The organism is Klebsiella sp. C360, assembly GCF_048822415.1.
GTDB lineage: Bacteria > Pseudomonadota > Gammaproteobacteria > Enterobacterales > Enterobacteriaceae > Klebsiella > Klebsiella quasipneumoniae.
In genome coordinates this window covers 1-57,671 of the sequence record NZ_JBMEZZ010000003.1, presented here as the reverse complement: position 1 = coordinate 57,671, position 57,671 = coordinate 1, and the positions used below count along the sequence as shown (strand labels likewise).

Below are 57,671 nucleotides of genomic sequence, written 5' to 3'. Positions count from 1 at the left end.
CTGCTGCCGCTGGCCAGCCTCGTCCTGACCGCTTGTTCTGTTCATACCCCCGAGGGGCCTGGCAAAAGCCCGGATTCGCCGCAGTGGCGCCAGCACCAGCAGGCTGTTCGCAGCCTCAACCAGTTCCAGACCCGCGGGGCGTTTGCCTATCTCTCCGATGAGCAAAAAGTCTATGCCCGCTTCTTCTGGCAGCAGACCGGCCAGGACCGCTATCGCCTGCTGTTGACCAACCCGCTGGGCAGCACCGAGCTGTCGCTGACCGCGCAGCCTGGCAGCGTGCAGTTGATCGACAACAAAGGCCAGACCTACACCGCCACCGATGCCGAAGAGATGATTGGCCGCCTGACCGGGATGCCGATCCCGCTGAACAGCCTGCGCCAGTGGATCATCGGCCTGCCGGGCGACGCCACCGACTATTCGCTGGACGATCGGTACCGTCTGCGTGAACTGAACTACACGCAAAACGGCAAAACCTGGCACGTCACCTACGGCGGCTACACCAGCGATACCCAGCCCGCCCTGCCGTCTAATGTCGAGCTGAACAATGGCGCCCAGCGCATCAAGCTGAAGATGGATAACTGGATCGTGAAATGATGAGCCGCTGGCCCTCACCTGCAAAACTGAATCTGTTTTTATATATCACCGGCCAGCGGGCCGATGGTTACCACACCCTGCAGACGCTGTTTCAGTTCCTCGACTACGGCGATACGCTGACCATCGAACCGCGCGCTGACGGCGAACTGCGCCTGCTGACGCCGGTGGCCGGGGTGCCGGACGAAGAGAATCTGATCGTTCGCGCCGCGCGTCTGCTGATGCGCGCCGCCGGCGAAAGCGGCCGCCTGCCGGCGGGCAGCGGCGCCGATATCAGTATCGATAAGCGCCTGCCGATGGGCGGCGGTCTGGGGGGCGGCTCGTCCAATGCCGCCACCGTGCTGGTGGCGCTCAACCATCTCTGGGGCTGCGGACTCTCGGAAGATGAGCTGGCGACCCTTGGCCTGCAGCTGGGGGCCGATGTGCCGGTCTTCGTGCGCGGCCATGCCGCCTTTGCCGAGGGGGTAGGTGAAATTCTGACGCCGGTGGAGCCTGAGGAAAAATGGTACCTGGTGGCCCATCCGGGCGTCAGTATTCCGACGCCGATCATTTTTCGCGACCCGGAGCTACCACGAAATACCCCGCGCCGGTCAATTAATACGTTATTAAATTGTGAATTCAGCAACGATTGCGAGCTTATCGCAAGAAAACGTTTTCGCGAGGTTGATGCCGCGCTTTCCTGGCTGTTAGAATATGCGCCGTCACGCCTGACCGGCACAGGGGCCTGTGTGTTTGCTGAATTTAACACCGAATCCGCTGCCCGTCAGGTGCTGGACACTGCCCCGGCATGGCTAAATGGCTTTGTGGCGCGCGGAGTAAATCTCTCGCCGCTCAAGCAGGCCCTGCTCTGAATCCTGCGCCGTGAGGGCGCATCGTTCATGAGTCAGCCGGGGAAATTGAGTTACGGTGACAACGTCACCCTGTTCCAGACGTTGCATCGTGCTCTTTAAATACACCGACTGGATCGAATGGCGCCAGCCCGCACATTATTGGCCCATTCATCCACCACTGGACGCATGCCTGAGGTTCTTCTCGTGCCTGATATGAAGCTTTTTGCTGGTAACGCCACCCCGGAACTAGCACAACGTATTGCCAACCGCCTGTACACTTCTCTTGGCGACGCCGCTGTAGGTCGTTTTAGCGACGGCGAAGTCAGCGTACAAATCAATGAAAACGTACGCGGTGGTGATATTTTCATCATCCAGTCCACTTGTGCTCCCACCAATGACAACCTGATGGAACTGGTTGTTATGGTTGATGCTCTGCGTCGTGCTTCGGCAGGTCGTATCACCGCCGTTATCCCTTACTTCGGTTATGCTCGTCAGGACCGTCGTGTTCGTTCTGCTCGTGTGCCAATCACCGCGAAAGTGGTGGCAGATTTCCTGTCCAGCGTCGGCGTTGACCGCGTACTGACCGTTGACCTGCATGCAGAACAGATCCAGGGCTTCTTCGATGTGCCAGTTGATAACGTGTTCGGCAGCCCAATCCTGCTGGAAGATATGCTGCAGCTGAACCTGGACAACCCGATCGTGGTTTCTCCGGACATCGGCGGCGTGGTTCGTGCTCGCGCTATCGCTAAACTGCTGAACGATACCGATATGGCTATCATCGACAAGCGCCGTCCGCGCGCCAACGTCTCCCAGGTGATGCATATCATCGGCGACGTCGCGGGTCGTGACTGCGTGATGGTCGACGATATGATCGACACCGGCGGCACCCTGTGTAAAGCGGCAGAAGCGCTGAAAGAGCGCGGCGCGAAACGCGTATTCGCTTACGCGACGCACCCGATCTTCTCCGGCAACGCCATCCAGAACATTAAAAACTCTGTGATCGATGAATTTGTCGTCTGCGATACCATTCCGCTGGCACCAGAAATTAAAGCGCTGGATAAAGTGCGTACTCTGACGCTCTCCGGTATGCTGGCTGAAGCTATTCGCCGTATCAGCAATGAAGAATCAATCTCTGCTATGTTCGAACATTAATCGAGCCGAGCACAAAAACCCGCTGCGGCGGGTTTTTTTGTCTCTGAATTTTTAATTCTTCCACAAAATCATTCGGCATGCGTCAAGGCGGCAAGTGAATGAATCCCCGGGAGCGTACAGGCAGTACGTGACCGGGGTAAATGAACGCAGCCAACACAGAGGCATCCCGAAGGATGATGTGGCAATGACCGATGCCTCCTTCACCTGCCATTCAGTTGACAGATGATGCGCTCATGGATGAAACATTATCGTGAACAGATTATTTTCCTCACATGTGATGCCTTTCCGCGCCCTCATCGACGCTTGCTGGAAAGAAAAGTACACCACTGCCCGCTTTACCCGCGACCTGATCGCCGGGATCACCGTCGGGATCATTGCGATTCCGCTGGCGATGGCGCTGGCGATTGGCAGCGGTGTGCCGCCGCAGTACGGCCTCTATACCTCAGCGGTGGCAGGGATTGTGATCGCCTTAACCGGCGGATCGCGCTTTAGCGTTTCCGGACCGACCGCCGCCTTTGTGGTGATCCTCTATCCGGTTTCCCAGCAGTTCGGCCTGGCGGGGCTGCTGGTGGCGACGCTGATGTCGGGGATCTTTTTAATGCTTTTCGGCCTGGCGCGCTTTGGCCGCCTGATCGAATATATCCCGCTGTCGGTCACCCTCGGCTTCACCTCCGGGATCGGTATCACCATCGGTACCATGCAGATTAAAGATTTCCTCGGCCTGCAGATGCCCCATGTGCCGGAGCATTATCTGCAGAAAGTGGCGGCGCTGGCGATGGCCCTGCCGACCATTAACGTCGGGGACGCCGCCATCGGCGTCGTCACCCTCGGCACCCTGATCCTCTGGCCGCGGCTGGGTATCCGTCTGCCGGGCCACCTCCCGGCGCTGCTGGCCGGCTGTGGGGTGATGCTGGTCGTCAACTTGCTCGGCGGCGATGTGGCGACGATCGGCTCGCAGTTCCACTATCAGCTGGCGGACGGCACTCAGGGCAACGGCATTCCGCAGCTGCTGCCGCAGCTGGTGCTGCCCTGGGATATGCCGGGTTCCAACTTTACCCTGGGCTGGGCTTCGCTGCAGGCGCTGCTGCCCGCGGCTTTCTCCATGGCGATGCTTGGCGCTATTGAATCTCTGCTGTGCGCGGTGGTGCTCGACGGCATGACCGGTACCAAACATAAAGCCAACAGCGAGCTGATTGGCCAGGGGCTGGGCAACATCGTTGCGCCGTTCTTCGGCGGGATCACCGCCACCGCGGCGATTGCCCGCTCGGCGGCGAACGTCCGCGCCGGCGCCACATCGCCGATCGCCGCCGTGATCCACGCCCTGCTGGTGATCATGGCGCTGCTGATCCTCGCCCCGCTGCTTTCCTGGCTGCCGCTGTCGGCGATGGCCGCCCTGCTGCTGATGGTGGCATGGAACATGAGCGAGGCGCATAAAGTCATCAATCTGCTGCGCCACGCGCCGAAGGACGACATCGTGGTGATGCTGATGTGCATGTCGCTGACGGTGCTGTTTGATATGGTGATCGCCATCAGCGTTGGGATTGTGCTGGCTTCGCTGTTGTTTATGCGCCGTATCGCGCGCATGACCCATCTGGCGCCGGTCAACGTCGAAGTGCCAGACGACGTGCTGGTGCTGCGGGTGATCGGTCCGCTGTTCTTTGCCGCCGCCGAAGGTCTATTCAACGACCTGGAGACCCGGATCGCCGGCAAGCGCATCGTGGTGCTGAAGTGGGACGCGGTGCCGGTTCTCGACGCCGGCGGTCTGGATGCCTTCCAGCGCTTTGTGAACAAGCTGCCGGAAGGCTGTGAATTGCGCGTATCTAACCTCGAATTTCAGCCGCTACGCACGTTAGCGCGCGCCGGCGTCAAGCCGCTGCCCGGACGCCTGAGCTTCTACCCCGATCGTCAGGCCGCGCTGGCTGACCTGTGATCACCCGGCGGCAGGCCCCTGCGCCTGCCGCATCAAGGCTCCGGTCGCCTGCTGCAGCCAGCTCAGCACCGCTGGCGTCATCCAGGTGCCCTTCATCAAATGCGGCTCCTGCTCCATTGCCTGACGAAACTTCTGCAACGTCTGCGGCCGGGTGCCGGCGTAGGACTGAAACAGCTCAAGCCACGCCCGGGCCAGCGCCTGACCCGACGCCGAGTCCGGCGCTACGCCTTCACGGCACGCCTGATGCAGCTTCGCCACCAGCGCTGGCCACTCCTGTAGCCGGTCGAAGTAGTGCCGGCGGGTGAACGCCATCTCCTCGTCGTCGAGATACCGCGCCCAGATGGCCAGTTTGCTTTCGGCAAAGGCTTCGGTGATAAAGGCAATGATGGCCGGGGTGACGCCGGTCTGTTCAACCATTTGCGGCTCGGCGGCATGCATCTCGTTCAGGCGGGTCAGAAACTCCGGGCGCCCGGCCGTATCCTGCTCCAGGCGCTCCATCCAGCGCGTCGCCAGACTCATCGCCTGCGGACTGTCCGTCGGGCAGCCGCTAGCCATCAGCGTCTGCACCTCCTCTGTTAGCTCGCGCCACGCCTGCGCGCGCTGTTCATCCTGTGCCGCAAACGGCAGCACGGCTAACTCCTGTTGACTAAACCAACGATCGTACATTTTCATTAACTCCAGCGTCTGTAGCCAGGACTCCAGATCGGGTTCATTGCCGCTCGCCAGCGCCTCGCGCAGCGCCAACAGCCGGTCGCGCAGCCTGCCGACATCGCGCAGTTGGTCATTAAGCGTCTCTATCTGCTGCGTCAGCAGTTCGGGTAGCGACAGCGTTCGCCGATCGAGATAGTCCTTGATGGTGGCGAGCGTCAGCCCGGTCTGCGCCAGCGCCTTGATCATATGCAGGCGCTGAACCGCGGACAGGTTATAGAGCCGATAGCCCGCCTCGCTTCTGGCCGAAGGCGTTAACAGCCCCGTCTGTTCATAATGATGCAGCGTACGCACCGTCAGCCCGGCGCGCTTCGCCAGCTCTCCCACCTGAATTAACATGACTGCTCCTCTCTGTGGCCAGGTCCGCTACTCTGCTGCCTGACGTAACGTCAGGGTCAAGCGAAAAACGCGCTTGATATTCACTTTTGGCGGCAACCATAGCATCACGAAGCTCAGGTCGGAATGGGGGTCGTCATATGGCGGGAAAAAGAAGAAGAGATAACGAGAGGCACAGTAAAACGCATCGGCCTTCAGGGACCGATGCGGGAATCATGCTGCGGTTAGCTGTGGCGATGCTGATTACGACGGCAGCGTTTATCGTAGTGGCGCACCCACCAGTAGCGGTCGCTGACCTGCTCGTGGCCGCCAATACGGGCACCGGCCAGCCAGAGCACCGCACCAACGAAGATGCTTAAGATTGCGCCATGCGCAAAGAATTGTGGCAGGTTAAGCTGCGGAAGCTGGTTCAGAATGGAGTAACCCACCCCCACAACCATCACCACCAACCCTAACCCCATGAGTACGTTACCGAGTAACGAAGCGTTTTTGCGTTTCATGTGTCACCTCCGGACTTTGGGTTGCCAGGGAATGTCCCCAAATCTTATAGGTGTAGTATAGACAAGGTCTCTTCTGTGGAGTGCGCCCACGATCACATTAGTGAACAGCAAATAGACAAAAATTTACAAATAAGCCTATGAACAATATCAAATTCTAATGGTTTAGAGAGTAAATCATCAATGCTGGTATTGTCTCGAGGCCAGAACTTTGTCAAGCGCGCCCGCAGACAGTACACTACGCGGCAGAGAATGCCCCATGCAGGAAAGAAAACGTGACCATTAAACTGATTGTCGGCCTGGCCAACCCCGGTGCGGAATATGCCGCCACCCGGCACAACGCTGGCGCCTGGTATGTGGATTTACTGGCGGATCGCCATCGCGCGCCGCTGCGCGAAGAGAGCAAATTCTTCGGCTATACCTCGCGCATCAACCTGGCGGGCGAGGATGTTCGCCTGCTGGTGCCCACCACCTTTATGAACCTTAGCGGTAAAGCCGTGGCCGCGATGGCGACCTTTTATCGCATCAACCCGGACGAAATTCTGGTTGCCCATGATGAGCTGGATTTGCCGCCGGGCGTGGCGAAATTTAAGCTTGGCGGCGGCCATGGCGGCCACAACGGCCTGAAAGACATCATCAGCAAGCTCGGCAATAACCCGAACTTTCACCGCTTACGCGTCGGGATCGGCCATCCGGGCGACAAAAACAAGGTTGTCGGCTTTGTACTCGGCAAACCACCTGCCAGCGAGCAGAAACTGATTGATGATGCCGTCGACGAAGCGGCGCGCTGTACGGAAATCTGGTTAAAGGATGGTCTCACTAAAGCGACCAACCGTTTACACGCCTTTAAGGCGCAATAAGCCGTTGTCGTGCGGCATTTTTGCCGCGCACCGTGTATAATAGGCAAAGCTATTCAATTTTCTGCAATCTGTTCCTGATAACAGATTGATTATCCAAAGATTAAGGTGATTTAAATCATGGGATTCAAATGCGGTATCGTCGGTTTGCCCAACGTCGGCAAATCCACCCTGTTCAATGCGCTCACCAAAGCGGGTATTGAAGCGGCCAACTTCCCCTTCTGTACCATTGAGCCGAACACCGGTGTCGTACCGATGCCCGATCCGCGTCTGGACAAGCTGGCTGAAATCGTCAAACCGCAGCGTATCCTGCCGACCACCATGGAGTTCGTTGATATCGCGGGCCTGGTGAAAGGCGCGTCCAAAGGCGAAGGTCTCGGTAACCAGTTCCTGACCAACATCCGCGAAACCGAAGCTATCGGCCATGTGGTTCGCTGCTTTGAAAACGACAATATCATTCACGTGGCAGGTAAAGTGAACCCGGCGGAAGATATCGACGTTATCAACACCGAGCTGGCGCTGTCTGACCTTGATACCTGCGAGCGCGCGATTCACCGCGTCTCCAAAAAAGCCAAAGGCGGCGATAAAGACGCGAAAGTTGAGCTGGCCGCGCTGGAGAAATGCCTGCCGCAGCTGGAAAACGCCGGTATGCTGCGCGCGCTGGATCTGACCAAAGAAGAGAAAGAGGCCATCCGCTATCTGAGCTTCCTGACCCTCAAGCCGACCATGTACATCGCGAACGTCAACGAAGACGGTTTCGAGAACAACCCATACCTCGATCAGGTTCGCGCTATCGCCGAGCAGGAAGGGTCTGTAGTGGTGCCGGTGTGCGCCGCGGTTGAAGCGGACATCGCCGAACTGGACGATGAAGAGCGTGATGAGTTTATGGCTGAGCTGGGTCTCGAAGAACCGGGCCTGAATCGCGTGATCCGCGCTGGCTACGCCCTGCTGAACCTGCAGACCTACTTCACCGCTGGGGTGAAAGAAGTTCGCGCCTGGACCATCCCGGTCGGGGCGACCGCGCCGCAGGCAGCCGGTAAGATCCACACCGACTTCGAAAAAGGCTTTATCCGCGCGCAGACCATCGCTTATGAAGACTTTATCGCCTACAAAGGCGAACAGGGCGCGAAAGAAGCCGGTAAAATGCGCGCTGAAGGTAAAGACTACATCGTGAAAGATGGCGATGTGATGAACTTCCTGTTCAACGTCTAATCCCGCTGGCTGGCGTTTCTGCCGCCATCGAGTAATAAAAAATCCACGCTCCGGCGTGGATTTTTTTTCCTGTGCGCAAGGCGGCGCGCTACTCCACGATATGGGTCTCTTCTGCCGCCTCGTAGCCATCAACGATCTGCACAATCTTTTTTAACTCGTCCTCAATAAAAGCCGGGGTGGCGCTTTCCCCTGAGGCCGGGTGATGAAGCTCCACCGAGATGCCGCTGGCGGCATTGGTCAGCGACAGGCTGATCTCCTGCGGATCCGCCGCAGACGAGGGTCGCCCGATATGCTGCGCGATGGTCGCCGCCGCCACGCGCGTATCAACTTCCGCGAGATGCCCCCACCTCATTTCAACATGCCCCTGCAGCCCTGCCTTTATCACCTGCAGCGTGTAGCCGCTTTTTGCCGTTGCCATCTCTTTTCCTCCGGTTTCGTTGCCCGGGCGTCATATTCTCAGCCCGGTTTTATCAGCAAAGTTCGAACATTTCTGCCTTGCCGTTAATGACTCTTTTCCACATAGGTCTGCATGTTTTCTTTGGTCACTAACTCAAACGGGATCCAGACATGGGACTCGACTTTTTCTCCTTTAATCAGCTTCAACGCCACCGCTAAGGCCGTTTTGCCCTGACCAACGGCATCCTGGAAAACCGTTACCTGGATCTTATCGCTGGCCAACGCTTTCAGCCCATCCGGCGTGGCGTCGATGCCGCCGATCAGCAGCTTCTTCTGGCTCTTCTCCAGCGCCATCGCCGCGCCAATCGCCATCTCGTCGTTGTTCGCCGCCACAATATCAATCGCTTCCCCGTTGCCTGTCCAGTTCTGCATCAGATCCATTCCCTCGCTGCGGGAATAGTTGGCCGGCTGTTTCTGCACCACTTTCATCGCCGGATATTTGGCCACCACCTGCTCTACGTCCCTGGTGCGCTGCAGCGCGCCGGCATCGGTGAGATTGCCGATCATGATGGCGACGTTGCCTTTGTAGTTCGCCAGCTTCGCCAGCGCTTCCATCTGCAATGTCCCGGACTCCCGCTCGTCCGAACCGACAAACACCACGCCAGGGGGTAACGTTTTATCCCCCGGCGTCCGGTTCACATACACCAGCGGCATCCTGGCCTGCTGCGCCATCTTCGTCAGCTGCGGGGTGCTGGCGGAGTCCACGGGGTCAACGATGATTGCGTCCACGCCGGAGGCAATGAAGCTCTGCACCTGATCGGCCTGGCGCCCGGTGTCGCCGCGGGCGTCTTCGAACTGCACCTCGACCTGGCGGGCATGAGCTTCTTTCTCAATGGACTGACGAATAATGGTGAGAAAGTTTTGATCGAAGTAAGCCATCGAGACGCCGATCTTCTCCGCCAATGCCGAAGCGGAACTGGCCAGAAGGCCAACTAACAGGATGATGTTACAGTGCTTCATAGCATGCCCTCAGAGTTTGAAATAAAATTTTCAATATAAAACCAAACGATATATTTAAATCATTTTCAGACTACGAAGGGCGTAGAGTTCTTGCAATCATGATGTAAAGAAAATGTTGCCATGCGCACACTTTATTTCACCGCCTCACTCACCGAGGGCCCACCTGGTTGCGGGTCGCGCAGCGGGCGGTGGCGCCGGCTGTTTTCGCTTCAGCAGGGCATACTCCACGATCAGCTGTTGCAGATGCAGTTCGGCGAGACTGCCGCGGGCGGCTGGCCAGGGTTGACCTGCGGGGAGCGCGGCCAGCTCGCGCAGCTGCTCTTCCAGCGGAACGGCGCGGTTAAGCGACTGCATAATGGCAAACACCGCCGTTTTCAGTTCGCTCACCGTCAGGTACTTCCCCTTCTGCTCGTCGAGGGCATTGAGCTGACCGGCGAGCCGTTGCAGCTGACGCATGCCCTCCGCCCAGCCGGTGAGGTTTTCCGCGGGCAATGCCGCAGCGCTTAGCTGCCGCTGCCACTTTTGCGCCAGGGGCTTTGCCTGTTCCGGCCAGCGGCTCAGGGCCAGCTGGACCAGCCGGTCGCCGTAGCTTATCGCCCAGTCCGGCGCCAGGCGGGCGAGATCGTCAAGCTGGCGCTGCGCCTGGCGCAAATCGACCGGCGCGTGGGGAGATGCCCCCGGGAGGTCCGCTAGCGGCCCGGCTTGTTGCGTCATCACAGTCGGCGGCAAATCGGTCTGGCGCAGCGCCAGCCATCCGCCGACGGCGATGCCCGACACCGCCAGCATGGTGACCATTCCGGCGATAAATGGCTTCCAGCGCGACGCGGCGACCGGAGTCGATGCCATCCCTGGCGCGGGCCGCTTTGCTGGTGAAGACGGAGCCGGCGGCTCAGCCTCTGGTCTACGTTGTCGTTCTGGCGCTGGCTCAGCCTTCGCAGCATCCTCTTCGCTGACCAGAGCGTCGGGAAGCGCCGCCTCAGACATCGCCACCGGCGGCGCGACGGGAGGCGCTGGTGCAGGGTCGAGGTTCTCAAAGCGGGTTGCCGTGCTGCGCAGCAGCGCCCGCAGGTCATTCAGCGGGTTTTCAGGCGCGATCTCAAGGCGCTGGAGCACCGCGTCGAAGGTTTGCAGCGAACACTCAGCCTGGCTAAGCGACGCAAGATCGTCCGGGGTGAGATTCAGGGTGCGGATCACCTGCCGCAGCCGCTTGCTCAGGGTGCGGAAGATTTCGGTGCGGGCCGGGAGCGCCTGCGGCCACAGGTTTTTACCCTGGTGGGCCAGCAGCGTTTCCAGCAGCGATAGCCCCTCGTTGATCCCTGCCAGGCCGTCCAGCCGGGCGCGGGCCAGCGTATACCAGGCGACAGTCTGCAGATCCGCGCCGTGATGCTCCAGCAGCGCACGGGCAAGCTGCTCGGCATACGGCCAGTTAATATCCGGCCGCGCCGGGTGGCTGAGCTTGTTCATTTCCGCACGCAGGGCAATAAAATCAGCCAGCGTGCGTGGGTCGCCACCGGTTTTATAGCGGCGGTCTTTATGTGTTGTCATCATGATGTCTTTCAGCGAGAGATTAGAGGGCGGAGCGGGCGTCAAGGTACTGCTGACGTTTAAGGTGGCGGATCAGCACCCTGCCTTCAGGCATAAACTCTGTACCGTAACGAACCAGACCGATATCCTTCAGCTCAGCATCAATGGCATAGCGCAGTTCGCCGGGCGCATCCTGATCGAGCATCACCACCGCGATCCGCTGCAGGCGCGGTTCGTATTTCAGCAACACCGCCGACAGCGTACTCATCAGCTGATGCGCCGACGCCGGCATGCCCTGGAGGATAGCGGTCATATCCGGCAGGCCGTAGTCCGGCAAATGGGCCAGCGTTCCGGCCCGACAGTTGAGGATGCGCTGCATGTTATCGAGCACCGACAGGATGACCTGATCCGTTTCGCTGACGTTGTTCAGGTCCAGCCCGCCGGCGAAATTGCCGTAGAGGATGTCGTACAGGGAGGGACGAGGCATTTCACTTCTCCTTAAGCGGGTGCAGCGTCAGTTGATTTTGGCTGGCTTCGATAATGCGCGGTCTCGCCGGGTCGAGATCGTCCCGGGTGAGTACCAGCCGCCAGCTATTTAGCGTCAGGTCGGGATCGATAAACATGGCCGCCACCGCCACAAACTGCGCGCTGGTTTCCATGGGCATATCAACGGTCACCGATTCACCCGGACGCAGGCGAATATCTTTTTCCGCCACCCGGTCCGCCTGCAGCGCCTGGCCATCGCCGGCAAACAGCGACGGGTAGTCAGTATTGTCAAACGCCTGCCGGTCCTTCAGCTGGTAAATACGCACCACCGTCGCCAGGGAGGCGCCTTTGGCGTTGTTATTCACGCCTTCCCGGGCGCGAAGATCCAGATGAAGCGTTTTCACCTGGGGGTAAAAAATGGACTGGGTCACGGAAACGGCGCCGTCTTTCACGGTCTGCGTCAGGCCGCAGCCGGTTAAGAGGGTGACCATGAAGAATGCCAGTAACGTGGCAGAGGGTTTAACTGCGGTAATCGCCATCTTCATCGCTCTCCCTGCGGTGGAGGTTTTCCCGGACGCGCTGATAGCGCCCCAGATAAATCGTGATCCTGTCGTCAGCCTGCTTCTGCGCATCCAGCGGTTGCAGCACAGCCGTTCTCCCGAGCTGGACGGCATGCGCCTGCTGGCAGCAAAGTTGCGCATCCGGCAGTAAATGGCGGGCGACGCAAAGCTGCAGCCGCACGTCGAGATGAGATCCGAGCCAGACGTGCAGGAGCGCCATCAGGTCGCTGAACAGTTCGCCGCCGGGCAGCCAGCCGCGGACCTCATCAGGCTTTTCCGTCGCCAGCTGCAGCAACACCTGACCGTTTACATCCGTAGCGTGAGTTCCCATCACTGGCCTGTGTTGCAGGCTAACCGGCTGGCGGATGCTCATCGTTAACGGCTGCGACAAGGGGATCCGGCAGGGATCGTGGTGGTACACCGTCGCCCGGGTCCCCGGGGCCAGGAGCGCCACCAGCGCCTCCATGCCTTCCCCGGATCTCCCCGGCAGCATCATTACCGGCAGCAACGCCAGAAATCGCGACAGCGGCGCTGCGGCAACGGCGGCACATCCCGGTATACCCAGCCCCGCCAGGCCCAGCAGATACTGCGAGGTGTTGTCCGTGCCACCCGCCCGAAAGGTTGCCGGGTAGGAATATTTGCGCCAGATACGGTAATACTGGGCGATCAGCCGATGGTTAAAGATATCGAGAAAATCCTCGGTCGCCTCGACGCCTTCCCGCCGTTGCGCAATGTCATCGCTATAGTGTGTCGGTAGCGGGGATTCCACGCCGTAGAGACCCATAAAAGCAACGCGAACCGCCGGCGGCCGGGGCGGGTCAGGATCGTCCATTCCACGGATTTCGCCGGCCGGGAAACCCATCCCCGGATGCGGGCGAAAGCGTATGGGTTCATCACCCACCAGCCAGCCGCTGCCGATGATCGGCGCCTTCGGATGGTTCTCCTCCAGCAACTGGCAGAAGCGGTAAAAATTCATGTACGGCAACTGAGGCCGGAGCTGCGCCATCAGCCGGGCAGGCGCAGACTGTGATTCTCTTTCCACCGGATACATTTCCCTTCAGGTTGAACAATGAGCGTCAGCTGGATGAACTGATTCATATCGGCATACAGCGCGAAAAAGCGGTTGAGCATGTCGCCAAACAGATGGACATCGCCCGCGCCGGTAAATCCACTGCCGTCGAGCGTCACTTCGATATCCAGCCCGCGCAACAGGAAGCCCTGCTCGAAACGCTGAATTCGGTGATGACTGACCGCCAGAATGGCGTCCAGACGGCGGTTATTGAGCTCATCTTCCCGCCAGTTGTAGAGCGACAGCGTGCCGCGCAGCACCTCGGCGCTGCTCATCATGTTGAGAAAACGGGTGCCCAGATGGCTCATGACCCGCCAGTGGTAGCGGTCTTCCGCCGGGGGATATGCCGGCAGCGTGGGTTTACAGAGATTACGGACGGTAAGCGGCGTGGCTGATATCGACTCACAGCGATCCAGCAGCGTGCTCTGTAGCGCCCGGCGCGGCAGCTGGCCGTTAGTGCCGGTGATGCGCAAGGAGACCGTTTCCCGCTCCAGCGCCCGGTCGGCCTCCCATTGTTGCCCGCCGAGGATAAGCCAGGTATCGTGCATGCCGGTGACGCCCCGCTTGACGCGGGTGTGGTAGTAGCGCTCCGGCGCATGGCGACGCATCATCCCGCCCTGGTGACGAAAGCTGGTGAAAGGCACATAGCGTGCCTCCCCGGTGCGCCCGGAGCCGGTCACGCTGTCAACAGAATAAATTTCGGTATGCCCGTCCTGCAGGCGCTTCGGACGCAGGAGGTATTCGCTCTCCAGCCCGCTGATGGTCAACGGGTCAGCCTCGAGGGTAAACAGGTTAATCACCGGCACACAGTGCAGGCGCAGGCTGCTTGCGCTGACGGGCAAATCGCTTTGCCAGACCTCGCTGAACACCACTTCAAGCGTGAAATGCGCTATCCCCGCCGGCAGCGTCATGTTTTCCAGACCATTTAGCTGCACGAACATAAATTTTTCGCGAAAGGTGAAGTACTCGAGCAGCAGCTGATAGCCGCTGAAAGCGCTCTCCCCCTTCGGCCATAAACGATCCTCCTCGCTAAATCCCCCCGGCGAAAAATAGCCGTCCAGACTTACCCGCTCCGCCTGCCCTGGCAGACGCAGGTACAGCGCGGCCTGACGTCGGGTCAGCCACAGATGAAGAGCGCTGCCGGTAACGGCGTCCTCCCCCAGGTACAGCGGCAGGCGGCGGAGATCGGTCTGCGACCAGTCCGCCAGCTCGCTACAGGCGAATCGTAGCCGCAGGGCCGAACGTCCGTCCGGATCCGCCGTCATCACCGCCTCCTCTATCGCCAGCGGATTAAGCGTCAGATCGCGGGTGGTTCGGTACCGGCACACGGTATTTTTCGGCCCCAGTGGGCGGGAGCTTATCTCAAACCCGGCGGGCACCGTTTCCACCATCTTCATCGCCGGCAGCGTTGGGGTCAGCGCCACGATCGATAACGACGGAATGGTGCGCAAATAGTGCGGCCACAGCATGCTGACCAGCCCCTCGGTCAGCTCCGGCAGATCATCATCAATTTTTTCGCGCAAGCGACCTACGGAAAAGGCAAAGCCTTCAAACAGGCGCTCAACGTAAGGGTCCGGCGTGCCGGCTTTATCGAGATCCAGCATCGCCGCCCGGTCGGGGTGAGCCTGCGCGAACGCTTTTGCCGCCTCACGCAGGTAGCGCATTTCAGCGTCAAAATATCGCAGGGTTAAATCGTCCATTATGACTATTCCATTATTCGTCTTCAGGGAGACACGCAGCATGGCTGCGCGGGCAGATTCGTTTACCGCCGGGGGCCATGAGCAGAGGCGGCCCGGCGTCGCAGGTCAGCGCGAATCAGTGAGGGAGTCGGTTTCAGGATCCCTCTTCGCCGGGTATATCGTCGGTCAGCGGAACACTCTCAGCAGGCGCGCGCACGCTGAATATCGTCTCAGGTAGCGTAAAGTTTCGCAGGGCCAGCAGCGCCAGCGGTCCTTCCCCCGACTCGGTACGCAGGGTGTAGTTCAGCAACAGACCATCCGGCGCTTTCCAGCTCAGGCTCCAGCTGCTGCTCGTTCCGGGATAAGCGCTGACCACCGCCTTATCCAGCAGGCGGATCCAGCCCCAGGCGCCCGGGAAATCGCCATACTGGCGGGTGCCCGCCCGGGTACTGATCCAGCTCAGACTAGCGCCCGGCGCTTCGGTGTCGGCGGGCCAGCTGAACCGCCGCCAGGCCGGCATCTGGTTCATATAGACAAGTTTCTGACTGTCGATGACCAGCTCCGTCTGCATCACACCGTCCGCCGTGCCGGGGCGTAGCGCAAAATGCAATCCCGCTTCGCCGTTAGCGAACGCGACGTCGGAGAGATGGCTCAGAGTATTCATCGCCTGCAGAAAGGCCGGGTTAAACGTCAGCCCCTGGGCATTGATACTGTCCGCCATCCAGCGGCTCCCCTCTTTATGCAGTACGCCGTTCAGCCGGGTCTGCAGAAAGCGGGCGATGCGTCCGGTCTCGCTATTGAGATATTTTGCCAGCAGCGGCAGTGAAACTTCACTGCTGGTATTTTTAAAGGGGTAGCGACCGCCAAAAGCGCTATTCCAGTCCTCCACCACCGCGCTGCGCCACTGGGCGTTGAGACTTTCCGCCGCCGGGGTCAGCACCTGCTGCCAGGCCTGCTCCATCGGGCGAACAAACAGCGTCTGCCCAAAACCACTCCACTGCTGGCCCAGTCCCGCCGCCACCAGGCTGCCGTAGTCGCGCGTTTCGGTTAGATCCACAGCCTTGCCCTGGAACACCGTCTGCGCAAGCAGGCGCGTCATCGCCTGCGGGTCGGTGGCGTTGGTGACCTGCTGCAGGCGCAGACGCACCTGGGTGACGCGGGTCAGGAAGGTCTGCAGGCTAAGACGGCTGGTGGGCGTCCCGCCGTCGCGATTGTCCAGCAGCGCCAGTACGGGCCCGAAGGTTGCATCCAGAGGACCGCGCGCGCCGGACTGCTGATCGATGGCGGGTGGGTTGTCACGGTTGAACAGCTGCCTGGCCGATTTGACCAGCGAATCGGCGATGGCTTCCCCGGTCTGGCCGGTTCGCCCCTGCACGCTCAGGGTGTTCATCAGCGCCACCAGCGGCGACTGGCGCACATCGGCCATCAGGGTCAGCTGGTCGATGGCATCGGAGAGGGTCGCCGCGCGCTGCCAGCGCAAACTGTTGAGAAAATCCAGCCAGGCGCCGCTAAAATCAGCGAAATAACGCTCCGCCAGCCGGGCTCGCAGAGTTTCCGGCGACGTCGACTGCGCGGCAGGCTGCTTCGCGTCGCTCAGCACCCAGTCCATTTCATCGCGGCGTTCCGCGACCACTTTCTCAATGGCGGGCTGCACCGTCTCTTCCCAGGCTTTCCGGCTGAACATCCCCGGCACCACCTCATCGGTGGTGAGCAGGCGCGACGCGTCGGTGTCGCCGGTCATGTCCGCCAGGTGCAAGTCCGCATACTGGTTCGCCACCTGCGCGAGCATCTTCTGATATAGCGTGGACTCACTGTTGCGCTGGCCCAGTTGGCGAATTAACCGTGTGCGCGCCTGGCTGACCAGACCGTCATCGACAGGCAGACGCCACTGCGGATGCGACGCCAGGCTGGCAGCGTAAAATGCCAGTAGCGAAGGGCCGCTTCCCTGCCAGACGGCGTCGGCGATGCCTGAGCGCTGCGACCAGTCCTGCATCAGCGTGGTGGCAAACCAGGACGCGTCCATTCTCTCAGGGCGCGAGAGCATCAGGTACAGTTTTAACTGGTCGTAAGCCGTTTTTGCCCTCTTCTCGCGAAGCGGACTGTCCGGCGGAAGCTGCGCAAAGGCATTCAGTTGCCCTTCCAGATGGCGCGCCGTCGCATCACGCAGCAGCGGTAAGGCGCTTTCGCCATAGCACGGCAGAAGCGCCGCCAGCAGGTCATCATTCTGGCTCAGGCCAGCGCGGAGGTACCAGGGTACTCCGTGCTGTGAGCGGTATTCCAGTTTAGAAAGCGTTTTCTGTAACGCGGAGAGCGCATGCAGGCGTACGGCCAGAGGCTGTTTTCCCGCCGAGGCCTGCTGCACCTGCTCCTGTGCGGTCGCAACCAGCTCGCGGTTGGCGATAAAAGAGACTGACATTGAGACGGCCCAGAATAACATCAGGGCGGCAGTGGAAGCAGAGACAGCTCTTCGCCAGGGAAAGCCAATCTTTCGTGCTTTTAAGCCGGATGCCCTGAGAGATTCCAGTAACACGTCCCAGCGTTTATCGTGGCGCCAATGATGCTTCAGGCTGTGCGACGCCTGCGGCGATGACGGGCTGAACACAACGCCGGCTAACGGTAACGCACGATGAGGTTCCAGAAACGTCGACAGGGGAACACTAATCCGCTCCGGCTGCCGCGTGAGTTGGTCCGCCAGGCCCAGAAGAAAATGATGCTGCGGGTTACCCGTGACCTGTTGTACTCCAGTCTCTAACAGTCTTGAAGGCAACGCCGACAGTAACTGGCGCATCTGCGACGACTGACAGTCTGGCGGGAAGAGACTGCCGACAGATTGCACGATGCGCCCGGCCTGATCATCCGCCTGGGGATGCAGCGACCAGACATACAGTGGTACAGCCCACCCTAGCAGTGAGAAACGTTCAGCCAGATCATGGGCAATGTTATCTATATCCTCCATGGACAACAAAGCGGGGGATGCGTGCTGATTGGCTGCGGGCAGATGATCAAACGCAGAAGTGACCCACACCAGCCCATTCACAGGGGGGCGAAAGCGTTTACGCAAAGCAAAAAGCCAGTCATTATCCGACGCGCTCTGGGGTTCCCCACCCCAAAGCAATAATGTGTCTCCATTCTCCTGCCAGTACTGGCTACTCAGGCCCGGTGCAAGGCGTTCAACATCCGCCACGCTTCCCGTGAGCATCAGAATGGTCATTTTGCCAGCCCCAAAGCGACCATACTGGCGACGCAATGTCTGCCTCATCTCAATAACGGCGCGGTGACTCTGGGAAGCCGGCTTCAAATGCTGACCACTTGTCAATGGCGCCCCCTGCCCCTTCAGATGGCGGCCGAGTATGAACTGCACAATACGGCCGCCATAACGAAAAAGCAGAATAAGGATCCCTAAGCCCAGGCAGAAATAGAGTTTCGCTTGCAGCGTATTCAATCCAATCTTGTCGCCATAGTGATATATCCCCCACAACATTGCGCCAGCTATCAGCATCAGTACCCCAAAACGGCTACCTAAGCGCAATATGCTATCCGTTGCATTCATCCTTATTTCCTGCAGTAAGAAGATTCGAGAAAGATTCAGACCCACCACCAGGGGCTGATATGACCGTCTGATGAGATAGTGTGTAGTCACGAGGCTTGCCGCCTCTCAGGCAGCGCGAACGGGCCTGGCCTGGTGAAGCTCTGATGATAGTGGTAAGGGGGTTATCACCGTGGCCCATAATGGTTGGTTGGCAAAACCGTCGCCACTCACAATGAGTTGAGATTTATCGTCACCGCACCGTACGATTGCTCCAGCGATCGCGACCCAGGGTGCTGCGACGCCTGGATAACCCAGGCTACTGTCCAGGTTGTAGAGATCACGACCGATATTGATCGGGCTCGACAACGCGATCAATCCCGTTGCGATGGGCTGATGATAGTTCATCTTGATACCCACCAACCAACCGGCAGGCACGGCCTCCGCGGGTAACGCGGCCCAGTCAAACGCGCGCGCAAAGGCATAATGAAACGCCTCGTGGCTTATCCCCTTCACCTGCTCTGGTCGGTGGAGAAGCGCCAGTGGCATAAGATCCGCCGCGACCTGAGGACTGGCAAGCAACAGGCTAACCACCGTTTCTGCCGTTCCCTCAACCTGTTTGGGAGCAACCTGTAGCGCCACAATCAGCATCAGGGATGGCTCAGTCATCGGCTGATCCAGCCAGTGGTCTATCATCTGCAGCCCTTTGCCTTCCAGATACGTCACCGGTTGCCGGATGTGGCAGCTCTCCAAACACTGGCGCCAGATCGACTGTATCTCGCTGACGGACATGCTGCTGTCGCTCTCTATGATTAATGACAGCGGTATCTCTGCAGGAACAGATGCTAGTACAGAAGTCAGCTCATTCAACGTATTGCCCATGATGCGCCTAACCAACTGTTCGGGCGTTTCGTCGCCGACACGCATCAGCCGACTATGTCGTATACCTTCGTCACTCCACCAGGATGGCTGCGTTTTTAAAGCAGGAGTATTGTTTCGTAACGCCTCTAGCTGCCCCTTACCATCACGATCATCCGGGAGACGTAATGCGGTGTGTAAGCTCACGCCCAGGATTGCCAGATGGCGCCGCCCTCTCTGGATTTCACGACTCAAAATCTGTTCACGATCGTTATCCCAGCCATCAGCCATTGACTGTAACCCTTTATACCAGGCGATACGCAACGCCAGCAGAATAAGCCAGAGTAATGCCGGTAATATCAACGCCGTTTGCCAAAAATCCGCGGTGTTTATTTGGAGTTTATCTGTATTGCTCATAATGGCCCAGCAGGTGCCTGCTGCCAGCCAACACAGCAAAAACAGCAACCAAACCCACCACACCGGTGCTCGAGGCCGTTGAGCAGGCGGGGGAATACGTTTTAAATCGACAGGCATCGTTAGCGCACCCTGGCTTGTGGCAGGCTCGACAGCAATATGCAACCACAAGCACAACGGTGGCCATGGAACGCAACCGGTATACCATGATCGCTAAAAGTAGGATGCCCTTCGGCAATCACCGTCGGACCATGGCCTTTGATCGGACAACTGACGGGATCGCCCAGCCGCGCCACGCCGATACCACCAAATTTCATATTACTGGAACCACTGAGCACTTTCCCGCCCCCGGTATGCGTATCGCCTGTACGAATAATTCCTTTCATAACTTTATTAACCTTGTAGCATTTAACGAAAATAAATAGCTGCGATAATTAGCATTTTTTTGCGCAGCCATTTCCTCAGTATCAGAGTTATAACGCGCGAGAAAATTTCTCCAGCTTAAGCAGACTTAAAAGTTCGGAATAGTTTAGATGGAAAGTCAGTTTCTCCGGCAGACGACGATAGAGATCTGGCAATTCGGTCAATTGATAGAAGAAATTATTTTCATTGAATTCTTTAATCCTCGTGAGTTCGGGCATCAATTCCATCATCGGCACATCCGCAGAATAACCATGCCAAACTTTAGCCAGATTACTCATTTTTTTGATGCAGCCTTCACATCCTTCATTAATGCCTTTTTCCCACAAACGATAGGCATCTAATCTCCTGCCTTCCATATCGGCAAGCAAGCCAAGATGATCATAAGCCCCTGCATAACCTTGCCCTACAGCACTTTCCAGTAACTGCTTACCTAATGGGTGCAGTTCCTGAACCCTGACAACAATAGTTCCTCCTACTGCTGACATGGCCTGTGGACTACCACGCTTGATGGCTTCAGCATACAAGTAGTACATTTTTTCATCGTCTCGACCAAACAAATACGACACATATTTGTAGGCAGCAATAGGGATGCCACGAGAAACGAGTTCGTGCAGTTTGGTGGAAGCATGCTCTATCGGAGTCTCCGTACCAGGATATTTTATTGCCCAGACACTATTTACATATGCTGCCTTCCAGCTTCCGGTTTTTATTTCTGTGGCAAGCAGTCCTTCACGTTTTTGCTTATGTCCAGGGTTGTTCCAGAAACCCTTTATTTGATCTCCCTCGGAAGTATACTGAACCAGTTCACTGAACGCCTTTTCAGCAATCTTATTTTCTTCAGGTGTAAATCCAGACGCGTTATGACAGACAAATTTCATACTCTGAAAATACTTCATCAAACCCGGATCAGGATTTATTTGCCCAGCCGAATCCACCCACTTCGGAGAATGATTAAAATCTTCTAAATTAGACTGCCCCGCTGCTATTCCTGAGAAGAAAATAAAAAAGCCGATTAAAAATTTACGCATATGATTTGTCCTTAAATTTATAGGTATTAATGCCAGCGATAACTCGCCGTAAGAGGAGATTTATGCCTCGCCCGTCAGTCGCCAGAACACTAGCTCTCTCCCCGCAGCTATTTATCGCGAAGCGAGCAGGAGCGCAGGCGGACAAGATTTTTTTTATCCAACGGTATGATGTCTCCCTCGCGGAAGAAACGGATGGCACGTTCGTTCAGCCCTTTACGGAGCCGCCACGCTGTCCTTCTCAAAGTCCGGTGACGTCGGCAGCGGTCTGCCCGTTGCCGGGTTCAGCTGTTTCGCTTTCGCAAGTTTCTCTATCAGCGCTGCATCAGGCACTGGCGGCGGGATATTGGCCTCCCATTCCTCCAGCCACTTCAGCTTGCCGTCCCACTCCGGCAGCGGCGCCGGCGGCAGCGGCACGATATCGTTGATTTCCGGGACGACAGGCTGAGCCCATGAGTATTTCGCCAGCACAGCGCCTATCTGCTCATAACGACGGGCACGCTCCGGGTCTTTCTCCAGTGCCAGATAGAACAACCTGTCCATTGGTTCAGGTCCGGAAAATCCGTGCATCAGGAAACCGGCTGAGGTTGAATCTCCCGCTGCCACACCCAACTGGAATGCCTCAGTTGCCTGCTGAAATCGCTTATTATTTTTCAGGTTAACACCCAGATCACTGGATACTTCTCTATCTCCCTGTTCAGCAGCACAGCGACGCATCTGACGGGATATATCCGGCGCAATATCAATCGGAGCGAGTTTATCCCCCACATACGCCTGCGCCTGGGGATTCCCCTCATCTGCCGCCTTACGATAGTAACGCAGCGCCATCTCCGGGTCCTTCGCCAGCCCTGCCGCACCGTGCTCCAGGAAAATGGCAATAAAGTAATAACCGGCAGCAACCTTCGCATCAATCAGTTGCTGACTCAGGCGCAGACGTTCATGGCTGCTCAGCGCAAAGCGCCCGCGCAGCGCGCCATTCTGCAGATTAATACTGGCTTTATAATGACCGTTTTCCGCCGCTATCCGGTACAGACGGGCAATCTCCGCATCCACCGTTTTATCCCGGTTAATCAGATTATTTTTTTGCCGCCAGCGGGCGTATTTAAACAGGACATCGGTATCAGCAGATGCCTCAGGAATAATCTGGTGTTTACAGGTAAACGCCAGGGCTGCGCTTATATCGCTCAGCGGCTCTGATGATGCCTCCTTATGGGCGCTCTTCTGGTCACAGCCTGACAGCAGCAGGCTGCCCAGCACTATCCATGTCGTTATCCCTTTCATTCCCTGACGCTCTCCTTTTCCTTTTCATCTGCAGAGCTTATGCCTCGCCGACACGGCGCCACACCGTCTCCTGCGCTTCCACGACCAGCCTGTCACGCAGCGGCCAGGGACGTGGCCGAACGAAGGTCACCTTTTCCACCGGCATGATGTCCCCCTCGCGGAAGTAACGGATGGTATATTCACTCATCCCTTCACGGGGCCGCCACGCCGGCTGCCAGTAGCCGCTTTGCGGGCAGGGCTCGCCGCTGCGGCACTGCAGCCGCGCCACGCTGTCCTTCTCAAAGTCCGGTGATGTCGGCAGCGGCCTGCCCGTCGCCGGGTTCAGCTGTTTCGCCTGCGCCAGTTTCTCTATCAGCGCTGCATCAGGCACTGGCGGCGGGATATTGGCCTCCCATTCCTCCAGCCACTTCAGCTTACCGTCCCATTCCGGCAGCGGCGCCGGGGGCAGCGGCACGATATCGTTGATTTCCGGGACGACAGGATGGGCCCATGAGTATTTCGCCAGCACAGCACCTATCTGCTCATAACGACGGGCACGCTCCGGGTCTTTCTCCAGTGCCAGATAGTACAGCCTGTCGGTCGGTGCCGGGCCTGCAAATCCTTTTTCCAATGCATAGGAAGATGTTTCATCACCAGCAGCGACTCCTAACTGAAAGGCTTCTACAGCCTCCTGATATTTCTGATCAATTGTTAGCATAATTCCTAACGAATTAGCCGCTTTTCCCTCACCTTGTAGGGCCGCGCATCGAAACATCTGCATGGCTACCTGAGGAGCTCTTTTGGCCGGAAATAGTTTTTCGCCTAAAAAAGCCTGCGCCTGAGGATTCCCTTCATCTGCCGCCTTACGATAGTAACGCAGCGCCATCTCCGGGTCCTGCGCCAGTCCTGCCGCACCGTGCTCCAGATAGATGGCAATAAAGTAGTAGCCGGCGGCCACCTTCGCATCAATCAGTTGCTGACTCAGGCGCAGACGTTCATGGCTGCTCAGCGAAAAGCGCCCGCGCAGCGCGCCGTTCTGCAGATTAATACTGGCTTTGTAATGCCCGTTTTCTGCCGCGATGCGGTACAGACGCGCAATTTCCGCATCCACCGTTTTATCCCGGTTAATCAGGTTGTTTTTCTGCAGCCAGCGGGCATATTTAAACAGCACATCGGTATCAGCAGATGCCTCAGGAATAATCTGGTGTTTACAGGTAAACGCCAGTTGGGCGTTAATGTCGGTCAGCGGGTTCATGGGGAGATCCTTGTGGGTATTGTTCTGGTCGCAGGCGACCAGCAGCAGGCAACCCACCACGCCCCACATCACTATCCCTTTCATTCCGTCACTCCATTTCCACGATTTCTGTGCATTAACGCCAGCGGTAACTCACTGTCGGAAGAGACTTATGCCTCGCCCACCAGTCGCCAGTGCACCTGCTTCTCTTCCCGCAGCCATTTATCGCGCAGCGGCCAGGGGCGCGGACGAACTATGTCCACCGTCTGCGGCGGCATGATTTTCCCCTCCCTGAAATAGCGGATGGTGTTATCACCGATCCCCTCATGCGGTATCCACGCTGGTTGCCAGTAACCGCTTTTCGGGCACGGTTCGCCGCTGCGACACAGCAACAGCGCCACGCTGTCCTTCTCGAAATCCGGTGATGTCGGCAACGGTCTGCCTGTCGCCGGGTTCAGTTGCTTCGCTTTCGCCAGTTCCGCTATCAGCGCTGCGCTGGGTTTTGGCGGCGGGATATTGGCCTCCCACTCTTCCAGCCACTTCAGCCTGCCGTCCCACTCAGGGAGCGGCGCGGGTGGCAGCGGGACGATATCGTTGATTTCCGGGACCGCGGGGTGAGCCCAGGAGTATTTTGCCAGCACAGCGCCTATTTGCTCGTAGCGCCGGGCGCGCTCGGAGTCTTTTTGCAATGCAAGATAATATAATGTATCCGTTGGTTCAGGCCCATTGAATCCACTCTCTAAAAAACTAGCTGACGTTGAATCACCAGCAGCCACTCCCAGATGAAAAGCTTCGACAGCATCCTGATATTGTTTATTATTTTTCAGATTAACACCCAGATCACTGGACGCCTCTCTCTCTCCCTGTTCAGCAGCACAGCGACGCATCTGGCGGGATATATCTGGTGCCATATCGGCAGGCGCCAGTTTATCGCCCACATACGCCTGAGCCTGAGGATTACCCTCATCCGCCGCCTTGCGGTAATAGCGCAACGCCATCTCCGGGTCCTGCGCCAGTCCCGCCGCACCGTGCTCCAGATAGATGGCGATAAAGTAATAACCGGCGGCAACCTTCACATCAATCAGTTGCTGGCTCAGGCGCAGACGCTCATGACTGCTCAGCGAAAAACGCCCACGCAGCGCCCCGTTCTGCAGGTTGATACTGGCTTTGTAGTGTCCGTTTTCTGCCGCTATACGGTACAGTCGCGCAATTTCCGCATCCACCGTTTTATCCCGGTTAATCAGGTTGTTTTTCTGTAACCAGCGGGCATATTTAAACAGCACATCTGTATCAGCAGATGCCTCAGGAATAATCTGGTGTTTACAGGTAAACGCCAGTTGGGCGTTAATGTCGGTCAGCGGGTTCATCGGCGCATCCTTGTTCATATTGTTCTGATCACAGGCAGTCAGTACTAAGCAGAATAAAATTAAGAGTCGTTTCATCAGTCCAGATCGCTCAAAGTTGGTTTGTTGTAAAAAAATTTAATCAGCGATGCTGCGGGTTTATTCTTTTTAGTGTCCTGTAAATCCTTATTTTCTTTCAGAAGATCTCCCCAGGCTTTAAACGCCCCTTCAGCATTATCCTGCCCCCCTTTCCCGTTTGTATGCAGATTCCACAACCGCCGCCGTAAATCCCGCGTCACGCTGGCCCATTCATGGGCAATATTCATTTCACTGTCCACCTGCATACTCCGCGTGTTGATATTGGCTGAACCGTGCGTGGTAAACACATCATTCACAATCATCAGCTTGGAGTGAATATACACCGGCATCCACTCATCCGGCGGTGAGTCCGGTGCCACCAGCGAGCAGATATGAACCTTCAGTCCGGGGCGCTCCTCCGGCAGTATTTCACTGCTCTGAATTTCATCTGCCTTCTTTTTAAAGTCAGCAATTTTCTCACTCATCTCGTGGTTACGTTTATTGATTTCTCCGGGGTCGATATAGCCAACAGAACCACCAAACGTTTCGTTGCTGAGTTGTCCGACCTTACGCAGTTTAGTCACTTCAGGGATGGTGTTTGCCTGGCCCAGCGTCTCAAGCATACGCTGGGTATTCACCGTTCCCGCACCAATGCCTTCATCGGTTACGTTAGTCACAACAAACAGATGCAGTTCGCGCCCCACTTTACTCTGTCTTTCCGCAACCTGATTAATTAATTCTGCCAGCGGCGGCCAGCGAAAATACTGATTTTCGATATAGATAAACTGCGTCGCATTATTCACCGCTTTCAGATAGAGCGTTTCAATATCATGTTTCCCTGCCTGCGCCTGAGTACGTAATAACTGTGCCAGCAGCGGGGTACCGTGGACAGGTCTTGGTTTCAGGTTTTTAGCCACAACGGCAGCATTGCGGAGAGTCAGCAGGTCCTGACCGGTTTCTTTACGCCACGCCGTGGCAAAATTATGATGCAGATGCTCCAGAATCGGGCCGGTTACCCGGCTGGAGATATCCTGTCGCGGCAACTTACCGTTAGCGCCTAAGCGGGGATCCATATTATTGCCCGGGCGAAACAGTGCAGAATGTTTATCCGTATCCCAGTACTCATCAAGCATGTTGTGACCCATAACAAAACCAACCGCAGACTCCGGCAGTTCATAATCAACCAGCACCGTTTTTTGATGATGGGTCACGGTACCAGCAAGAGTAAGCAACGTGTCAGGGCTGATATCTGGATCAAGCGCCATATTCGCAGCGCGATAGGCAATTTCAGCTCTCTCCAGGAAATTAAACCCGCGCCCGACAAACAAAGGAGAAAGGGAGCTTAATTTTTCTTGTCGTTGCGCTATGGGTGCGGAAGCAATTTCCGCCATCCCGGCCTGTCCCTTTTTTAACTGATGATCGGACCATTCCCCTGACAGAGAATACTGACTGAACCATTGTCGGTCATAGGCATAACGTTCATCCGTAGTACTTTGGCCTTTCCGGTCTTTATAGCGAATAGCTCCCTTACCTGGTAAGTTGGCCTCTCCTCCCCCACCGGCGGCATTACAGGGCATTTCCCAGCCCAGAATACGCACCTGCACTTTCTTTTCTTCCGCAATCTTACAAAGCAACTCACCGATGCACAGCGACTTACCATCACGAATAAAATACATCGAAGGCTGAAATCCCCAGCAGATGATATCCACCGTTTTTTGTGCGTTCGCGATGGCATGATAAACAGCGGCAAAAGCCTCCTCACCATTCACCAGCGGTTTGTAGGTCGCCAGCGCCGGCGGATATTCCGTATCCTGAACAAACCAGGGCGCGGTAATCATGCACTGGCTGGTGTCAACCGTCGCAACGGGTACAACAATATCGGGCTGGCTCATTCGCTTTTTTCCTTATCACCGGGGCCATCAAGCAGTTCGGCATACAGACTACGATGCTCTGTGTGTGAGGCGGGGGGGTTAATATCAGCATCGGCCTGTGAGGTATGGTGGTGAAAACCGCGATTAGCGAGTTCACCCTGCTCAGGGCGACTGTACGCTTCGGCAACAGGTATCTGATAGCTGACGCCATTAGCCATCTCCAGCTTGTAACTTCTGGTCACGACCTGGTGATCGACTGATATCTGACCTCTTTCATCCAGCACCCCTTGTTTCAACAGTGCGCCATCGGCATACAGGGTATATGGCATCCCGGCCCAGCTGCTTTCCGACGCATTTGGCGACTGCGCCACGTTCAGATTCAACGATTGCCTTACCGTGGACTGAAGCGGCGGATAATCTGGATGATCGGCCTTCATGCTGGCGGGTCCGCTATAGGAAAAATCCGCGGCTTTGACGTCGACATCACCGCCAGTACCGAGCTCAATCCGATAGGGATCGAGCGTGATATAGCTTCCTCCAGCGTTAATGATGATTTTTTTCTTTGCCACAATGTGAATTTCGCTATCAGTACTGACAATCTCAAGATCCTTGCGCGCCAGGAGCTGCAACTGATGGTTTTGCGCCTGAATCGCCACGGGCCCCTGATTGGCGATTAATTTCATCCCCAGCTTGCGGACAAACAGGCTAAGTCCTTCCCCCACACCAATAAACAGCCGTTTCATTACGCCCATATCGGCATTCGTCCCGGCATTGATCATCAGATTGCGACGTGCGGTTAGTTGCAGATGCTTGCCACTGGCGAGAGCCACACCATTTGGTGCGCTGAGCACGGCAACCGCCTCCCGTAGCTGATCAATTTGCTCACGCATAAAAGCTAATTGTTGTTCAACCTGGGCAGGGTCGGCTTTAGCCGACTGGGCATCACGAGATAGCGAGTCCATCTCATCACCTGCCTGCTTAAGCCTGTCCAGGGTACCCTGCATTGCAAGTATCTTGCCGCTGGCGGTTGACTGTTTATCTGCAGTGATAAAGATCCCTTTCCCAGCCCGTATCGCCCCCCATTTATCGGTCCGGAGCTCAAACCCCTCCCCCCGCAATTCCCTCTGCGCATCCACATTATGCCCCAGGTTCAGCTGCGTCTTGCCGCCGTACTCGGTGCTGAGCTTGATATGCTCCTCGCCGCGCTTATCCTCCATTCGCAGCTTATTGTTGGTCGGAGTACGAATCACATTGCGGGTGCTGTTCTTTTCCGTCACAGGGTCAACATGCCGAGAGTCGTGCAGCGCATGAGCGATATACGGCCGGTCGGGATCGCCTTCGTGGAACGCTATCGCCACTTCCGTTCCCTGAATCAGCGGGAAGTGAAAGCCGTACACGTCGCCGCCATAGGGTTTGGCGAGACGCACCGGCATGCTTTCCTGCCCCTGCCCTTTATCATCTCTGTCAGCGTCAAATTTCACCCGGTACAGGCCGGACGCATCCTGCCAGGCGTAGATATCATTCGCCTTCGCGCTGGTCACCCGCGCCGTCATGGTGCCAGTCACCTTCGGGCGCGGCAGCAGCGGCGGACGCCAGCACAATGTTTCGCTGTAGGGCACCGCCAGCAGGGACACCCGCAGCGCCTCCCGGCGGCTGGCGGTAAAACCGGTGCCGGTGATTAAAAGCGGATCCTGCACGGGCGCAGGCAGGGTCGGTGGGAGGCTGTCGGTAACGGTCAGCACCTGGGCCGGCGTCAGCCAGGCTGCCGTACTGCTCGCGGTAATCAGCGTCTGGCGAGCGAGAAAACGCTCATGGTCGAGACGGGCATAGAAGTTGGCGGTCTCCGACTGCGGGACGATTTTATCGCCCCGCTCCCGGTGGCGAAGCTTATAGTGGTATACCTCTCCGTAAGTGATGCCTTCACCATTTCCCCGGGTCATATCCGCTGTTGCCGACTGGAGAACGCTCTGCGCATCGCGGGGGTTATAATCCCGGGTAGTGACGTTCGCCTCTACGACGTTATGCGTGATGCTCAGACCCCATATCGATTCCGTACCGCTGTCGCTCATCCCGGACGGGCTGTTTACAGGAAGTGTTTTATCGAACATCAGCGCCCGCTGCGCGTCGGCGAAGTTGACCACTTCGCTCTGGGCCTCTTCCTGCAGGGTGAAAAAATAAAATATCCCCACCTCTGCCAGCAGGCGCTGGATAAACGCCAGGTCACTCTCCTGATACTGATTAATTTGCTCGCGCCGCGGATAGTGTTGCTTGAGATTAAACTCATACTCCCAGTCATGCAGGTGATGTTCCTGCAAAACCTGCTCCACCACTTCCGGCACCGATTTATTGACGAAGAAACGATGGGTGCGGAACTGTTTGTCCAGCAGCGAGAGGAAGGGTTCGAGGGTTATCATGTACTCTGCCTGGTCGGCAGAGCCACTGATACGCTCAAAATGCGTGACCACGCCATGCACCCGTTTGCATTCGGTCAGGCTCTGTAATATGCCGCCGCCCATCGTCAGCGTCGCCGGTTTGCTCAGTAACTGGCTGGTGTCGATATTTTTATCCGTGCTGGTGAAATAAATTGTCCAGAGATACGTTTCACTGAGTTTTTCTGCACCGCTGAATTCTTCCACATCCAGCGATGCAGTACATGACGGAATATCCAGCTGGTAACGGTTGAGGGTGGTGCCGGTAATTATTGAAGAGGTATCCATTATATTCCTGTTTTACTCCGCAGTAATGACCATCAAACATCGATTAACAGGCCATACGGTTTAATTTTGTTTAATGATAATCATCTCATTCATCATAAATATATTTAAGTGCATATCGATATATCAGATACCCCACCAGGAGTTTCATTACTAAAAGGAAACCCCAGGGATATTTATTTTCACTTACTGAGAAATAAAAAAGCACACAGAAACCGGAACCTTCAACGTTTAACGCTGCCAGCATTTCTCTGGCAATGTCCTTAGCGCTGTCGATGCAGATCTCCTTTATCCATCCCCCTGTCCCGCACTTCACCCCCGCAGAGGCCTCACTTGCCGACAAGATTGTTTGGCTGCAGGCACGCTACCGCCCATCGCTATTTCCTGTTTATCAGGGACCCGTAGCGCACAGGGTCAGGCAGGCAGATTGTTGTTGTTCACCGTCCTCGTTCGGGGTCGCGGATTACTCGGTTTCGTTTTTTAATGCGGCAGCCCCGGCTCCTGAGGTATTAGCCGTGCCCGGCGTCAGACAGGCGTCCTTCTGCGGGACCAGACTGATCTCCACCCGGCGATTTTGCGCCCGCCCGTCTGGCGTCTCGTTGCTGGCGACAGGACGACTTTCGCCGTAGCCCTGCACCGCAAAACAGCTCTCCGGCACATCGCCGGTATCGCGCATCCAGTCGCGGACCGCCTCGGCACGCTTCAGAGAGAGCTGTTGATTGGATCTATCGTTGCCGATGCTGTCGGTATGGCCTGCCACCACGATCAGCCAGCCGGGTTTCGCCTTAATGCCCAGCAGCGAGTTCACCAGCAGCTTTGTCGAACCCGGTTTCAGCGTCGATTTGCCGGTATCGAACAGCGCCATGCTATCGAGGCGGATCGTCTGCGGCCCCTGCACAACCTGCTTAATGACCGGACGCGGCGGCGGGGGCGGCGCCCAGTCATTGATCGCGGCTTCCACGAAGGGGATCAGCCGCAATCCCTGATACAACCCCAGCCGGTAACGCAGCGGCTCTCCCCGGCGCAGCCAGTTATCCAGCAGGCGGCTGTCGGCACGCAGACGCTGCTGCGCCTGCAGCTTCGGCGTCGGCGGCGCGCCGCTAAGGCGGTGGTAGACCGCCAGATGATCGCCGACGCTGCGCACGAGGCGCTGGTTGTTGATAAAGGAAGCCAGCATCGCCAGCGCCAGAAAGAGGAAGCCCATGCCAGCGGCAAGACCGGCAGCGCGCATCCGGCGGCTGACCCCGTGGCGGTGCGGCAGTGTTGACAGAAGAAGATCCGGCAGCGGGTGAGGACCTGGCGCCGCGGCGTTGCCCGGGGAGAGCGTGGTGATCCCGGCGATTTGCCGCTGCCAGAGGTTATTTGCCACCGCCGTCACCGGCGTCAGGCAGATGCCCATGGCGCACAGGTCCAACGGCGAAAGTTCCGCCTGGCGAGTGCTTAGTGGCCGGAAAAGAACGTTTTCTGCCAACGCCAGAATGCTCTCCAGCCACAGCGTATGATGCAGGCGTGAGGCAGAGCTGCCCCCTCGCTGCCAGTCGGCAATCGACTGGGGCGCTTGTCCCTTCTGCCGCACCTGGAGACCAGGCCGATCCGGCGTGACGGTAAACCAGCGGCTTTCCGCTGCCTGGCCGCCAGGCGGCGTCACCCAGAACACGTTCCACACCGGCGGAGTATCGTTCAGCCAGGTTCGGCACTGAACGATACTCCGCCGCCAGTCGCGTAGCGACTGCGCCAGTTGCTCCCCGGAGGGGTGGTGCTCCGGTACCACCGCCAGCAGCACGGAAACCTGCGATACCAGCGCCGGACGCGCCGCCGCCAGGTACTGCGCCAGCCGCGGCAACTGCTCCGCGCTTTCCCCCCGTAGATACCAGCCGAGGCGGGTTTCGCAGTGCGCCGAACGCCCGGGAAACAGACCGTCGGTATCCCCGCAGACCAGAACCACCGCCCCCTGAAAATCCTCGGGCGGCAGGACGATTTCCGGTCGCTGACGGCTGACTGCCCGGCGACGCTGACGCCAGAGCGCCGCGCTGCCCGCCAGCAGGATGCACAGACTGAATATCACCTGGTTGCCGATGGACAGCGGCCAGAAGCCCAGCGCCAGCCACAGGGCCAGGATGACGGTCAATATCGTAAGCATAGGCCGGGCGTTATCACGCATCTCTTATCCCTGCCCTGCTATCTGCACCACCATCTGTGACAGCATGGAGGAGAAGGTCAACCACAGCGCGGCCAGCGCCACAATGCCAGCCGCCCAGCCGTACCAGTACATCCGCCGTCCGCTGCGCAGCCGGGAGGCACGAACCACCACCGGCGCCTCCTGGGTTATGCTGAACGGCGGAACCCGCGCGCCAAGCGCATGCGCTACATCCTCACGCCGTTCGTCATCCTGGGCGCGGTACTCTCCGACAAACCCCAGCTGCAAAGTACGAAAGAAGCAGGTCAGCACTGCCGCATCCGCCGCGGGCTCTCGTAGCAGCTGGCGGATCCGTTCCCAGAGCTCTTCCCCGGCGTTGAGGGTGCTGAAAAAGCGCGCCTGCAGCGGATCCTTGCGCCACCTGCGCCAGCCATCATCCTGACTGGCGCGGTTAAGGACGCTCTCATCAAGCAGCGCGCAGTAGGCATAGAGCATCTGCTCAGCGCTGGCTTCACTGACGCCTGCCGCCGCCAGCGCCTCGCGCGCCTCGGTCACCCATCGACAGGCCTGACGATAGAGCGCCTCGCCATCGGTCACCGGCTGGCCGCAGCGTAACTGACTGACCATCAGCCAGCCCGGGTAAAAGGTTTTGTTGATCAGATCGCTTTCAGAGATATTCATGAGCGCAGTACCGCAAAGAGTTCAAGTTTCACGTCGCCAAGCGATTCCGGGGTATAGAAGGTGCAGTTGCCAGCCTCCAGCATCGCGCGGGCGGCATCCGTGGAAAGATCCAGAGCGAAATATTGGTTTTCCAGACGTAGCGGAATGGCCGCCGGCACATGGCTCAGCGGTTTGATCGCGATGCCGCTGAGGGCAATGTTGACGACCTCGGCGACATCATCATGGCTACCCGCCTTACAGAGCTGCGGAAAGCGGCTCTGAAGCTGGTGAGGGGGAAGTGAAGAACGCACCGACAGATAAAAATCCGCCCCCTCGCGCAGCCGTGCATCGTGCAGCCTCCCCCGCCAGATCTCCCGGTCAGCACCCTGCTCCAGCGCGATGGCGATCACCCTTGAGGGCAAGCTGACTTCGAGCAGCGTATCCAACAGGGCAAACAGCGGTGGGAATACCTGCTCCGGCGAGGCATGCCGGTAGCGGGGGATCGCGTCCAGATGATGTTCAAGAGAGAAGGTCAGCAGACTGCCGGCCAGCCTGGCCAGTTCACGATAGAGCAGCTCCGGATGGCGCGAAGGGTCCTGATGCAGCTCGCTGAGCACCGGCTCGGCGCTGTTCAGTGCGTTGAGCAGCCAGAACAGGGAAACATCCGCCACGGCAAAATCAGCCATCCGCGCATTGCTTTCACGGCGCATGGCCATGAGGCGTCTGCGTCGGGCCTGCAGGCGATGTAGCAGCTCGCCCAGCTCGCTGACCAGCGTCGGGCTTGCGGCCAGCGACAGCAGCGGCGGGATGAATTTCGGGTCAAAGATCCACTGCCCCTGGGCGTCGCGTACCAGACGCGCTACCGGGCAGGTTAGGAAGGCTGCGTTTTCTTCGATGGAGAGACGCAGCGTCAGCGTGTGCCGCAGGACGGCCAGCTCGCTGCGTTCATGGCCTGCCAGCTCCTGCACGGTCACCTGCTCGGCGCGCCAGCGGCGCGGGCGGGCGCTTTCCTGGCCGTCATCAAGATTGCCGCCGCTGGCGCTGAGCAGCGGCAGAGCGAGCAGAACCTCCACGTTGTCCTGCATCACGTCCGATACATCGCGGACCGGTGGCAAAATATCCGCCAGCTCGGTGTCAATCAGCGCGCCGTCGGCGAAACGCACGATCAGCCGGGTGGCGTTGAGCCGGGAAAGGGTGAGCGCGCTGGCGTCAAACTCCGCGCGCAATACCCCCCAGGGGTGGGCGAGCGCCATGCGGGAGACCGTATCGGCGACGTGCGCCTCCCAGCGGGCCTGTTGCTGAAACTGCTGCGGAACCAGAAAAGCCCCATCGCGCCATAATGGGCGGAAAATCTTCATCGCACCTCCTGTGCCTTTCACTTTCATCTGTCTGCAGACAGGACCAAATGCCCGGTGGGATATCCTTCATATACCTTGCGTTCGCCTCAGCCCCTGCATTTGCTCTGGCCTGTTCCTCACTAGCGGTTTTTCTCCCGAACGTCGTTCGTCTCGATTGATTGCCTGCCGCTTCAAGGAAAGGAAATATCTCCCCTGCCCGCGAGAATTTCGAAATCAGATGGTATTTTTTGTTCAAGGGAGGTTTTATCTTAAAGTGAAATAGCCAGGGGAGGTAACGCCTGGCCCTAAATAATATCTGAATTCAACCCAAGGAAGTTTTATAATTCCTCTTCATTCCATTCACGCAGCTTATTCCATAAGCCGTCCATTTATTATTTCGCTATTAAATATTATTTATATTCACCTGCAAATAATAAAAAAACTCAACACTAAAATTGTCACTGCAGTAAATATGCCACCGACAGCGCCGGCGCCTGAATCTCCCCCGGCATCAGAGAGATGCCTGACCCCCACCCGGCCATTGCCAGGCGCTGAATTACCCCGTATTTTGGTTTTCCGCTCCGCTGGGGGCGGGTATCAGGGCGAACGAGAGAGAGAAAATGAAACCGCTATTTGTCTATGGGACGCTCTGTCCCGGTCGCAGCAATGCGCATATTCTGGAGGCGATCGGGGGCGAGTGGCGTCCGGGCTACGTTACCGGTACCTTTTATGCGCGCGGCTGGGGCGCAGCCGCTGATTTTCCGGGGATCGTCCTCGACGCCAACGGCCCGCGGGTCAACGGCTATCTGTTCCTGTCCGACCGGCTGGCGGCGCACTGGCCCATGCTGGACGACTTTGAGGAGGGGTACGATCGGGTGTCGGTGGAGGTGACCACCGACGATGGACAGCAGGTCAGCGCCTGGATTTATCAGCTCCAGCCCCGGGAGTAATCCCCGGCCAGTCTCGCGCTACCGGGCACAGCGGCCCAGTACGTCCGCGGGTCTGGCGTCGTTTCCGCCAATGCAGGTATACTTGCCAGATGTTTCCTAAGCTTCAGATACGCAAATGACAAAACTTACCTTACAAGAGCAGATGCTCAAAGCCGGCCTGGTCAGCAGCAAAAAAATGGCCAAAGTCCAGAGAACGGCGAAAAAATCCCGCGTGCAGGCCCGTGAGGCCCGGGAAGCGGTGGAAGAGAATAAAAAAGCCCAGCTGGAGCGCGATAAACAGCTCAGCGAGCAGCAAAAGCAGGCGGTGCTGGCGAAAGAGTATAAAGCTCAGGTCAAGCAGCTGATTGAGATGAACCGCATTACGGTCGCCCGGGGCGATATCGGCTTTAACTTTACCGATAATAATCTGATCAAAAAAATTATGGTCGACAAGACCACCCAAACCCAGCTGATTAACGGTCGCCTGGCGATTGCCCGCCTGGCGGTGGATAACAAACCTGAAGGGGAATATGCAATTATTCCGGCGATTGTGGCAGAGAAAATTGCCCAGCGCGATGCCAGCAGCATCGTGTTGCACAGCGCCCTGAGCCAGGATGAGCAGGATGAAGACGATCCGTACGCCGACTTTAAGGTGCCCGACGACCTAATGTGGTGATCGCGGGCTTCCGGCGGCAGGCGATCAGAACGAGCTTGCCTGCTGGATATGCATCGGCTCGCAGCTGACGGGGTGGCGAAAACGCAGTTCGCTGGCGTGCAGCATCAGCCGCGGAGCCTGTTCTGTGCCCGGCAATTCCCGGCCGCCATACAGATCGCAGCCAAGGATCGGATAGCCCAGCAGCTGACAGTGGATCCGCAGCTGATGGGTGCGCCCGGTCTCCGGAGTGAGCGCCACCCTCGTCAGCGCCAGCGCCCTCTCCCCTTCCCGCGTCTGGTACATACGGTCAATTACCCGGTAGCGCGAACGCGCCGGTTTGCCGTGCCGGGCGCAGATCGACATGCGCGGGAAACGGGCCGGGTCTTTGGCGATCGCCGCCTCCACTATCCCTTCATCTTCCGGCAGATGGCCGCACAGCAGCGCCGTATAGACCTTACCCACCGTGCGCTGACTGAACTGCTGGCACAGCGCGGCGTTAATCACCTTGTTGCGGGCGACCACCATCAGACCGGAAGTGCCGAAATCAAGGCGGTGTACCAGGGTGCAGCCCGGAAAGCGCTGGACCAGTCGATGATGCACGGAGTCGAGGTTGCGCGGATCTTTGCCTGACAGGCTCAGCAGCCCGGCAGGTTTATTGATCAGCAGCAGGTGTTCGTCCTGATACAGGAGGGTTATCTGCTCGCGGCACGGCGGAGCGACAAAGGTATCGATAATGGTGGACATCAGACGGCCCGAAGAAGGAGTGGCCGGCGATAGTACCCCATTTTGCCCGCCGGTACGACGCTGGCGCACGATCCGCCCTCGCGGCGGCGTCATTTATCACCCACACTTATCGCAAAGGCATGGTCTGCGCAGGCAATGTGCTTTACACTGCGCGCTGCAAAATTTGAGTTAACCAACGAGTAAGAACGGTAATGGCGATGAACGGAACAATCACAACGTGGTTTAAAGATAAAGGTTTTGGATTTATCAAAGATGAAAACGGCGAAAACCGGTATTTTCATGTGATTAAGGTCGCCAATCCCGATCTCATCAAGAAAGACGCGGCGGTGACTTTTGAACCTACCACCAACAATAAAGGGCTGTCGGCCTACGCGGTGAAGGTCATTCCGGAAAGCAAATATATCTATATCGCCGGCGAGCGGCTGAAGCTGACCTCCATCAAGTCCTATGTGGTTTACCGGGAAGAAGAGCCGGTCGAGACCCGCGTGGATAAAGAAAACGCGGTGCTGTCGGTCGGGCTGCTGATGAACAGCATCCGGCCAAAATCCACGGTGCAGCCGGGAGAGATGCGCTCGGTGAAAAAGCTGGCGATCACCACCTTTCAGGGGACAACCCTGATCTTCTCGGAAGACGAAATCGATATCGATGCCACGGTAAAACTGCTCAAGGTATGACGACCCGGCGTGCGGTCAGCCGCGCGCCCAGTCACCTGCCGAGCCGAATTTCGTCGCCATCGCCCCTCACCGGACGGGGCGAGGCGCCAGACAGCCGATAAGGATGCCGCCGCCATGCCCGTAAATTTTGACTTCAACGATCTCTATGCCTTTCGCGCCCTGATGGAGTATGGCAGCTTTCGGCTGGCCGCAGAATCCATTTGCCTGTCGCAGTCGGCCCTCAGCCGCCGCATTGAAAAGCTGGAGACCGCGTTAGGCAACCGGCTGTTCGAGCGCACCACCCGCCGCGTGACCCTTACGCTGTATGGACAGAATTTTGCCGAACGTTCGGAGCAGCTGCTGGCCCACGTCGAGACGGTGCTGGCGGATATCAGCCAGGTCAGCAAGGCGCGTACCGGGCTGGTGACAGTGGCGACGGTACCTTCCGCCGCCTACTACTTTATGCCGGAAATCATCCGCAGCTTTCAGGCGCGCTTTCCCCAGGTGCGTATCCGGCTGATCGACAGCAGCGCCGGGAATGTCATTGAGGCGGTGAGCAGCGGACAGGCTGACTTTGGCCTCTGCTTTGCCAAAAACCTGCCGGCCAGCATCGAATTCACCCCGCTGGCCGACGACCGCTATGTCGCCGCCTGTCGGCACGACCATCCGCTGGCGAGCAGGACGCACCTCAGCTGGCAGGCATACTTTGAACAGGATTATATTGGCCTCGATCGGGTCTCCGGCAACCGGACGCTGCTCGACAGGGAGCTGGCGCATCTGACGCCGGCGCGGCCAAGCATTTGCGAAACCCGCCACGTCACCACGATGCTGGGGATGGTGGAAGCGGGCATCGGCATTGCCGCCGTGCCCGCGATGTCGATGCCCGCCGGGGAGCATTCCGTTCTCCGCGCCGTACCGCTTACCGACCCGGTGGTCACCCGTACGGTAGGCCTGATCCGCCTCAGCGGCCGTATTCAGTCCTACGTGGCGGCAGAGCTGGAGAAGCTGATTATTGAACAGTATCCTTCTGGCTGACCGGCGCGGCGGCAGCTACGCTTCGCATACCGGTGGCGTGGATGGTCTCCTGCGCCGCCGGTGAGGCCAGATACGTCAGCAGCGCCTTTCCTTCCTGCGGGTGGTCGGCGCTGACGGTCACCGCCCCGGCAAAGCGGGTGATGTACTGCAGGTTATCCGGCAGTTCGCCGACAAAGGTCACGCCGGGCACCGGCAGCAGTTCGCTTACCTGCTGAAAACCGATCGCATAGCGTCCCTTCGCCACTTCCGAGGCTACCGGAATACGCTCCACCATCTGCGCTTTGCTCTGCATCGCCTCATCAATGCCCAGGCGGTGGAACAGCGTCGAGCTGACATAGCGTCCGCTGGCGCTGTCGGAGTACGCGACCGACGGCGCAGCCAGCAGCGCCGCCCGCAGCTGGTCTGCGCTGCGGATAGCCGGCAGCGGCGCTCCCGCTTTCACCACCACGCCGATGGGCGAGTCGGCCAGCTCCCGGCGCGAATCCGGTTGCGTACGGCCCGCTTTCTCGAGGCCGGTCAGCGCGTCGCCGACCATAATCACCACGTCCGCGTGTTCGCCCCGCGCCAGGCGGTTAGGGATCGCCTGCGGCGTTTTCCCCATCGACGGCCCGGGGATCACCACGAGGTGGTTACCGCTTTGTTTTTCCCATGCCGGGGCCAGCTTTTCCAGCGCCGCTTTGAAGCCGCCGGAGATCATCACGGTGACCTCAGCGGACAGCGCGCTGCCGCCGGTGGCGGCCAGCAGTAGCGTGGCCAGCAGGGTTCCTGTCGTTTTACGCATCATCATCTCCCTGATTAACGTGCCGTCTGCAGCGTAACGGCGCTGCGGCGATAGAGGTAGCAAGTGGCCAGCAGGCCGCAGACGGCGGCAAAGCTCATCCAGTAGCCTGGGGAAGCTTTATCACCGGTATATTCAATTAGCGCCGTGGAAATCACCGGCGTGAAGCCGCCAAACACCGCGGTCGCCAGGCTATAGGCCAGCGAGAAGCCTGCCACGCGCACTTCGGCGGGCATAATTTCGGTCAGCGCCGGGATCATCGCCCCGTTGTACATGCCGTAGATAAAGGACAACCACAGCAGCACGCTCAGCATCATCAAAAAGCTCGGCGCGTTCGCCAGCATGGTCAGCGCAGGCCACGCGGTAGCCAGCGCCAGCAGGGTCATGGCAATCAGCACCGGTCGGCGGCCAAAGCGGTCGGACAGCGCCCCGCCCACCGGCAGCCAGAAGAAGTTGGAAATCGCCACCAGCAGCGTGACCAGCAGGCTGTCCGAGGCGCTGAGCATCAGCACTTTTTTGCCAAAGGTCGGCGCATAGACGGTGATCAGATAGAACGCGGTGGTGGTCATCGCCACCATCATCATCCCGGCGATGACCACCTGCCAGTTCGCCAGCAGGGTGGCGAATACCTGGCGCATCGCCAGATGATGGCGGCGGGCAGTAAACTCCTGGGTCTCCTCCAGCTTACGGCGCAGCACAAAAATGAACGGGACGATCAGGCAGCCGAAAAGGAACGGAATACGCCAGCCCCAGTCGCTGATGGCGCTCTGCTCCAGCACGGCGTTGAGGGCAAAGCCCATCGCGGCCGCCACCATAATGGCGACCTGCTGGCTGCCCGACTGCCAGCTGGTGTAAAACCCTTTGCGGCCCGGGGTGGCGATCTCGGCCAGATAGACGGATACCCCGCCCAGCTCAGCGCCGGCGGAGAAGCCCTGCAGCAGGCGGCCGATCAGCACCAGCAGCGGCGCCCACAGGCCAATGGCCTGGTAAGAGGGGATCAGCACGATCAGGAAGGTGCCGGTGGCCATGATCGACAGGGTCACGATCAGCCCTTTGCGCCGCCCTACCTTGTCGATATAGGCGCCAAGCACGATGGCGCCGATGGGCCGCATCAGAAAGCCGGCGCCAAAGACCGCGAAGGTCATCATCAGCGAGGCGAATTCACTGCTCGCCGGAAAAAAGGTATGTGCGATGTAGGTGGCATAAAACCCGAACAGGAAAAAGTCGAACTGTTCGAGAAAGTTACCGGACGTGACGCGCAGAATGGCGCCGAGCCGGTCACGGGTACTCATCAGTGAGGTTGTCGAATGCATGCAGGTCTCCAGTTTGTTATCCACGCGTTGTCGCGCGCCTGTTGCTGAAGACTGAAACAGAACCGGGAATGAAATAAGCGTAATAAACGCATCCATTGATGCAATTTACGCATAAATAACATTTAACTAATTAACATTACTTTTATATACAATCATTTAACACTCGCTGCGTCATCAACGTCGGCGGCAGGGATGAAAAAGTGAGTTTTCCGTTTTGTGACCGAGGCCAGGGTACGCCGCTGCGCCCCGGGCGCCAGGCGGTAAAAGACATACCCGGCCCGGCAGGGTTAACGCGACGCCGAGCGGCGAGATGTTAATAATCCGGACGTGACCTCAGGGCGCCGGCGCCGCGGCGGCGTTCCCCAGCGTCTGCAACAGGGAGATCAGCCAGCGGCTGGCCTCGCGTTTCCCGCTGCGTTTGTGGGCGTAAATCTTGACGTCAAATGGGGGAACCGGAAACGGCAGCGGGAAAATGGTCAACCGGGCGGCGCGAGCCATCGTCTCCGCCGCCCGCCGGGGCAGCGCCATCAGCAGATCGCTCTGCTCAATAATAAAGGGAGCGCTCAGCATCGAGGGCGTTTTCACCGCCACCTGCCGCGAATAGCCCTGCCGCTCCAGCTCGCAGTCCAGCACCCCCTGCCGCTCATTCCATGGGGTCACCACCAGATGACGGGCCGCAAGGTAGGCGTCCAGGGTGAGCGCCGTTCGGTCGGCCTGGCTGATAACCACATATTCGTCCCGCAGCCAGTTAATCTCCTCGAGATCGGGATGAGCTGGCTCGTCAGGGGTATTGAACCCGAGAGCCAGATCGACCTCGCCCGCCAGCAGCTCGGTCAGCGCCGGGCTGTGGGGCAGATAACGGAGCTCAAACCGCAGCCCGGGCGCCTCACGCTGCAGGTGGTGCATCAGCGTCGGAAAGACGCAGAACGCGGTGAAATCGGTGATCGCAATCTGCATACAGTCGGTGCTGGCGGCCGGCACAAACGCCGCCGGCGGCGTCAGCTCCTGATTGAGAAATTTCAGCGCCGAAGCGATAGAGGGCGCCAGCTGGCTGGCATAGACGCTGGGGCACATCCGGTGACCTTCCCGATAGAACAGCGGGTCGTTGAGGGCGCTGCGCAGCCGGGAGAGCGCATGGCTCAGCGCCGAGGTGCTCATCGCCAGCTCTTCTGCCGCCAGGCGCACCGAGCGGGAGCGATAGACCGCGTCAAAGACTGGCAGCAGGTTGAGGTCGATACGGCGCAGGACAGGATGCATAATATTCATCGTTTGCTGATTTCATTGCACTTAATTCTTTTCACAATACCGCTTATGCTCTGGGTCAGCAATTTTGCTTTCCTTCATACCATTCAGACAGGACGACCCATGAGCATCACGATCCGCCAAGCCACCCCGGACGACGCCACCGCTATTTATGACATGATTTATGAACTCGCGGTCTACGAGAAAGCCCCCGAAGAGGTGGTGACGACGGCAGAGGAGATCAGAGAGACGCTGTTTGCCAGCAGCAGCAAAACCGAGGCGCTGATCTGCGAGGTGGCGGGCAAAGCGGTGGGCTATGCCGTGTTCTTCACCAGCTACTCCACCTGGCTTGGCCGTAACGGCATCTATATGGAGGATCTGTACGTAACCCCCGACTATCGCGGGATCGGCGCCGGAAAAGCGCTGCTGAAAACCATCGCGCAATATGCTGTACAGCGTCAGTGCGGGCGTCTGGAGTGGAGCGTGCTCGACTGGAACCAGCCGGCGATTGATTTCTATCTGAGCATTGGCGCACAGCCGCAGGATGAGTGGGTGCGTTATCGCCTCACTGGCGATGCGCTGCGGGCCTTTGCGGAGTAAAGCGGCTCGCCAGCAGGTCGGCGCCAGGCGTCGACCTGCTGGCCGCGGATCAGGCTTCGACCGCGCTATTCTGCAGCTGCGGACCGGCCAGCGCCAGACGCGCGCCCGCTTCGGTATCGCTGTACTGCTTAAAGTTATCCATAAACAGCTGAGCCAGACTCTCCGCCTTCTCCTGCCACTTATCCGCTGAGCTCCAGCCATTACGCGGATCCAGCACTGCGCTGTCGACACCCGGAATGCTCTGCGGGATCGCAAGATTGAACACTGGGATCGCTTCATCGCGCAGCGGGCCGGTGGTGCCATTGAGGATCGCGCTGATGATGCTGCGGGTATCGCGCAGCGACAGGCGTTTGCCCTCGCCGTTCCAGCCGGTGTTGACCAGCCAGGCTTCCGCACCGGATTCCGCCATCTTCGCCGCCAGTACGCTGGCGTACTGGGTCGGGTGAAGCAGCAGGAACGCCGCGCCGTAGCAGGCGGAGAAGGTCGGCGTCGGCTGGGTAATGCCGCGCTCGGTGCCCGCCAGCTTCGAGGTGAAGCCCGACAGGAAATGGTACTGCATCTGCTCGGTGGTCAGACGGGAGACCGGCGGCAGGACGCCAAACGCGTCTGCGGCAAGGAAAATCACCTTCGACGGATGGCCCGCCCGGGACACCGGCTTGACGATATTGTCGATATGCGACAGCGGATAGGAGACGCGGGTGTTCTCGGTTTTGCTGCCGTCGGCGTAATCCACGCTGCCGTCGGCGCGCACCACCACGTTTTCCAGCAGCGCATTGCGGCGGATGGCGCCATAAATCTCCGGCTCCGCCTGCGGGTCGAGATTGATGGTCTTGGCGTAGCAGCCGCCTTCGAAGTTAAACACCCCATCATCGTCCCAGCCGTGCTCGTCATCGCCAATCAGTTGACGATGCGGATCGGTGGACAGCGTGGTTTTGCCGGTACCGGAGAGGCCGAAGAACAGCGCGACGTCCCCTGCTTCGCCGCGGTTGGCCGAGCAGTGCATCGACGCGATGCCTTTCTGCGGCAGCAGGTAGTTCATGACCGAAAACAGCCCTTTTTTCATTTCGCCGCCGTACCAGGTGCCGCCGATGAGCTGAATACGCTCGCTCAGGTTAAAGGCGACGAAGTTCTCGGAGTTCATGCCCTGCGCCTGCCAGTTGGCATTGGTGCAGCCGGCGCCGTTGAGCACCACGAAGTCCGGGGTAAAGCTGGCCAGCTCGTCGGCGCTCGGCACGATAAACATGTTTTTGACAAAGTGGGCCTGCCACGCCACCTCGGTGACGAAGCGCACGCCAAGGCGGGTGTCCGGGCTGGCGCCGCACCAGGCGTCGATGATGTACAGTTTTTTGCCGCTCAGCTGGCCTGCGACCAGGCTTTTCAGGCTGCGCCACACTTCTGGCGATAACGGCTTATTATCATTGCGGCCGAGGCCGGAGTCAGCCCACCATACGGTGTCGCGCGTCTGCTCGTCTCTGACGATATATTTATCGCGCGGCGAGCGGCCGGTGAAGATGCCGGTATCCACTGCCACAGCGCCAGAGTCGGTCATTACGCCGCGGGCCGCGCCGGTCAGCTCAGGAGCGGTTTCATGTGCAATAAGCAAATCGTAATCAGGGTTGTAAAACAATTCGCCGCTTGCATTAATCCCCAGCTCCTGCAGAGCCATTTTTACTGATTCAATTTGTTGTGACATGGAACTCCTGACAAACTATTTAAGGTAAGAGGCCTGGGTTATTCATTGCTTTCGTCATCGTCGCTAGCTATTTAATAAGATAAATCCTGGGCAATGAAATAAAGCAATAAATAACCGTGAGTCGCGATTTCATATCGTGCTCATGTAGGGTCGCCGATACGCATTCATAAATCTCAACTTTCCAAAAAATGTTAACACCTGTCGATAATTATGTTAATTGCATAGTTTCTATGCGCTATGCTAAAATTGCATAGCCTTTATTGCGTTTTTGAGGACTGGATCGGTGTTGGCAAATCTGGAAGTTAAATGGCTGTATGATGTGATTGCTCTCGAGGAGTCACGCAGCTTTACCCTGGCGGCCAAAGCCCGCAATATCTCGCAGTCCTCGTTCAGCCGACGCATCCAGTCGCTGGAGGCTTCCCTCGGATTCAGCATCTTCGACCGCAGCGCCAACCCCCTGCAGTTGACCAACCGCGGGAAAATTTTTGTCGGCTATGCGCGAAATATGCTCGACGACATGGATTTTCAGATCAGCCGAATTAAAGGTTTAAATAACACCACGCAAAAAATAAGAATCGACGCCGCCCCGTCGCTGTCGGTGTTATTGCTGCCGGAAATTATCGCCGGTTACACCGACCGTAAAAATAAGACTTTTCATGTTGAATCGATTAACGTCAACGACGCCGTATTTAACCTGAAAGAGGGTAAAAGCGATTTTATCCTCTCCTTCTATAATGAAGAATTAATGAACTATCCGTTTATTAATCATAAAATTTTTGATTCTTACCTGCACCTGGTCTCCCCCTGCGACGAACATGGCCGGCCGCTGTTTCATTTACATCGCGGCGTGCTGCCGCTGATGAAATACGCCAACGATAGCTATATGGGGCGCCAGGTGAACCAGGTCATCGACCGCACGCCAGAGATCACCTTCTCCCTCACCTTTGTCTCTTCCATGAGCGAGCTGCTCAAGCGCATGATCCTCAATGGCGACGGCGTGGGCTGGCTGCCGCAGTACTCCATTCAGCGCGAGCTGGACGAAGGCCGACTGACGATCCTCGATGAGAGCCTGTCGCTGCCGATCGGCGCCTGGCTCTACCGCTCCGGCTCGCGGCTTAACCAGGCCGCCGAACGTTTCTGGCAGCACATTAAAACCCGTAACCAACCGCGGGATTAACCCTCTCAGCCGCTGATCCCCAGATACGCCTTACGCACCTCCGGGTCGTTGAGCAGCGCCTGGCCGCTACCGCTCAGGCGGATCTGGCCGTTCACCATCACGTAGGCGCGGTCCGACAGGTTGAGGGCATGGCGGGCGTTCTGCTCCACCAGAAACAGCGTCATCCCCTGGGCCGTCAGCTCGCGCAGGATCTGAAATATCTGCTTCACCACCAGCGGCGCCAGTCCCAGGCTCGGCTCATCCAGCAGCAGCAGGCGCGGCCGGCTCATCAGCGCCCTGGCGATGGCCAGCATCTGCTGTTCGCCGCCGGAGAGGGTCATCGCCCGCTGTCCCCGCCGCTCTTCCAGCCGGGGGAACAGCTGGTACATCCGGGCCTTGTCCTCGGCCTGATAGCGGTTGCCAATGGCAATAGTCCCCATCAGCAGATTCTCCTCGACGGTCATATCGGGAAAGATGCGCCGCCCTTCCGGGGCCTGGGCGATGCCGTTGCTGGCGATAAAGTGGGTCGATTTCCGGCTGATCGCCTCCCCGCGATAGAAAATCTCCCCGCCGGCAATACGCGGCTGCCCGAAGACCGACATCAGCAGCGTCGATTTACCCGCGCCGTTGGCGCCGATCAGCGCCACCGTCTCCCCCTCGTTGACGGTCAGGGAGACCTGCTTCAGGGCCTGGATCGGCCCGTAGAAGACATCCACCTCATCAAAGGCAAGCAGTGGCTGGCTCATCGGCGCGTCTCCTCTTCCTCAGCGCCAAGATAGGCGGCAATCACGCTGGCGTTGGCCTGAATCGCCTGCGGCGCGCCGCGGGCGATGACGTCCCCGTGATCGAGGACGATGATATGATCCGAAATCTCCATCACCATCCCCATATCATGTTCGATCAATAGCACCGTGATGCCGTGCTGCTGGCGCAGAAAGCGGATGATCCGGCTCAGCGCCTGGGTTTCGACCGGGTTGAGTCCGGCCGCCGGCTCGTCCAGACAGATCATCTCCGGACGGGTGCACATGGCGCGGGCGATCTCCAGCCGCCGCTGCTGTCCGTAGGAAAGCGTTCCCGCCAGACGGTTGGCGCAGTCCACCATCTCCACCACCTCCAGCCAGTAAAACGCGCGCTCCAGCGCCTGACTTTCCGCCTGCCGATAGCCGCGGGTGTTGAGGATCCCGGCCAGCAGATGGCGATTGACCTGGGTATGCTGGGCCACCAGCAGGTTCTCAATCACCGACATCTCGCGGAACAGGCGAATATTCTGGAAGGTGCGGGCCAGACCGGCGCGGTTCACCAGATGGGTGCCGCCGAACATCTTGTAATAGATCCGCCGCCCCAGCTGCGCCGGGTGGAGGAAATCGTCCGGGTGAAGCTTTTGCCCCAGCACCTGAATGACATCGGTGACCTTTTCCCGCGCCCGTAGCACGATACTCCCCCCCGTCGCCCGGTAAAAGCCGGTCAGGCAGTTAAATACCGTGGTTTTGCCCGCGCCGTTGGGGCCGATCAGGGCGGTGATCGACCCCCGCTCCACCTCCAGATTGACGTCATTCAGCGCTTTGATGCCGCCGAAATGCATCATCAGATGCTCAACGCGTAAGATGCTGTCGCTCATGGCGCGACTCCTTTTCGCAACGCGACCCCGCTGCGGCTGGTGCGCACCAGGCCGCGCGGCCGCCAGATCATCATCAGCACCATCAGCACGCCAAACAGCAGCACGCGATATTCGTCAAACCCGCGCAGCAGCTCCGGGGTGACCGTCAGGACAAACGCCGCCAGCACCACCCCAAGAGTGGAGCCCATTCCCCCCAGCACCACAATCGCCAGGATCAGCGCCGACTCAAAAAAGGTGAACGACGTCGGATTAACAAATCCCTGATAGCTGGCGAAGAACACTCCGGCGATGCCGGCGGTCGACGCGCCGAGCATGAACGCCGAGAGCTTGACCAGCACATGGTTGAGCCCCATCGCCCGACAGGCGATCTCATCCTCGCGCAGCGCCTCCCAGGCGCGGCCGATGGGCATCCGCGTCAGGCGATGCTTCACCAGCAGCACCAGTGTCACCACCATGCACAGCACGGCGTAGAGGAAGATGAATTTCAGGTTGGGGTTGTAACTGACGTGGAAGAACTCATGGATAGGGATACCGCCATCCTTTGCCCGGCGGGTAAATTCGAGGCCAAACAGCGTCGGGGACGGCACCGGGACGCCGTTGGGGCCGCCGGTGAAGCTCACCCAGTTGTTAAGCACCAGGCGAATGATTTCGCCAAAGCCGAGGGTGACGATGGCCAGATAGTCGCCGTGCATGCGCAGCACCGGAAAGCCCAGCAACGCCCCGGCGAGGGCCGCCATCACCGCTCCCAGCGGCAGCATCGCCCAGAAGCCGAGGCCCAGGTACTGGTAGCCCAGCGCCAGGCCGTAGGCGCCGATAGCATAGAACGCCACATAGCCCAGATCGAGCAGCCCCGCGAGACCCACCACGATATTCAGCCCCAAACCGAGCAGGACGTAGATCAGCCCGAGGATCGCCACGGTCAGCAGGTATTTGCTGGCGAGAAACGGAAAGGCGATAGCCAGGCCCACCAGCAGCGGCATTATCCAGCGCAGCCGCGAGCGGTAGCCCGGGGGCCGAACGTACACCCCGTCATCCGCCCCCTCAAAGCGGGCAACCAAGGCCTTGCCCCGCCGGCTCTGCAGCAGCAGGCTGAGCGCCAGTCTGCCGGCCATCACCACCGCCACCAGGATCGCCACCCGCGCGGGCGCGAGGGTAAAGCCATAGCCTTTGAGCACCACGCCGACGATCGGGCCAAAGACAATTAACGCGCAAAGACCGGCCAGCACGCTGTCGATCAGCGCGCTTTTGATATCCCGCGCAGGCTGGCGCGTCAGTTCACCCATAGAGCCCCCTCAGACCTTGGCCACCAGCGGTCGACCCAGCAGCCCCTGCGGGCGAAAAATCAGGATCGCCACCAGCAGCGCAAAGGAAAAAACGTCTTTGTAATCCGAATTCACCATTCCGGCGAACTGCGCCTCGGCCACCCCGAGCAGCAGTCCGCCCAGCATCGCGCCAGGCAGCGAGCCAATCCCGCCCAATACCGCGGCGGTGAAGGCTTTGATGCCGATAATAAATCCGATGTAGAAGTCGAAGGTGCCGTAGTTCATGGTCACCAGCACCCCGGCCAGGCCGGCCATCGCCGCGCCGATAACAAACACCAGGGAGATCACCCGGTCGGTATTGATGCCGAGGATCGCCGCCATGCGCCGGTCCTGCTGGGTGGCGCGGCAGATGCGCCCCAGCCGGGTGTACTGGATAATCCAGGTCAGGATCAGCATCCCCACCAGCGCGGCGACGAGAATAAACACCTTGGTCCAGGTGATCTGCACTACCCCATCGCCCACCGTCATACGCAGCGCGCCGCTGAGCAGCGTCGGGATCCCCTGCTGGTTTGGCCCCTGGCTCAGCTGAACATAGTTCTGCAGGATCAGCGACATTCCAATAGCCGAGATCAGCGGCGCCAGGCGCGTCGAGTTGCGCAGCGGCCGGTAGGCGATGCGCTCGATCGCCCAACCGTACACGCCGGTGACCACAATGGTGAATACCAGGGTGGCGAAAATCAGCAGCGGAAACGAATGGATTCCGAAGAAGGAGAGCAGCGCCAGGCCGATGGCGCACAGGTAGGCGGAGACCATATACACCTCGCCGTGGGCGAAGTTGATCATGCCGATGATCCCATACACCATGGTGTAGCCGATGGCGATTAAGCCGTACACCGCGCCTAGCGTCAGCCCATTGATCAGTTGTTGCAGAAAAAACGCCGTCATAGCCCCTCCAGCCGCCAGGCCGACGGCCGCCGGGATCGGTACCCGGTCGACCGCCGTCGTGAGACGATTAGCCAATCAAAACAACGGATAGTTACTGGGTGGTAGCCGATCAGAGCTGGTGATATTTGCCCTTGTCGTCCCACTGATAGACCACATAGTCCGACACCTTGAGGTCGCCTTTGCCATCCCAGCCTTTTTTGCCCATCACCGTCTCGACGTCGTGGCTCTTCAGCCAGTCGCTGGCTTTGGCGTTATCGGTGCCGACGGCGTTCCAGGCGGCGGCGATAGCCTGAATAGAGGCATAGGCGTAGAGGGTATAGCCTTCCAGCTCAAAGCCGCCGGCGCGGAACTTCTCGATCACCGCTTTGCCTTCCGGGAGGGTGCGCGGGTCCTGACCAAAGGTCATCAGCACGCCGTTGGTGAACTGCGGCCCGCCGGCGGCCGTCACCAGCTCCTCGGTGACAATACAGTCGCCGGAGAAGAATTTCGCCTGCACTCCCTGCTCGCGCATCTGGCGCACCAGCGGGCCCGCCTCAGGGTGGCAGCCGCCAAAATAGACCACGTCCGGCTTGAGGGCGCCGATCTTGGTCACCAGGGCGTTAAAGTCTTTTTCACCGCGGGAGAGGCCTTCGTACAACACTTCTTTGGTGCCCCGCTTCGCCAGCGCCGCGCGGGTGGCATCGGCCAGCCCCTGGCCATAGGTGTCTTTATCGTGGATGACGGCAATTTTCTTCGCCTTCAGCACGTCCAGCATATAGTTGGCGGCAATCGCCCCCTGCTGATCGTCGCGGCCGCACATGCGGAAGAGATCCTTCATGCCGCGCTCGGTGATCTGCGGATTGGTGGAGCCGGGGGTAATGGTCAGAATCCCGGCTTCGTCATACACCTCGGAGGCCGGCATCGTTGAGGAAGAGCAAAAGTGCCCCACCACGGCGGAGACTTTCGCTTCGTCCACCAGCCGGTTGGCCACCGCTACCGCCTGTTTCGGTTCGCACGCGTCATCCCCCTGCACCAGCACAATCTTTTCGCCTTTGATGCCGCCGGCGGCATTGATATCAGCCACCGCCTGCGAGGCCCCCTTCCAGTACTGGGCGCCGTAGGTAGCGTTGGGGCCGGTGAAGGGCCCGGCGACGCCGATCTTCACGTCAGCCTGGGCGTAAAAGGCCATGCTCATACAACCTGCTATCACAACATGAAGCGTCATTGTTTTCAGTTTCAAAGACATTCGGATATTCCTCAGCGATTTAGAGCCTGGCGTCATGGAATGACGCAGAAAATATCACTTACCGTGTGGTACCGACGCAGGCGCAGCGCCAGGACGGCCAGGGTGGAAGAAGCAAAAATCCCGCCAGGTAGAGAGACCGCGCCGGAGAGCGGACGCCCCGGTCGGTGCGCACGCGACGACACCTCGTGCCGCATCCGGCAAGGGCGCATTCCCTTTCAGGTCAGGAGATCGGTTGCCATCACGTGGCGAGCCGGACAACGCGGTATCCGTACCGGCCCGTGAGCTAAACATAGATGCAGTTAGCGGTCGCTGCGCGCCAGCGTGGTGCAAAAATGCGAATATGATCAACAGTGGTGATTATTTTGTTGCGGTAATGTGAAGATGATAACAGGAGAGCCCGTTAAGGGCTCCCCTGTGGCCCGGCGGCCGTTCAGAGCTGGCTGGTGAACGTTCGCGAGATCACATCCTGCTGCTGCTCGCGGGTTAGCGCGTTAAAGCGGACCGCATAGCCGGAGACGCGGATCGTCAGATTCGGATACTGCTCCGGATGTTCTATCGCATCGAGCAGCTTTTCCCGGTTCAGTACATTGACGTTGAGGTGCTGTCCCCCCTCCACCGTCTCCTCGTGATGGAAGTAGCCGTCCAGCAGCCCTACCAGGTTGTTTTCCTGCGCCGACGGCGCTTTGCCGAGGGCCGCCGGCACGATGGAGAAGGTGTACGAGATGCCATCTTTGGCGTAGGTAAACGGCAGTTTCGCCACCGAGGTCAGCGACGCCACCGCCCCTTTGCGGTCGCGGCCATGCATCGGATTGGCCCCCGGGGCGAACGGCGTCCCCGCCCGACGTCCGTCCGGCGTGTTGCCGGTTTTCTGCCCGTACACCACGTTGGAGGTAATGGTCAGGATCGACTGGGTCGGCACCGCCTGGCGCCAGGTGGGCAGCGCCTGAATTTTGCGCATAAAGCGCTCCACCAGGTCGCAGGCGATGGCATCGACGCGATCGTCGTTGTTGCCATATTGCGGATAATCCCCCTCAATGACAAAGTCCACCGCCAGCCCGTGATGGTCACGCACCGGCTTCACCCGGGCGTACTTTATCGCCGACAGCGAATCCGCCGCCACCGACAGGCCGGCGATGCCGCAGGCCATCGTGCGGTAGACGTCGCGGTCATGCAGGGCCATCAGCGCCGCTTCGTAACTGTACTTATCATGCATGCAGTGGATGATGTTCAGCGCGCTGATGTACTGCACCGCCAGCCAGTCCATAAAGTGGTCGAGGCTGGCCATCACGCTGTCGTAGTCCAGCACCTCATCGCGCAGCGGCGCGGTTTTCGGCCCCACCTGGATCTTCAGTTTCTCATCCACCCCGCCGTTAATCGCGTAGAGCAGCGTTTTGGCGAGATTGGCGCGGGCGCCGAAGAACTGCATCTGCTTGCCGATCACCATCGGGCTGACGCAGCAGGCGATGGCGTAGTCGTCACTGTGAAAATCGCTGCGCATCAGATCGTCGTTCTCATACTGCAGCGACGAGGTGGCGATAGAGACCCGGGCGGCGTATTTTTTAAACGCCACCGGCAGCGCCTGCGACCAGAGCACGGTCAGGTTCGGCTCCGGCGCCGGACCCATGGTGTGCAGGGTATGCAGGTAACGGAAGGTGGTTTTACTGACCAGGGTGCGGCCATCCAGCCCCATACCGCCCAGGACTTCCGTCGCCCAGATGGGATCCCCGGAGAACAGCGAGTCAAATTCCGGGGTACGCAGGAAACGCACCATGCGGATCTTCATGATGAAGTGGTCAATCAGCTCCTGGGCCTGCTCCTCATTGAGTAAACCGGCGCGCAGATCGCGTTCAATATAGATGTCAAGGAAGGTGGCCGTCCGTCCCAGCGACATGGCGCCGCCGTTCTGCGACTTCACCGCCGCCAGGTAGGCGAAGTAGAGCCACTGCACCGCCTCCCGGGCGTTACGCGCCGGGTGGGAGATATCGCAGCCGTAACGGGCCGCCATCTCCTGCATCTGCTGCAGCGCGCGCCGCTGTTCGGCCAGCTCTTCGCGCAGGCGCAGGGTGGACTCCAGCGCCTCGCCGCGTTCAAGGGCCGGCTGCAGGTCGGCAAACTGCAGCTCACGTTCGCGGACCAGATAGCGAATGCCGTACAGCGCCACGCGGCGGTAATCGCCGATGATCCGTCCGCGACCGTAGCCGTCCGGTAGCCCGGTCAGCACCCCGGACTTACGGCAGCGCAGCATATCCGGGGAATAGACGTCAAATACGCCCTGATTGTGGGTCTTGCGCAGCGCCGTAAACTGATACTCAAAATCGGGGTCCATTTCGCGGCCATAGGCCTCGAAGGCGCTTTTGATCATATTGATGCCGCCAAAGGGATGCAGGGCGCGCTTCAGCGGCCGGTCCGTTTGCAGGCCGACGATCTTTTCCAGCGGCTGGTTGATATAGCCCGCCGCGTGGGCGGTGATGCTGGTGGCGACATTGGTGTCGAAATCCACCGGCGCATGGGTGGCGTTCTCGACGCGGATCCCGGCCATCACCTGCTCCCAGAGGGCGGTGGTGGCCGGCGTCGCGTCGGCGAGGAAGGACTCATCGCCCTCGTAAGGGGTGTAGTTATGCTGAATAAAGTCGCGAACGTTAATCTGCGTTTGCCACGCCGTACCGCGAAAGCCCTGCCAGGCGTCGGCGTATCGTGCGTCGTGGGTGTCGATATCTACTTTCATGAACATCGTCTCTCTACAGAATAAAAAAATCAGGCCAGCGCCGCCGCGGTGTGGATCCGGCCTAAGCGGATCGCATCGAGGGCAATCATGCGCTCTTCATTGGTGGGGATAACCGCGCAGCGCACCCGGCTGCCGTCGGCGGAGATCAGGCGCTCGCCGGCCGAATTAGGCTGCTGGTTGCGGGCAGCGTCCATCTCAAGGCCAAAGACCGCCAGCCGCTCGCTCACCAGCCGACGGATCAGCACCGAGTTTTCACCAATCCCGCCGGTGAAAATAATGCTGTCGAGACGCTGCAGCGCGGCGGCGTGGCCGGCGATATGGCGGGCGATGCGATGGACGAAGGTTTTGATCGCCAGGCGGGCGCGGGCATGGCCCTCATGCCAGGCCTGCTCCAGTACCCGCAGGTCGGAGGAAAGGCCGGAGATCCCCAGCAGGCCGGAGGCGGTGTTGGCCACCCGCTCCAGGTCGCTGAAGGTCTGCCGGGTTTCCGCGGCAATCCACGCCATGGCGCCGAAGTCGACATCGCCGCTGCGGGTGCCCATCATCAGCCCCTCCAGGGGCGTCATACCCATCGAGGTGTCCACGCTGCGGCCGTTGCGCACCGCGCAGATCGAGGCGCCATTGCCCAGGTGGGCGATCACCAGGCCGCTCTCCTGCTCCGGCAACCCGAGCAGCGCCAGGGCGCGCCGGGAGACATAGCGGTGGGATGTTCCGTGGAAGCCATAGCGGCGCACCCCGAGGTTCTGGTAATACTCCCACGGCAGGCCATAGAGAAAGGCTTCCGGGGCCAGGGTCTGGTGAAAGCTGGTATCAAAGACCGCCACCTGCATGACCCCCGGGAACAGCCGCTGCGCCGAGGCGATGCCGCTAAGGCTGGCGTAGTTATGCAGCGGGGCCAGGGACGATACCTGGCGAATATTGTCGATAACCTCCTCGCTGATAATGACCGACTCGGTGAAGAGGTCGCCGCCGTGGGCGACGCGGTGGCCAATCAGGGCCACGCTGTCGATAAGATCGCGTTGGGCTAATGCCCCGGCAATCGCCTGCAGGGCGCCTTCGTAGCCGCGCGGCGCCAGCGCCACCGGCTCGCCGCCGTTGAGCGAGAGAGACGCCTGGTCCGCGTTGATGCCCTCGGCTACGCCGTTGAGCAGGCAGTCGCAGCTGGCGGCGTCCAGTACGGAAAATTTGATCGACGACGAGCCGCAGTTGATCACCAGCACTACCGGAAATTCAGTCATGTTGTACTCCGCGTGGCCTGAGCCGGATTAGAACAGTTTGTAAACGATATTGAGGATGGTCAGCAGACCAATGGCGGTCACAAAGAGGTTATCGAGACGGCCACGGTATTTGGCCAGCGAAGGCGCTTTACGAATGGCGTACATCGGCAGCAGGCACAGCAGCGAGGCGATAATCGGCGCGCCCATGGCCTCAATCAGGTCGAGGATATTGGGGTTGGCATAGGCCACCACCCAGGTCGAGCCCATAATGAACACCATGCTCAGGGTATTGAGCTTGCCGCTGGAGACCCGGGTTTTATCCCCTTTATAGCCGAAGCGCAGGATCAAACCGTTCAGCCCTTCGAGGGTGCCGAGATAGTGGCCGAAGAACGATTTGAAGATGGCCACCAGGGCGATGATCGACGCGCCATACTCCAGCAGGGTGGCAAAGGTGGATTTGGCGCCCGACATCGAGGCAAAGTGGTTCGCCAGATAGGAGAGCACCGGGATATTCTGCGCCTTGGCGTCCGCCATGTTCTGCGGCGAGAGGGTAAACAGGCAGCTGAAGGCGAAGAACATCACCACCGCCACCATCAGCATACTGGCCCGGGAGATGATCTGCGAGCATTTGTGTTCGGTATACTCCCGGCCAAACTGCGCTTCATACTCTTCGCGTTTGGAGACCACAAACGAGGAGACGATCGGCGAGAAGTTAAAGGAGAACACCATAATGGAGATGCCCAGCCACACTGTCACCAGAATGCCGTCGTGACCGGTTAAGGCGATATCGCTGAGGTTCACCTGATCAATCACCGCGCTATTCCAGTAAGGGATCAGAGACAGGGAGATCACCACCAGGCTGGCGATAAACGGCCACACCAGATAGCTCATCACCTTGACCATCAGGTCTTTGCCAAACCAGATGACAAACGCCATCAGCAGCAGCAGGAGCAGCGCCACCACTCCGCGGTTGAGGGCCGGCATCTGCAGCTGGTTCTCCCAGAAGGTCATGAAGGTATTGGTGATCGTCACGCCATAAATCCACAGCAGCGGGCAGATGGCGAAGAAGTACAGAAAGGTGATCACCACCCCGCCGGTTTTGCCAAAATGCTCTTCCACCGTTTCGGTGATATTGCCGGAGGGGTTAGCCCCCGACAGGCACAGCCGCGCCAGCGCCCGGTGGCAATAGAAGGCGATGGGATAGGCCAGCACCAGCATCACCAGGATCGGGATCAGCCCGCCGAAGCCGGCGCGGATGGGGAAAAACAGCACCCCGGCGCCGATGGCGGTGCCAAACAGGCCCAGGGTCCAGGTGGTGTCGGATTTACGCCAGGACGAAAGGCTTGTCTGGCTGGATGCAATGCTCTCAGTCGTACTCATATCCTGTCCTCACTTATGTATTGAATTAAGCGTCAACAAAACCGGTAATTTGCGATACCCGCGAGAGATCGATATTGCCGCCGGAAATCAGGCTGACCGTTTTGCGGTTCTGGATATAGCTGTCTAATTTGCCGCTTAATAACGCGGCGCAGGCCAACGCTCCGGCCCCTTCGGTGATCACTTTATTGCGCTGAATTAAGGCGACCATGCTCTGGCGAATGTCGTCCTCGCTGACGAGGACGATGTCATCCACCAGCTGGCGGGCGATTTCATAGGTCAGTTTTCCCGGGCGGGCGACATCGCAGCCATCGGCTAAGGTGCCGGCGTGGCGATGGCTGGTGATCTCTCCGGCGTACCAGGAGGCGGCCATGCCGTGAACATTCTCCGACTGCACGCCGATAATGCGGATCGTCGGGTTAATGGATTTAATCGCAATCGCGATGCCGGCAATTAAGCCCCCGCCGCCAATCGGCACAATGACATTATCCACGTCATACAGATCTTCTAATATTTCGAGACCGATGGTGCCCTGCCCGGCAATAACCTGGGGATCGTCATAGGGGGGAATAAAGATACGGCCTTCAAGTTCAACAATATCGCTGGCTTTGGCGAGGGTATCGTTAAAATTATCGCCATGCAGCACCACCTCCGCCGAATAATCGCAGGTGGCGGCGACTTTCGATTTCGGCGCCCCTTTCGGCATCACCACTTTCCCGTCAATGCCGAGCATGGCGCAGGAGAGCGAGACGCCCTGGGCGTGGTTGCCCGCTGAGCAGGCCACCACCCCTTTGCGTTTTTCCGCTGCGGTTAAGCCGCAGAGCTTATTAAAGGCGCCGCGAATTTTAAATGAGCCCGTGCGCTGCATATTTTCGAATTTAAGAAATATTTCACCCTTGCAGCGTTCGCTAAAATAATTCGACCGCGGCATACCCGTTTTATATATTTTTCCTGTCAGGCGTTGCTTCGCTTCGAGAATATCGTCAATGGATACCGGAAGATCGTAGGTAATATGCATTATGGCCTCTGTATCTTAATATAAAGTCAATGACCGGGCGTCATCCTGCTGACAACAGCGAGGATGGTTGTTGGATTATTTAATCAATATCAGTCAGCCAATTTCTATTGGCTGCCAGTGGCGGTTGCCCTGCCCCGATGAATACTGTTTCGCCATCTCCACCAGCGACGCCGCCGCGGTTTTCAGCCGATAATTTTTCGACCACACCGCCGCATAGCGCGCCACCGGCAAGGCCTCTTTAATGGGGATGGTGACAAACTGGCTCGAGCCGAACGGCGTGGTCATGTCGCAGGGAATGACCGTCAAAAAATCGGCATTGAGCACCAGGTTATAGATCGTCACCACCGAATCGGTATTGACGATATTTTCACGGCGGATGCCGCTGCGCTGCAGGGTGGTCAGCAGTTCGCTGTAGTAGCCCATATTGGTCTCCGGCAGCACCCACTGCTCGTGCTGGAGCGAGGCCAGGCGGACGGTGCCGTTGCCGATCCGCGCCCGGTTCGCCACCAGCACAAACTCAGACTCAAACAGCGGCTCGACGTGCAGGTCCTGCAGCTTCATCTCATCGCTCAGCGTCCCGATGGCGAAGTCGAGGCGCCCGTCGCGGATCGCCGGCAAGAAGGCAGAGAGCTGCGCCTCATACATCGATACCCGCGCCTTGGGGAAGGTCATTTTGAACTGATGCACCATCTCCGACATAAAGGTAAACCCCACCAGCGAAGGAAAACCAAAGGAGACATCCACCACCGTGCTGTTGGTCAACGCATTCATTTCATTGACCATATTTTTCATTTCACGGGTGATCGCCTCTGACCAGTTCAGAAATACCTGCCCGGCCTCGGTGAGCGAGACGCCGGTATTTCGCCGGACGATTAATTCGCTGCCAAAATAGCTTTCCATGTCGCCAATGATTTTACTGACCGCCGGCTGTGTGAGTCCTAACGCTTTTGCTCCGGCCCCGATAGACCCGCTACGGATCACTTCCTGGAAAACCACCAGATGCTGAGTTTTAGGCAGAGAAAAAGTATTCATCACGTCTCGCTTTCATTCCTTTGTTGACGGCGGAAAGTGTAACAAATCGCGATTAGCGGGTTATGTGAGAGCTCTCACAAAGGCTCCGCCGTGGCCGATTAGCAGGATTCGCCACCCAGAATAATCCATTTAAAATCAAAGCATTAATATCATAGCGAACGTCGTTTGCGCGTTTATTGCCGTAACCGAATGCGGGGATAAAAATAATTGATGGCGATAACATCGACGGTAAAATGGCGATAAAAAATACGCCTTTTGTACGCTATTCGACCCGCGCCGTCAGGGCGATAAAAAAGGCGAAAATTAAATTAATGCTGTAAAGAATAAAAAGCGGACGTAATCAACGCCATTAATTAACGGCAAGTCGGTTTGGCATCACATTTTATCGGCGGCGGGCGGGAAAAAGGCGCAGGCATTATTTACATCAAAGAAACATTAAATTCACAATCTTGTTTTTCTTATGCGGCGGAGGGGGCGACTTTTTCCGCCATATCGCAGGCGGTCATACTTTGATTAAAATCAACCCTGGCAATTTATCTTTTGCAGCGCCTGGCAGGCAGTCATTTGTGTTGCCGATCACAAATCCATAAAACAACCTCCCGGCCTCTCTTCCACCGCAACTGATTAACCAGCTTTTCACTATGCAAATGCAAATAACGTATTTGCCCTCCCCGCAGGCGCTCTGTAGTTTGAGCCAGGATCCCGGCGCCACTTTTTCCGGGTCAGG

General features: G+C 58.6%; 50 protein-coding genes and 1 pseudogene (1 of these 51 running past the window's edge). 14 read left to right on the top strand and 37 right to left on the bottom strand.

The genetic code is table 11. The features are described from left to right. From lolB to dauA, 4 genes are all read left to right on the top strand, one after another. Positions 1-594: the 3' portion of a lipoprotein insertase outer membrane protein LolB gene (gene lolB / locus ACOI7D_RS09145; RefSeq protein WP_023290149.1), read on the top strand. Its footprint begins 18 nt before the window's first position; only the last 594 of its 612 coding nucleotides appear in the window; its start codon lies off the left edge, out of view; its stop codon occupies positions 592-594. After that, positions 594-1,442, top strand: a complete 849-nt coding sequence (gene ispE, locus ACOI7D_RS09140) for a 4-(cytidine 5'-diphospho)-2-C-methyl-D-erythritol kinase (protein WP_072413462.1) — start codon at positions 594-596, stop codon at positions 1,440-1,442. The genes lolB and ispE overlap by 1 nt, the downstream gene beginning before the upstream one ends. Before the next feature lie 183 nt (positions 1,443-1,625). Next, complete coding sequence (gene prs / locus ACOI7D_RS09135; protein ID WP_002910407.1) at positions 1,626-2,573, top strand: ribose-phosphate diphosphokinase; 948 nt, start codon at positions 1,626-1,628, stop codon at positions 2,571-2,573. Between the two features lie 250 nt (positions 2,574-2,823). Continuing rightward, positions 2,824-4,503 (top strand): C4-dicarboxylic acid transporter DauA, encoded by a 1,680-nt coding sequence (gene dauA, locus ACOI7D_RS09130; RefSeq protein ID WP_060592501.1) that lies wholly within the window; start codon positions 2,824-2,826, stop codon positions 4,501-4,503. On the opposite strand, the gene ACOI7D_RS09125 is transcribed toward dauA, so the two are convergent. Continuing rightward, complete coding sequence (locus ACOI7D_RS09125) at positions 4,504-5,550, bottom strand: MerR family transcriptional regulator (RefSeq protein ID WP_048297769.1); 1,047 nt, start codon at positions 5,548-5,550, stop codon at positions 4,504-4,506. Positions 5,551-5,771: 221 nt separating this feature from the next. Then, positions 5,772-6,047, bottom strand: coding sequence for a stress-induced protein YchH (gene ychH / locus ACOI7D_RS09120; protein WP_002910437.1), 276 nt, complete (start codon positions 6,045-6,047; stop codon positions 5,772-5,774). Positions 6,048-6,319: 272 nt separating this feature from the next. Here ychH and pth point away from each other — a divergent pair, with 272 nt between their 5' ends. Together pth and ychF are read left to right on the top strand one after the other, a co-directional pair. Beyond that, positions 6,320-6,904, top strand: coding sequence for an aminoacyl-tRNA hydrolase (gene pth, locus ACOI7D_RS09115; RefSeq protein WP_004180389.1), 585 nt, complete (start codon positions 6,320-6,322; stop codon positions 6,902-6,904). A 117-nt stretch (positions 6,905-7,021) separates the two neighbouring features. Continuing rightward, on the top strand, positions 7,022-8,113 hold the full coding sequence (gene ychF, locus ACOI7D_RS09110; RefSeq protein WP_002910443.1) for a redox-regulated ATPase YchF: 1,092 nt from the start codon (positions 7,022-7,024) through the stop codon (positions 8,111-8,113). 88 nt (positions 8,114-8,201) lie between these two features. Here the strand turns inward: ychF and ACOI7D_RS09105 are convergent, their stop codons facing one another. The 19 genes and pseudogenes from ACOI7D_RS09105 to tssK all read right to left on the bottom strand — a co-directional run bounded on the left by ACOI7D_RS09105 (position 8,202) and on the right by tssK (position 33,748). Beyond that, positions 8,202-8,531 (bottom strand): DUF1869 domain-containing protein, encoded by a 330-nt coding sequence (locus ACOI7D_RS09105; RefSeq protein WP_023290153.1) that lies wholly within the window; start codon positions 8,529-8,531, stop codon positions 8,202-8,204. Positions 8,532-8,614: 83 nt separating this feature from the next. Then, on the bottom strand, positions 8,615-9,529 hold the full coding sequence (locus ACOI7D_RS09100) for a sugar ABC transporter substrate-binding protein (protein WP_032453309.1): 915 nt from the start codon (positions 9,527-9,529) through the stop codon (positions 8,615-8,617). Positions 9,530-9,660: 131 nt separating this feature from the next. Next, positions 9,661-11,077 (bottom strand): annotated as a pseudogene (locus tag ACOI7D_RS09095) (VasL domain-containing protein). Between the two features lie 19 nt (positions 11,078-11,096). Beyond that, a complete protein-coding gene (gene tssE, locus ACOI7D_RS09090) occupies positions 11,097-11,540 on the bottom strand; it encodes a type VI secretion system baseplate subunit TssE (protein ID WP_048297773.1) in 444 nt (147 codons plus the stop codon). Position 11,541: 1 nt separating this feature from the next. Then, complete coding sequence (gene tssJ / locus ACOI7D_RS09085) at positions 11,542-12,078, bottom strand: type VI secretion system lipoprotein TssJ (protein ID WP_072199221.1); 537 nt, start codon at positions 12,076-12,078, stop codon at positions 11,542-11,544. Next, positions 12,059-13,075 (bottom strand): type VI secretion system baseplate subunit TssG, encoded by a 1,017-nt coding sequence (tssG, locus tag ACOI7D_RS09080; RefSeq protein ID WP_072199222.1) that lies wholly within the window; start codon positions 13,073-13,075, stop codon positions 12,059-12,061. Before tssG ends, tssJ begins: the two co-directional genes overlap by 20 nt. A gap of 29 nt (positions 13,076-13,104) precedes the next feature. Beyond that, on the bottom strand, positions 13,105-14,868 hold the full coding sequence (gene tssF, locus ACOI7D_RS09075; protein WP_109547192.1) for a type VI secretion system baseplate subunit TssF: 1,764 nt from the start codon (positions 14,866-14,868) through the stop codon (positions 13,105-13,107). 133 nt (positions 14,869-15,001) lie between these two features. Next, entirely contained in the window at positions 15,002-18,397 is a 3,396-nt protein-coding gene (locus ACOI7D_RS09070) for an ImcF-related family protein (RefSeq protein ID WP_109547191.1), read from the bottom strand. A gap of 105 nt (positions 18,398-18,502) precedes the next feature. Further along, positions 18,503-19,648, bottom strand: a complete 1,146-nt coding sequence (locus tag ACOI7D_RS09065; protein WP_109547190.1) for a hypothetical protein — start codon at positions 19,646-19,648, stop codon at positions 18,503-18,505. Between the two features lie 119 nt (positions 19,649-19,767). Next, positions 19,768-20,031 carry a PAAR domain-containing protein gene (locus tag ACOI7D_RS09060; protein ID WP_109547189.1) on the bottom strand — a complete coding sequence of 88 codons (264 nt, stop codon included), beginning with the start codon at positions 20,029-20,031 and terminating at the stop codon, positions 19,768-19,770. A gap of 87 nt (positions 20,032-20,118) precedes the next feature. After that, complete coding sequence (locus ACOI7D_RS09055) at positions 20,119-21,096, bottom strand: hypothetical protein (protein ID WP_109547188.1); 978 nt, start codon at positions 21,094-21,096, stop codon at positions 20,119-20,121. A 213-nt stretch (positions 21,097-21,309) separates the two neighbouring features. Then, entirely contained in the window at positions 21,310-22,374 is a 1,065-nt protein-coding gene (locus ACOI7D_RS09050; protein WP_072413364.1) for a sel1 repeat family protein, read from the bottom strand. A 37-nt stretch (positions 22,375-22,411) separates the two neighbouring features. Further along, positions 22,412-23,692, bottom strand: coding sequence for a sel1 repeat family protein (locus ACOI7D_RS09045; protein WP_109547187.1), 1,281 nt, complete (start codon positions 23,690-23,692; stop codon positions 22,412-22,414). Between the two features lie 65 nt (positions 23,693-23,757). Then, positions 23,758-24,954 (bottom strand): sel1 repeat family protein, encoded by a 1,197-nt coding sequence (locus ACOI7D_RS09040; protein ID WP_226453141.1) that lies wholly within the window; start codon positions 24,952-24,954, stop codon positions 23,758-23,760. A 74-nt stretch (positions 24,955-25,028) separates the two neighbouring features. Further along, a complete protein-coding gene (locus ACOI7D_RS09035) occupies positions 25,029-26,900 on the bottom strand; it encodes a phospholipase D-like domain-containing protein (RefSeq protein WP_085550967.1) in 1,872 nt (623 codons plus the stop codon). Further along, entirely contained in the window at positions 26,897-29,596 is a 2,700-nt protein-coding gene (locus tag ACOI7D_RS09030; protein ID WP_109547186.1) for a type VI secretion system Vgr family protein, read from the bottom strand. Before ACOI7D_RS09030 ends, ACOI7D_RS09035 begins: the two co-directional genes overlap by 4 nt. Before the next feature lie 460 nt (positions 29,597-30,056). Continuing rightward, positions 30,057-31,754, bottom strand: a complete 1,698-nt coding sequence (locus ACOI7D_RS09025) for an OmpA family protein (protein WP_109547185.1) — start codon at positions 31,752-31,754, stop codon at positions 30,057-30,059. Between the two features lie 3 nt (positions 31,755-31,757). Continuing rightward, positions 31,758-32,411, bottom strand: a complete 654-nt coding sequence (gene tssL / locus ACOI7D_RS09020; RefSeq protein WP_109547184.1) for a type VI secretion system protein TssL, short form — start codon at positions 32,409-32,411, stop codon at positions 31,758-31,760. Further along, the gene (gene tssK, locus ACOI7D_RS09015) at positions 32,408-33,748 is read right to left on the bottom strand and encodes a type VI secretion system baseplate subunit TssK (RefSeq protein WP_023290171.1); all 1,341 of its coding nucleotides are present in this window, start codon (positions 33,746-33,748) and stop codon (positions 32,408-32,410) included. The genes tssL and tssK overlap by 4 nt, the downstream gene beginning before the upstream one ends. A 599-nt stretch (positions 33,749-34,347) precedes the next feature. Between tssK and ACOI7D_RS09010 the strand changes: the two genes are divergently transcribed. Both ACOI7D_RS09010 and ACOI7D_RS09005 read left to right on the top strand, forming a co-directional pair. Continuing rightward, complete coding sequence (locus ACOI7D_RS09010; protein ID WP_023290172.1) at positions 34,348-34,677, top strand: gamma-glutamylcyclotransferase family protein; 330 nt, start codon at positions 34,348-34,350, stop codon at positions 34,675-34,677. Between the two features lie 115 nt (positions 34,678-34,792). Next, a complete protein-coding gene (locus ACOI7D_RS09005; protein WP_023290173.1) occupies positions 34,793-35,332 on the top strand; it encodes a DUF2058 domain-containing protein in 540 nt (179 codons plus the stop codon). A gap of 24 nt (positions 35,333-35,356) precedes the next feature. Here the strand turns inward: ACOI7D_RS09005 and ACOI7D_RS09000 are convergent, their stop codons facing one another. Next, positions 35,357-36,055: an RluA family pseudouridine synthase gene (locus ACOI7D_RS09000; protein WP_044523904.1), complete on the bottom strand. Its 699-nt coding sequence runs from the start codon at positions 36,053-36,055 to the stop codon at positions 35,357-35,359. Positions 36,056-36,246: 191 nt separating this feature from the next. Here ACOI7D_RS09000 and ACOI7D_RS08995 point away from each other — a divergent pair, with 191 nt between their 5' ends. Beyond that, positions 36,247-36,729, top strand: coding sequence for a cold-shock protein (locus ACOI7D_RS08995; protein WP_004203243.1), 483 nt, complete (start codon positions 36,247-36,249; stop codon positions 36,727-36,729). 114 nt (positions 36,730-36,843) lie between these two features. Next, positions 36,844-37,743, top strand: coding sequence for a LysR family transcriptional regulator (locus tag ACOI7D_RS08990; RefSeq protein WP_044523908.1), 900 nt, complete (start codon positions 36,844-36,846; stop codon positions 37,741-37,743). Here the strand turns inward: ACOI7D_RS08990 and ACOI7D_RS08985 are convergent. From ACOI7D_RS08985 to ACOI7D_RS08975, 3 genes are all read right to left on the bottom strand, one after another. Beyond that, positions 37,718-38,527 carry a substrate-binding domain-containing protein gene (locus tag ACOI7D_RS08985; RefSeq protein WP_072096615.1) on the bottom strand — a complete coding sequence of 270 codons (810 nt, stop codon included), beginning with the start codon at positions 38,525-38,527 and terminating at the stop codon, positions 37,718-37,720. The genes ACOI7D_RS08990 and ACOI7D_RS08985 overlap by 26 nt on opposite strands. Positions 38,528-38,538: 11 nt before the next feature. Next, complete coding sequence (locus ACOI7D_RS08980; protein ID WP_044523912.1) at positions 38,539-39,834, bottom strand: MFS transporter; 1,296 nt, start codon at positions 39,832-39,834, stop codon at positions 38,539-38,541. A 333-nt stretch (positions 39,835-40,167) separates the two neighbouring features. Then, complete coding sequence (locus ACOI7D_RS08975; protein ID WP_050533785.1) at positions 40,168-41,100, bottom strand: LysR family transcriptional regulator; 933 nt, start codon at positions 41,098-41,100, stop codon at positions 40,168-40,170. A 99-nt stretch (positions 41,101-41,199) separates the two neighbouring features. Here ACOI7D_RS08975 and ACOI7D_RS08970 point away from each other — a divergent pair, with 99 nt between their 5' ends. After that, on the top strand, positions 41,200-41,676 hold the full coding sequence (locus ACOI7D_RS08970; RefSeq protein WP_004203250.1) for a GNAT family N-acetyltransferase: 477 nt from the start codon (positions 41,200-41,202) through the stop codon (positions 41,674-41,676). A 49-nt stretch (positions 41,677-41,725) separates the two neighbouring features. Here the strand turns inward: ACOI7D_RS08970 and pckA are convergent, their stop codons facing one another. Further along, the gene (gene pckA / locus ACOI7D_RS08965) at positions 41,726-43,369 is read right to left on the bottom strand and encodes a phosphoenolpyruvate carboxykinase (ATP) (protein ID WP_023290179.1); all 1,644 of its coding nucleotides are present in this window, start codon (positions 43,367-43,369) and stop codon (positions 41,726-41,728) included. A gap of 283 nt (positions 43,370-43,652) precedes the next feature. Here pckA and ACOI7D_RS08960 point away from each other — a divergent pair, with 283 nt between their 5' ends. Next, positions 43,653-44,546 carry a LysR substrate-binding domain-containing protein gene (locus ACOI7D_RS08960; protein WP_023290180.1) on the top strand — a complete coding sequence of 298 codons (894 nt, stop codon included), beginning with the start codon at positions 43,653-43,655 and terminating at the stop codon, positions 44,544-44,546. A gap of 5 nt (positions 44,547-44,551) precedes the next feature. On the opposite strand, the gene ACOI7D_RS08955 is transcribed toward ACOI7D_RS08960, so the two are convergent. The 5 genes from ACOI7D_RS08955 to ACOI7D_RS08935 all read right to left on the bottom strand — a co-directional run bounded on the left by ACOI7D_RS08955 (position 44,552) and on the right by ACOI7D_RS08935 (position 49,518). Continuing rightward, positions 44,552-45,271 carry an ABC transporter ATP-binding protein gene (locus ACOI7D_RS08955; protein WP_023290181.1) on the bottom strand — a complete coding sequence of 240 codons (720 nt, stop codon included), beginning with the start codon at positions 45,269-45,271 and terminating at the stop codon, positions 44,552-44,554. Continuing rightward, positions 45,268-46,143 (bottom strand): ABC transporter ATP-binding protein, encoded by an 876-nt coding sequence (locus ACOI7D_RS08950; RefSeq protein WP_109547182.1) that lies wholly within the window; start codon positions 46,141-46,143, stop codon positions 45,268-45,270. The genes ACOI7D_RS08955 and ACOI7D_RS08950 overlap by 4 nt, the downstream gene beginning before the upstream one ends. After that, positions 46,140-47,426: a high-affinity branched-chain amino acid ABC transporter permease LivM gene (livM, locus tag ACOI7D_RS08945; RefSeq protein ID WP_109547181.1), complete on the bottom strand. Its 1,287-nt coding sequence runs from the start codon at positions 47,424-47,426 to the stop codon at positions 46,140-46,142. The genes ACOI7D_RS08950 and livM overlap by 4 nt, the downstream gene beginning before the upstream one ends. Positions 47,427-47,435: 9 nt before the next feature. Continuing rightward, positions 47,436-48,350, bottom strand: coding sequence for an ABC transporter permease subunit (locus tag ACOI7D_RS08940; protein WP_023290184.1), 915 nt, complete (start codon positions 48,348-48,350; stop codon positions 47,436-47,438). Between the two features lie 109 nt (positions 48,351-48,459). Further along, on the bottom strand, positions 48,460-49,518 hold the full coding sequence (locus ACOI7D_RS08935) for a branched-chain amino acid ABC transporter substrate-binding protein (protein ID WP_281166477.1): 1,059 nt from the start codon (positions 49,516-49,518) through the stop codon (positions 48,460-48,462). Between the two features lie 289 nt (positions 49,519-49,807). Between ACOI7D_RS08935 and ACOI7D_RS08930 the strand changes: the two genes are divergently transcribed. Next, positions 49,808-49,954, top strand: a complete 147-nt coding sequence (locus tag ACOI7D_RS08930) for a hypothetical protein (protein ID WP_004225356.1) — start codon at positions 49,808-49,810, stop codon at positions 49,952-49,954. Between the two features lie 51 nt (positions 49,955-50,005). Here the strand turns inward: ACOI7D_RS08930 and pflB are convergent, their stop codons facing one another. The 5 genes from pflB to tdcA form a co-directional block, all read right to left on the bottom strand. Then, positions 50,006-52,300 (bottom strand): formate C-acetyltransferase, encoded by a 2,295-nt coding sequence (gene pflB / locus ACOI7D_RS08925; RefSeq protein ID WP_109547180.1) that lies wholly within the window; start codon positions 52,298-52,300, stop codon positions 50,006-50,008. A 29-nt stretch (positions 52,301-52,329) separates the two neighbouring features. Beyond that, on the bottom strand, positions 52,330-53,538 hold the full coding sequence (tdcD, locus tag ACOI7D_RS08920) for a propionate kinase (RefSeq protein WP_109547179.1): 1,209 nt from the start codon (positions 53,536-53,538) through the stop codon (positions 52,330-52,332). Positions 53,539-53,565: 27 nt separating this feature from the next. Then, on the bottom strand, positions 53,566-54,897 hold the full coding sequence (tdcC, locus tag ACOI7D_RS08915; protein ID WP_032453337.1) for a threonine/serine transporter TdcC: 1,332 nt from the start codon (positions 54,895-54,897) through the stop codon (positions 53,566-53,568). Between the two features lie 25 nt (positions 54,898-54,922). Next, the gene (tdcB, locus tag ACOI7D_RS08910) at positions 54,923-55,912 is read right to left on the bottom strand and encodes a bifunctional threonine ammonia-lyase/L-serine ammonia-lyase TdcB (protein WP_044523922.1); all 990 of its coding nucleotides are present in this window, start codon (positions 55,910-55,912) and stop codon (positions 54,923-54,925) included. A 93-nt stretch (positions 55,913-56,005) separates the two neighbouring features. Further along, positions 56,006-56,944, bottom strand: coding sequence for a transcriptional regulator TdcA (gene tdcA / locus ACOI7D_RS08905; RefSeq protein ID WP_109547177.1), 939 nt, complete (start codon positions 56,942-56,944; stop codon positions 56,006-56,008). A gap of 197 nt (positions 56,945-57,141) precedes the next feature. Between tdcA and ACOI7D_RS08900 the strand changes: the two genes are divergently transcribed. Further along, a complete protein-coding gene (locus ACOI7D_RS08900; protein WP_226453181.1) occupies positions 57,142-57,264 on the top strand; it encodes a hypothetical protein in 123 nt (40 codons plus the stop codon). Between the two features lie 182 nt (positions 57,265-57,446). Here ACOI7D_RS08900 and ACOI7D_RS08895 read toward each other — a convergent pair. Next, on the bottom strand, positions 57,447-57,671 hold a 225-nt coding region (locus ACOI7D_RS08895), incomplete at its 5' end, for a hypothetical protein (RefSeq protein ID WP_420664538.1).

Excerpts from the sequence above, each read along its gene's own strand:
- tssG (WP_072199222.1), bottom strand. The coding sequence starts at position 13,075 with ATGAATTTTTACCGCTTCTGCCAGTTGCTGGAGGAGAACCATCCGAAG.
- ACOI7D_RS08975 (WP_050533785.1), bottom strand. The coding sequence starts at position 41,100 with ATGAATATTATGCATCCTGTCCTGCGCCGTATCGACCTCAACCTGCTG.
- ACOI7D_RS08970 (WP_004203250.1), top strand. The coding sequence starts at position 41,200 with ATGAGCATCACGATCCGCCAAGCCACCCCGGACGACGCCACCGCTATT.
- ychH (WP_002910437.1), bottom strand. The coding sequence starts at position 6,047 with ATGAAACGCAAAAACGCTTCGTTACTCGGTAACGTACTCATGGGGTTA.
- ACOI7D_RS09055 (WP_109547188.1), bottom strand. The coding sequence starts at position 21,096 with ATGCGTAAATTTTTAATCGGCTTTTTTATTTTCTTCTCAGGAATAGCA.
- tdcD (WP_109547179.1), bottom strand. The coding sequence starts at position 53,538 with ATGACTGAATTTCCGGTAGTGCTGGTGATCAACTGCGGCTCGTCGTCG.
- tssK (WP_023290171.1), bottom strand. The coding sequence starts at position 33,748 with ATGAAGATTTTCCGCCCATTATGGCGCGATGGGGCTTTTCTGGTTCCG.
- ACOI7D_RS08985 (WP_072096615.1), bottom strand. The coding sequence starts at position 38,527 with ATGATGCGTAAAACGACAGGAACCCTGCTGGCCACGCTACTGCTGGCC.
- tdcA (WP_109547177.1), bottom strand. The coding sequence starts at position 56,944 with ATGAATACTTTTTCTCTGCCTAAAACTCAGCATCTGGTGGTTTTCCAG.
- tssL (WP_109547184.1), bottom strand. The coding sequence starts at position 32,411 with ATGAATATCTCTGAAAGCGATCTGATCAACAAAACCTTTTACCCGGGC.
- ACOI7D_RS09125 (WP_048297769.1), bottom strand. The coding sequence starts at position 5,550 with ATGTTAATTCAGGTGGGAGAGCTGGCGAAGCGCGCCGGGCTGACGGTG.
- ACOI7D_RS09100 (WP_032453309.1), bottom strand. The coding sequence starts at position 9,529 with ATGAAGCACTGTAACATCATCCTGTTAGTTGGCCTTCTGGCCAGTTCC.
- ACOI7D_RS09040 (WP_226453141.1), bottom strand. The coding sequence starts at position 24,954 with ATGAACCCGCTGACCGACATTAACGCCCAACTGGCGTTTACCTGTAAA.
- ACOI7D_RS09065 (WP_109547190.1), bottom strand. The coding sequence starts at position 19,648 with ATGAGCAATACAGATAAACTCCAAATAAACACCGCGGATTTTTGGCAA.
- tssF (WP_109547192.1), bottom strand. The coding sequence starts at position 14,868 with ATGGACGATTTAACCCTGCGATATTTTGACGCTGAAATGCGCTACCTG.
- pflB (WP_109547180.1), bottom strand. The coding sequence starts at position 52,300 with ATGAAAGTAGATATCGACACCCACGACGCACGATACGCCGACGCCTGG.
- ispE (WP_072413462.1), top strand. The coding sequence starts at position 594 with ATGAGCCGCTGGCCCTCACCTGCAAAACTGAATCTGTTTTTATATATC.
- ACOI7D_RS09010 (WP_023290172.1), top strand. The coding sequence starts at position 34,348 with ATGAAACCGCTATTTGTCTATGGGACGCTCTGTCCCGGTCGCAGCAAT.
- ACOI7D_RS08990 (WP_044523908.1), top strand. The coding sequence starts at position 36,844 with ATGCCCGTAAATTTTGACTTCAACGATCTCTATGCCTTTCGCGCCCTG.
- tdcB (WP_044523922.1), bottom strand. The coding sequence starts at position 55,912 with ATGCATATTACCTACGATCTTCCGGTATCCATTGACGATATTCTCGAA.
- livM (WP_109547181.1), bottom strand. The coding sequence starts at position 47,426 with ATGGGTGAACTGACGCGCCAGCCTGCGCGGGATATCAAAAGCGCGCTG.
- ACOI7D_RS09105 (WP_023290153.1), bottom strand. The coding sequence starts at position 8,531 with ATGGCAACGGCAAAAAGCGGCTACACGCTGCAGGTGATAAAGGCAGGG.
- ACOI7D_RS08950 (WP_109547182.1), bottom strand. The coding sequence starts at position 46,143 with ATGAGCGACAGCATCTTACGCGTTGAGCATCTGATGATGCATTTCGGC.
- ACOI7D_RS08940 (WP_023290184.1), bottom strand. The coding sequence starts at position 48,350 with ATGACGGCGTTTTTTCTGCAACAACTGATCAATGGGCTGACGCTAGGC.
- ACOI7D_RS08955 (WP_023290181.1), bottom strand. The coding sequence starts at position 45,271 with ATGAGCCAGCCACTGCTTGCCTTTGATGAGGTGGATGTCTTCTACGGG.
- tssE (WP_048297773.1), bottom strand. The coding sequence starts at position 11,540 with ATGCCTCGTCCCTCCCTGTACGACATCCTCTACGGCAATTTCGCCGGC.
- pckA (WP_023290179.1), bottom strand. The coding sequence starts at position 43,369 with ATGTCACAACAAATTGAATCAGTAAAAATGGCTCTGCAGGAGCTGGGG.
- tdcC (WP_032453337.1), bottom strand. The coding sequence starts at position 54,897 with ATGAGTACGACTGAGAGCATTGCATCCAGCCAGACAAGCCTTTCGTCC.
- tssJ (WP_072199221.1), bottom strand. The coding sequence starts at position 12,078 with ATGGCGATTACCGCAGTTAAACCCTCTGCCACGTTACTGGCATTCTTC.
- ACOI7D_RS08980 (WP_044523912.1), bottom strand. The coding sequence starts at position 39,834 with ATGCATTCGACAACCTCACTGATGAGTACCCGTGACCGGCTCGGCGCC.
- ACOI7D_RS09050 (WP_072413364.1), bottom strand. The coding sequence starts at position 22,374 with ATGAAAGGGATAACGACATGGATAGTGCTGGGCAGCCTGCTGCTGTCA.
- ychF (WP_002910443.1), top strand. The coding sequence starts at position 7,022 with ATGGGATTCAAATGCGGTATCGTCGGTTTGCCCAACGTCGGCAAATCC.
- ACOI7D_RS09005 (WP_023290173.1), top strand. The coding sequence starts at position 34,793 with ATGACAAAACTTACCTTACAAGAGCAGATGCTCAAAGCCGGCCTGGTC.
- ACOI7D_RS09030 (WP_109547186.1), bottom strand. The coding sequence starts at position 29,596 with ATGGATACCTCTTCAATAATTACCGGCACCACCCTCAACCGTTACCAG.
- ACOI7D_RS09035 (WP_085550967.1), bottom strand. The coding sequence starts at position 26,900 with ATGAGCCAGCCCGATATTGTTGTACCCGTTGCGACGGTTGACACCAGC.
- ACOI7D_RS09000 (WP_044523904.1), bottom strand. The coding sequence starts at position 36,055 with ATGTCCACCATTATCGATACCTTTGTCGCTCCGCCGTGCCGCGAGCAG.
- ACOI7D_RS09070 (WP_109547191.1), bottom strand. The coding sequence starts at position 18,397 with ATGAATGCAACGGATAGCATATTGCGCTTAGGTAGCCGTTTTGGGGTA.
- ACOI7D_RS09045 (WP_109547187.1), bottom strand. The coding sequence starts at position 23,692 with ATGAAAGGGATAGTGATGTGGGGCGTGGTGGGTTGCCTGCTGCTGGTC.
- ACOI7D_RS09025 (WP_109547185.1), bottom strand. The coding sequence starts at position 31,754 with ATGCGTGATAACGCCCGGCCTATGCTTACGATATTGACCGTCATCCTG.
- ACOI7D_RS09060 (WP_109547189.1), bottom strand. The coding sequence starts at position 20,031 with ATGAAAGGAATTATTCGTACAGGCGATACGCATACCGGGGGCGGGAAA.
- ACOI7D_RS08935 (WP_281166477.1), bottom strand. The coding sequence starts at position 49,518 with ATGGCCTTTTACGCCCAGGCTGACGTGAAGATCGGCGTCGCCGGGCCC.
- ACOI7D_RS08995 (WP_004203243.1), top strand. The coding sequence starts at position 36,247 with ATGGCGATGAACGGAACAATCACAACGTGGTTTAAAGATAAAGGTTTT.